The organism is Bacillus sp. RC240, assembly GCF_044907945.1.
GTDB classification, from domain to species: domain Bacteria; phylum Bacillota; class Bacilli; order Bacillales; family Bacillaceae_G; genus Bacillus_A; species Bacillus_A mycoides.
Window position 1 is genome coordinate 575,624 of sequence record NZ_JBIYCT010000003.1, and the last position, 57,671, is coordinate 633,294.

The following is a 57,671-nucleotide window of genomic DNA, read 5'->3' on the forward strand; positions in this document are numbered from 1 at the left end:
TTCTTTTGCTTGTTGAAACAGCATTGCATAATCTTGCCCAAGTTTTTCTCCACTATAATATGCAGTAAATCGTTGCGAGGTTGCTCCCTTTTCCTTTACCGCATTGTGTATCGGAATCGGTTTCTCTGAGTTTTTATTCCAGTCTAATACAAATTGGTGTTCTAAATCTTGAACTCCTTCTCCTCGTATTTGAAGATGATAATCTCTCCAATAACCAAGTTTTTCTTTTTCCCCCAAATACTTCTTTCCGATGTTGAATCCGCCAATGTAACCAACCTTTCCATCAATAACTGAAATACGACGATGATTCCGATGATCCAAAGAAGAAAAAAGATAAGGGAAAACAGGTTTATTGTAATATGTAAAATGAACTCCTTTTTTAACTAATAATTCTCTTTCCTTTTTCTTTAGTAAAATTCCACCTAACCTGTCCACTGCATAGTATACTTCTACACCTTCCTGACTTTTTTTCCGCAATAGCTCTAGAAACTGATGACTTACTTTATCATCAGCAATAGAAAAAAAGTTAATATGCACGTAATGCTTTGCTTTCTCTATATCTGAGAATAATTGATCGTTTAACTGTTTCCCATCTGTATACATAGTAATATCACTTTGACGCATAGGGTAGACTAGAATTCTGGCTAAATACCCCATTTTTTTCGGCTATTGTTCTGTCAATTTCCCCCCAAACAAACAGAACTAAACATCCACCGATAAATAAAAAGAGGAATGCTCGGAAAATTCTTCCTATCTTTTTCAGCATATTTAATCTCCTTTATATATTATCGTTTTATTTCTGTTAGTTTTTGTTATTGGGACAAAACTATTCCATGCATCTATTAGCTAAAAAATTCTCCTTTGAATGATTAACTATAAAATTTCTCATTCGTATATCCCTAAAATTGGAAATCGTACTTTGATAACAAAATAGGCATTCTATATTTTGAAGTACATTTACAAGGAGGAATACTACATGACAGTAAGTACTAAACTTAAACAAACTATCGCTGGATTAAAGAGTGCTCAAGCATGCCTAGAAGGATTTGTTCTTGATACTGATAACAAGCAAGCAAAACAATTATATAAAGGTGCAGCACAACAAACTCAAGAAATTATTGAATCTTTAAATCCTCGTCTTCAACAAATTGAACATGAAGAGCCTCAGTACAAGTAATAACATAATACCTTTCACATAGAATATCGTCCCCATGGAAGAGTGCCCAGCTTAAATAACGATTATCATAATGCTGATTACGATTAAAGGGTATCGCCATATGCCCATCAACTTAAGAAGCGGAATACACAATCTGCGTATGCTTTTATGAAACGACTCGTTCAAACTTTTGGAGAACCAACGGTTCTGACAACAGATAAGGCCCTTTCTTTACTTTGTTCACTCAAAAAATTAAAGGTGAATGACTTTTATAAAAGTACTACTCATTCTACAATCAAACATTTCAATAATTACATAGAACAAGATCATCGCTATGTAAAGCGCCGGTTTGCTAAATCCTCAGGATTCTAACACTTCGCATAAATCTGTCCTTATAGGTCAAAATATGTAAGGTATTGTGCTGGAATGCACTTGCCTATTCTAAATAAGGAGTGAGATGAGTGGCTGATAAAAACGAACGTAACCGTGTTGATAATGATACTGGCAAAGCGGTAGGAACTGGTGTCGGTGCTGTCGCTGGAGCTGCTTTGGGTTCTGTTCTTGGTCCACTTGGTACCGTTGCAGGAGCTGTTGCAGGAGGAGCGATGGGTAACAAAGTCGGCGAAGGTGCCGATGAGGCTAATGACAGTGTTGCGAACCGAGAAGATTAGACTTTAACCAAAGTGACACTGAATGAATTGGATTCCCAAAAAGGGAGTCCTTTTTTTTATTAAGTTAATTCAGCTTTTTTAGGTAAATTCCCAGTAAGATTGTGAACCAATTCACTTAAAGTAACGTGTGCGTTAGTTCAACAAGCTATAAGCAGCAATCATAATCATTTTCTTGGTCTTCCGCAATCGGGCGCTATTGCTGAATAAACCTTAGATTATCAATCGACTTTATTGTTATATTTTTGAGTACAGTGAAGTATCTTATATCGGAAATTAAACAACTATATTTTAACCCCGTCCTAAATTTAGAACGGGGTTATGCTTGTTTTAGCTTTTTAAATTTAATAGCACCACCTAAATGGAAGTTTTACCTCGAAACGAAGAGGTAACTCCAATTCTAAAAGAAGGGACTGAAGTGTTTTGGAGTTTGTAGAGTTGATAGATGCTTCAAAATATGTTTCACCAAGTCGTGATAAACCTTTTAAAGCTTATAAGCATATTACTGAAAATTGGGATGATAACTGGGATAATGTAAATTCACAGTGGAAAAATATAATTGGAGGATTATCAATTTCTAGTGTCCAAGGTGAAGCCTTCAAGGAAGTTACTAGTACCATAGAAGGTTTCTTTAAGGAACAGGAATGACTTAATAGTCATTCCTGTTTGTTTTTTTGCGGTATCAAGTTAAGAAGCACATTCTTCCCCAAAAATCATAAAAATGAACTTCGGTGCTATAAAAAAATTCCATTTAGGGGGTACTTTAATATCCTAAAACAAAAAATGAGCTAAATCCTCCTAAATAGCTATATAGAGATAAAGTTGTTATTACAACATATTTTCCACTTTCAACTTAGTTATCATTAGAATGTTTTTCTATAAAATCAAGGATTCTGGCATTAACTTCGTTAGAGAACTCACCATTGATTGCGTGAGATGCATTTTTCCAGTTAACTATATCTATATCTTTAACGTATTTTTTCCCAGTTTCAACTGCTTTTACAGAATTGTGCATTGTACTTTTTTCAGCCATTAATGCAAGCACTGGAACATTGATATTTTTCAAGTCTTCTTTACTAAATAGATCAGGTGCTGGTGTTTTAAGTTTATAGTTACGCATACCCGACTCGATTAACTTAGCGATAGGCTCATCGTCATTTGTTTCTGCTCCTCCAGATACATAGCTTAACATCTTTTGTCTTATAAACTTAGGTACAATAGGGACGGCAGCTGGAATAGATGCAAGAATCATCTTTATGGGCATTTGCGCAAATACAAAGACTGGGTCCAATAAACTAGCCGTAGCAATATGCTCTGAATTATATCTGGCCAAATTCATTGTTGTCCAACCTCCAATGGAGACACCCACGATATGCACTTTTTCTAAACTTAATTCTTCAATTACTTCATTTAACCATTCTGCTTGTTGTTTTTGGTTTTCAATCACCTTCGTTTGCACACTCATTCCAGGTTCACCGAGTAAATCTATCGTGTAAACAGGCCTTTTCTCCCTTAGCCCTTCTAAATTGGGTACCCACATTGGAGTAGATGCACCACGTCCAGGGAGTAAGAGTATTGGCTCCTTATGTTTGTTTTCCTCTTTAGTAAAGTAATAAGCACGAATTGTGCCATATTTAGTTTTTATATCTTTCGTATCGTTAGGTTTTGGAAGAAGTGCCATTGATTCATCGTAGGCACTTTGAAAGTCTTCCTTTCCTTTTTCAGATGTAAAGTGACCAATCCTATTTTCATCTCTCTTCACTTGAATTCCTCCTTTCTACAAATATATTGATGAACTTTATCAATATATTCATGACAATAATCCGTTGAAAATTTATCTTCTTTAAGCCAAAATTCTCATTTAGAAAAAAGAAAAGACACCCTAAGGTGCCTTTCTCCGACTTGAACCATCTTAATTTTAATAATATATATTGGACTCCCATCCAAATATTATTTTACCATGTTAAGTTGTTTTGTTCATTGAGAAATATGGTTCAAATCTATATTTTGTTTTAACTACCTTTTTAAAGAATCTTCTAGGAATCCTTCTAATTCCTTTTTGATTTCTTCAGGTTTCATCTGGTCAACTGGTTTATAATTACCATTAGCATCATAGTTAGCCGAATCCTTTTTAGGATCATATGTAGATGGTGCCTCTTGTCCTGCAGATGAAGAAGGAACTGAGTTGGAATTCGTAGTAGTATTAACAGGTTCTTCTTTTTTCTTTATTTGATTCATATCAGAATTATAATCTGATTTAGTGTATTTTTTATTATCATTAATTACTAATTCTTTATAAAAAACATCCATTGTGTATTTGTCATTGCCATCAGAAATATGGAGATTGTCATAAATGCAACGGTTGTCATTCCCACATTTAATTAGGCTTGAAGATCCATCTAGCTTATTAACAGCATCTTGCATCACTTCATATTTTTCCATTGTTTCTAAATCGGAGAATCGTTCATCTACATTTATATTAATGTTTACTGAAGTTCTATCTTCCTTTTTACCACCTTCTTTGTAACTAGCCTCTTCAATATACGGAAACAACTTGCTATCTTGTAATTTTTCCGTAGCATCTTCTTCTACAACTTTCATGTCTGCTGAACAACCAGTGAATATAAGACACGTAATAGCTATCAATAAACTCATAAATACTTTCTTCATATACATCACCCCTGATTTTATTTATGTCTGAGGACAAAATAAAATCACTCTTTCGAGTGCCTAATTACGACTAACTCCCAATTTCGATTCAACTTCAGTTAAACTAGCTACAGCATTGATTAGTTTTTGATCAGAAAGTTGGATTGATTTTTGAGCTTCATCCATTCTTTCTTTCATTGGAGCTACCCCTTTTATTCCTTGAGTTACAGCTCTTCCAGCATTACTTCTATAGTTCGTTGCTAGTCCAAAATCAACTCTGAATTTCTCAATCTTCTCTTTTAATACAGGATCGTTTAGCTTCGCACCGCTTTTAAACGCAGTATTTTTATTGGATAGTTCATCGTATCGATTTGTAACTGACTCCATTTTCTCTTTTAAAGTGTTCTTGTCAATAGATGCAGGATCTTTGCTTGCTTCGCCCCAAATAGGTCTCCAGTCCTGATTCCAAATTTCATCATATTCTTTTATCATGGCATCAATAGTAGGCTTGATTTCGTTTTCGTATGTAGCCTTATCAGCGTTTACAGCTGGCTTAGGTTCTTCCTTTTTCTTAGCTTCATCTTGTTGCTTCTTCTGTTCTTCTTTTATTGGAGCATCCTTTTTGCTTTCTTGTTTTGGATTAGTAGATGCTTTTTCTTTCGAATCATTACTACCATCAATAACTGCAGCAACAAAAATGATGACTACAATTGCTATTACCCCTAAACACCCAAACTTAAAAATTTTACCCATTATGTAGTTCCTCCAGTGGTTAAATGTAAGATTTACTGCACAAGCATAACAGAAACAGTTACAACTATTTCGTCATATTCTGTCGAAGAGCAATAAAAAAGACACCCTAAGGTGCCTTCCTCCGACTTGAACCATCTTAATTTTAATAATATGTATTGAGGTAGCGTCAGAAAAATGCTGATTTACAACGTTAAGGAAATTTCAATATTAAAAAGCCTAATTTCTCAATTAAATATGAAGAAATTAGGCTTTTTTCATTTAGTGATGAAACCCATTATCACATTTCGTATCATGTGGCATAGGCCCGTCCAGGGAATCCAGAAAGGCAACGGTCTGTTTGAGGTTCCTCAAAAATAAATGCGCGAGATCCATGGAAAATCCATTTCGAACCACAACGCGCATAATCGTCACCGCTTCCATATCTGGAGGCAATGGATAGGCGGGTACTTGCCAGCCGAACACACGCAATTGTCGAGATAAATCATAAAGATTCCAGTTTAATGTGTAACCATCTTTCAGTCGCCAAGCGAAAACCGGAATATCCGAACCATCGGACAAAAGTTCGAACGGTTCCATCTTCTGAATCGCCTTGCTAAGAAAAAGAGCGACTTTCTGAGAAGCCCTTTGGACATCATAGTACCCACTTTTCCCCAAACGCAGGTAATTGTAATATTGCAGGAGCACTTGTGCGCCAGGACGAGAGAAATTCAGGGCAAAAGTCGGCATGTTCCCGCCCAAATAGGAGACGCGGAAGATTAGATCCTCAGGGAGATCTTCAGCTTCCCGCCAAATTATCCAACCCAACCCAGGGTAGACTAATCCATATTTATGTCCGGATACATTGATGGACTTCACCCTCGGTAATTGAAAATCCCAGACTAAATCTGGTTGAAGAAACGGTGCTATAAATCCCCCCGAAGCCGCATCCACATGCATGGGAATGTCGAGGCCCGTCCTCTCCTGTAAATCGTCCAACGCTTTCGCAATGGCGGCAACCGGTTCGTAAACCCCAGTATAAGTCTCACCTAGAATCGGTACCACACCAATCGTATTTTCATCCACGGCAGCGAGGACCCCCTGAGGATCCAATCGGGGATGCTCTGGGCTAACCTTCACATAGCGTGGTTCAACCTCCCAATAGTTCGCGAATTTTTCCCACACGACTTGAACAGCAGAACTAAACACAATATTGGGCCGATCCACCGGCTTCCCTTCGCTTTTGCGTGCATTTTGCCAGCGTCTCTTTAACGCAAGCCCCCCGAGCATACATGCTTCCGACGATCCAGTTGTTGAAACGCCCATAGTCGTAAGGGGAGTGGGCGAATGCCAGAGGTTTGCTAAAATGCGGACACATCTCTCCTCAATTTCGGCTGTCTGTGGATATTCATCCTTGTCAATCATGTTCTTGTCGAATGATTTGGCATATAAGTGCTCTGCGGCAGGCTCCATCCATGTGCTAACGAATGTTGCAAGATTCAAGCGAGCATTGCCATCAAGAGCAATTTCATCATGGACGATTTGATACGCTGTTTCTGGTAACATGCCTTCATCAGGCATGTGAAAGCGCGGAACGACTGATTCTCCTTCGCGGGCAAACAGAGGATTTACAGAAAATTCGTGAGGCAGCTCCATTTGCACGTGACGCGGTAGATATTGTGGATTATCTGGCATGATCTCTTTTCCTTCGTATGCATCGTTTTGAACTTCTGCTTTTCGATCCTGTGGCATACAAGTCCCCCTTAATTAATTGTTTAACAAACATATTATTTACAAAAAAGCAGTTGTTACACCAAGGGGACAATTCTAATAAAAGGTGCTGCCACCATTCGAATTAAAGGAGAAGCCATGAATAGACTTGCAAGAGCTATTTTCTTCGGAAAACTAGGTGAGCTTAGGGAACAAACCATACAGCATCAATTGCAAAGGGCCAGTGCCTTAAACATAATTATCAATGCCATCAGTATCTGGAATACTTTACTTCTAACAAAAGCAGTTAAATATCAAAGACGGATAGGTAGTTTTAATGAGGACTTATTGCATTATATGTCATCTTTAGGTTGGGAACATATCAATTTACTAGGAGAATACCATTTTAATTCAGAAAAAGTGGTCTCATTAGATTCTCTAAGACCATTGAAACTTTCTTAGTGTTGTAAATCCACATTTTCCTGACTCTACCCCATGCCCATCAAGCTAACCAAGTACACCATTTACAAATTCAAAAGAATCCCCCTCAAAGCATCGGCTTTAAGGGGGTCCTCTTAGTATTTTCTCTCTTCATACAATCGATTTGCTTTATATGAAAAAAAGAAAAACATACCAATCGCAGCTGGGATAAACAACCATGAAATGCCCCTCATTAATGCAAATGGTGTTTCAAATAAGAATGATCCTAAAAATGCTGCACCGTGCATATCCCATAATCCTGGTGTATAGTATAAGTCTTTCGGATTTAAAATCGCTCCTAAATCAATTGTATTATTAAACATAAATAGGATTAGCAGCGGCAAATAACATATCGCCACTTCTAAAAATGTCTTAGATAGACGCTTGTACTTCCCTGCTCGTGACATTTGATCTGAAAAAATGTCATCTTCACTTTCTTCATCTACCTTTTTAAAATATTGCGTACCAGACCACCATTTACCGGCTATATGCTTCCAGCCACTATCTTCAAATAATGTACAGTAATTAATAAAATCTTTTCTTCTATTAAATATTCTATGATCTATTTTAATTGTCGTATCTTCCGGTTCTGCGATTCTAAATTTATAACCGAATGTATTACTTTTTAGTTGATAGCCTTTCCAAGCCATCTCTTCTAACCATTTTTCCTCTTTCTCAAAGTCTAAAAAGAATTTCAATCTCCACATCTTCGCTTCCCCCTAACTATACATTTAATAAGCTTTTTGTAACCCCAATAATGTGCTGCATTCTCATAAAGTCTAAATGTAATACTTCTTTCCCCCGCTCAGTAATGACATACACTTTTCTTCGTTTATCTTCACTTTTTACGGATTCTATTAATTGTTGCTTTAATAAATTTTCAACCGCACCATACAATGTACCCGCCGCAATTTTCACTTGATGATTACTAAGTTCCTCCACCTTTTGCATAATTAAATACCCATGAGCCGGCTCCAGTAAAGCTAAAAGAACGTAATACGTCGTTTCCGTTAATGGTAAATTTTTATCTCTATTCATAAAGACCTCCAATGTAACGATAGATATATAGCCAAACTATATAGTTCGACTGTATATGTCAAATTAAGGTATAAAAAAACAACCTAGATCCTTCATGGATCTAGGTTGTTTTTAATAAGTAAACGTAATCGTCACCAAAGAATATCCTTCTTTTGCATTATACGGCTCAGCTTTATAAGAAACACGGTTCGCTCCTTGCGGATAACCGATTTCTCCAATTACTTTTTTCACATCTTGCAATGCGCCATCCATTGATTGTTTATAAAGAATTTCAATCTTTGCTGACTTTGTGCTATAACGTTGCTGCATTTTATTTTTGAATTCATTATAGTTATTTGCGATATATTCATTTCCTAAATAATTTAACTTTGTATCTTTCAATATTTGCTGATATGCAGGTGTTTTCGTACCACCTGTCGCAATTTTATTTGTTAATGTACTATAATAGTTTGTTGTAGCTTGCGGATAGTCCCCTCGGTTCCACTCATGATTTCTTGCAATTTTCTCATCTGATAAGTTGAAATAAGAATATGTTACGCGGCCTTGTTCATCTGGCACCGGATCATCGAATGTTGTATCAAGGTGATACCATTTGTTTTCGATTTTCACCAAGTTCCAAGCATGAGGCTGACCGTCTCCAGTTCCTACTACAAAATGATTCTCAATTCCAGCTTCTTTTAATAATTGATAGGTTAATAGTGTGTAACCTTGGCAAACGGCAGAACGATTCGCGAGTGCCTCATATGCTGTATACGCTTTATAAGACGTATCGTAAGAAACATGTTTTACAACATAATCATGAATTGCCTTCACTTTTTCATGATCATCCATTCCCGTTTGAATAATAGAAGAAACGATTGCTTTCGCTTGTTTCATCACATATTCTGTTTGTTCTTTCGTTTCGCGATATGTAATCTTTAACGTAAATGTATAATTTCCAGGGGATCCAGAAAGTCCATATGAAACATTCGACCTATTATAATTTGTATACTCATTTTTACTTGCGACTTCTTTATACGCGTTAAAAAGTGTATTCATTACTTCTTCCTGATTACTATTTTTCGTTTTATATGGAAGTGTAATATTCGTTTCGTACGTATTAATACGTGTTTGCACTTCATTTTTGAATGCTGCTAATAATGCCGCATCTCCTGTATCTTGCACCGCAACCTCAGGCTTTTTATATTTCAATGCATTATATAAAAACTGTGCATACTGTTCACGCGTTACCGTTTTAGCTGGTTCAAATTTCCCGTCTCCTGTACCAGATGCAATCCCGTTTGACTGCACGGCACTAATCGCATTTTCTGCCCAAAATCCATTTGGAACATCATTAAATGTATGTTTTTGTTTAGCTGAAACTTGGAACGCATTTTTAATAATTTGCGCCATTTCTGCGCGGCTAACAGAATCTTTCGGTCTAAAACCGCCATTTCCATCACCTTTAAAAATCCCCAATTTCGTTAACGTTAAAACCTCTTCCGGAAACATTGTAGAACCTGAGCGAATATCTCCATACGGATTATTTAAAGTAGACCCATCTTGTAATACATAACGAGCACCATCATTACTAAACGTACCGCCTTGCTTATTCGGTACTAACACACGATAAATTAAAGCTGCAACTTGCTCCCTCGTCGCAACATCACCAAAACCAAACATCCCATTTCCATAACCTGAAATAATATTTTTGCTCGCTAAGTCTTTAATCGCAGGATAGGACCAGTGCGATGTAGGTACATCGGAGAAAGTACCCGCTTCAGAAGCTTTCATCTCACCAATATTTGTATATAATAAAGCGCTACCAATAAGCGTTAATGACGTAATTGATTTTAATAGTTTTGTGTACATAATGCATTCTCCCAATACGTTCTCTATTTGTGTTATTTTTTGTCGAAAAATCTAAAAGACTATGACAAGAAACATTATACAATTAAAACTTTTCGGAGGATATATTAAATTTCAAAATATGCAAAAACTCATATTACTATAGTGATTCGTACTGATATTATGCTATTTTACTTGCGAATATATAAAGTGAAACTTTAATCAGTGGGGGTTTTGTTCATCCCCCACTGATTATTAGCCCGCACCAATCGGGCGTTTACGGGCAGCAGGGCTCCCACCTAACTTCTTTGCTCCAGCCGCATTTTAAGGTGTGAGTTTTACTGCCCACAAATAGCGGGATAAATAAAAAGAAAAACACTAATGTAACATTGTAAATATACATATCGCTTTTTGAGCTTTTATTTCGCTAAAATGTAGCCTAAAAAACAATGCTATCTCCATTAAAATCACAATATAATCCTGAGAACATACCTTTTAACATGATTCATTGTAATTAACTTAACTTTTTATTTGCTAAGAAACTTTGCAACAGAACCTAGTAAAGTCTCAAAAAATAACTTATTATCAATCAATATTTAGTAAAAATATATTAATTCTTTAGAATTTATTTAATTTTCATTATTATTTATTTAAGGTTATCCTTTATATTTATAATGTATTTATTTGAATTTATCATATTGAGGCAGAGTTTCACATGACTATAAGCAATTCGAAAAATGGAAAAAACAAGGTCCCCATTAGATTAATTATACTGTTTTTTTGCGTCTTTTATCTATTTATATTAATTACTATGCAGCTAAGAAAAGTACAATTCATTGATGGATATACATATAAGAATGTAGTTAAAAAACGAGAGAATACGACAATTAATATTACAGTTCTGTGCGGGAAAACTTGGGTAAATTCAAAGGCATTAATACGGCAATTGATTGGGATCGTAATTACGGAAATGGTAACATATGAAAACGATGGAGAGAGGAAATAAAATGAATTTAGTGAACTTACGTCCTAAACAGCGGTCTAAGTATCGCATTCTACTAGGGACATGGTATTACTCTACAAAGAGGTACATTCAGTGGTTAGCAGATGGAAAAACATATGCAAAAACATTTCAACAAGAAAAGTTACCCTATACTGCGATTCAGCACCGAACGATACTACTTCGTAAGCTCAAAGATGTAGATATGTGGTATCAACAGAATAAAGTTGTTAATTTGAAGATTGCTATTAAACAACTAAATGGTATCGTCATTAGACCGGGAGAAACATTCTCTTACTGGCGTTTAATAGGTAAGCCTACGAGGAGAAAAGGGTATGTAGAGGGCATGATACTACACTATGGATCTTTTCAAGCAGGCATTGGAGGAGGGCTTTGTCAGCTTTCAAATTTAATATATTGGATGACCTTACATACACCATTGACAGTAACAGAGCGATATCGTCATAGTTTTGATGTCTTTCCTGATTCCAAGCGGACCCAACCATTTGGAAGTGGAGCGACTTGTTCTTATAATTATTTGGATTTACAAATCAAAAATGAAACGGACCAATCGTATCAACTTCACCTTTATATTACAGATAAGCATTTAGTCGGTGAGTGGAGAATTGCCCATCCGCAGCTTTATCAATATGAAGTATATGAAAAAGAACACTCAATCCAATCTGCATACTGGGGTGGTTATATACGACATAATGTTATTCAACGTAAAGTATATAATCAACAGAAACAGTTTATAGAAGACCAATATGTAACGGAGAATCACGCTATAATGATGTACGAACCATTATTAGCTTATAATAATGAGGAGGGTAAGTGAAGGTAACCTTGGTGTATCAAGTATTTTTGTCTAGTAACACACTACATGCCTCTCTTCATATAATTAATAGGCACAACCCTTTTTGCAACATAACTTTTTCTTGTTAAAAAACTTTGTAACAGAACCTCTTTTTAGGTTCTAGTGTGAAAATAAAAGGATGTGATAATTAATTTTTTCTGTACATCATAAAAAATCAATTATCAAATTCTTCTTTAAATGGTCTTAAGGATAATAACAATACAATTATACTTATCATTTCTTACAATCAAGTCTGATAAGTATTTTGTAATTTAATAAAAATCTCGTATGAGAATGTATTTTTGCTCATGCATTTCAATTAATTTGAATCATGCTACATAAATCTATTTTGATTTCTCGACATATAAATCGCTGCTATGCAGAATATAACAGGACCACTACTGACTTTCTCCCTTTGTTTTACATCTCTCATGTGGAAGGAAAAGGAAATTATCTGACGATATTATTTCTCGTTTTTATTGAAAATGAATTTTATATCTTCCTTTCCAATGAACTGGTTCCTAAACTAAACTGCCACGTTTCTAGAATAAGAAAAGAGCTGTCCATAAGTCAGTTTCACCAACTTATGGACAGCTCCTCTTAGTTTCACCTTATTCTATCGATGAATCCAAACTGCACCTGCAGATTTGTCTTCAGCTTGACCTACTACTTCAAACTTCAATCCTAGTTTCGGCAACTTACGTCCTGCATCTGGAATTGCACTGTTGATGTACTGCTTAGAGTCATCAAATTTTGCAACGCCTGGTAATCCTTTATAGTCAAAGATACCGCGAGTTGGCGAATCTACTCTCCATGCTGGCGTTTGATCAAATGAGAATGCCGCATCGGCAATTTGATAACGCGTACTGCTCTTCACAGTCGGTTGTCCGTTTAATGTACCTACGATTGCCTCTGGATGAGAATCTACTACTCCTAAGAATCCTTCACCTGGATGAACACCTACCCAGTTATCTGTAAAGCTTTGATCCGCATACCATACAACCATTCCTGTATTAAAGACTGGACCACGCGCATGTTGTAACGCCGTGTCAGAACCAGCGTAATTTCTCCACTCTACATAGTAGTTATTTTTTTTCTGTTCCAATCCGTTAGATACAGTAAATCCTTTTAATGTCATTGCTGGTTGACCTTCTGCATCATCTGAGAAAACAACTTTTCCATCTACAGTTAATGCAGCATTATCTAACGCAAATCCTTTATAAGCTACTGCAATATCTGTTAAATACTCAAATTGCAGTTTTACTTTTTTCCCTTTAAATTGGCTTAAATCGTATGATTTATCAACCCACTTACCATTAGTTGTATCCACGCCGTCTTTTACATCTTTTTCGCCCATTCTATCAATACGTACCTTCGTTCCATCTTCTGCAATCGCATATACGTCAAGGAAATCATACTTCGCTTCAAGTTCGTAGAATGCCTTATAATCGAACTTAGCATCCTTTGCATTTGTTAAGTCAAATACTGGTGTCTCAAGTGTTGTATGAATGTCATTTCCTTTTGTGCTGTAATAAAACTTCTTACCAAATGCCGCTTCGATATTTTTAATATCTTTGTCTGGCAAGTTAACACGAACGATTCCTGGTCGTTTTGATTTTGTAACACTTTGATCTAAATATGTTGCAACACCGACTCCCGTGCGAAGTTTATCATAATCTACCTCAACGATATTCGCCCAGTTGCCATTCATATTCTTTTGGAAAAACTCTTTATTTTGTGGTGAAAAACTTGTTGGCTCTGTTCCTGCAATTTTTCCAGCCCAGCTACCACCACTCATAATAGACCATGACTCAATAGGTTCACCTTGTCCTGAGTACTTCGTATCGTACTCATCTGGTAAGCCTAAATCATGACCATACTCATGCGCAAACACACCAACCGCTCCATCTTCAGGCTCGATTGTATAATCGTATGCAGCCATCTTTCCGCCCCAATTCGAAACAGAAGATTTTGTGCCATCAATCGCATATGGTTTTGATCCAAGTTTTGAACGATGAGACCAAATTGCATCATCTTTCAATTTACCGCCGCCAGCTTCTTGACCCACGCCAGCATGTACAACCATTAAATGATCAATAATGCCATCTGGCTCGTTTTTATTTCCATCACCATTTTGATCGTATTGATCATATTGGTCATAATCAGCTAAGTTAATTCCTTTTGCTACCGCTGCTTTTAATGCTTCTTTCACAAGATCGCGCGGCCCTAAAGGACCTTTGTTATCATGACCAGTGCCCGCATCCGCACCATAATCTGAAGCTTTCCCTGGAACAGTAAGCCATTCCGTTACAGTTCCATCAACTGTGTAGCTGCCGCCAGATTGTTCTTCATAATATTGTTTAAATGTATTAATCTTCGATCCATCAAATAACGTAAATGGTTCATCACCAAATAACATTTTTTGATAATGTTCACGATTAAAGTCCTTAGAATACATGTATCCTGGCTCTTGATCAATATTGTTATGCTTAAAATCGCTAAATTCTACAAGTAAAACAAGTACTTTATCTTTTCGAACAGCACCGTTGTACTCTTCTTGCTTCGCTGGTGCAGTAGGGACTTTTCCATTTAATTTACTAGAATTCAATCCCGCACCTGGTCCAGCTACTGGCCCTACTGTTGGCTGCTGCGCCTGTTCATTTTCCTTCATTTTTGCATCTTTTACTTTTTTCATAAAATCAGAAGCTTCTTGCGTAAGACTATCTCCTGTCAAGATTTCTTTACCAGGGTTTTCCCCTTTCTTTTTCTCAACATATTTTTCGACAGCCTTTGACGTCTCAGCTTGTGATGCAGATTGATCAATTACGCCCCGTTGTTTTAGCGCTTCTGCCAAACGCTCCTCCGGTATTAAATGCTCATCTATTGGTAGAGATGATGGCGAATCAGCATACGCCGCATGACTTCCAAAAGCAAAACTACTACTTAGTACTGCCGCTGTTGCTAAAACTGATAATGGTTTTAACTTCTTATTCTTTTTCAATGCATTTCCTCCCCAGTGTCTGCAAATTATCGTTTTTTTTGCCGATAGCAACATAATATTCTCTTTATAGAGAATATTCAATGTTTTTCAACAATTAAATATTGAGAAATATTTTTTGTGCAGGGTGGAATGCGTAGGATAAGAAAATACAAAACTTCTACTAGTTTATGTTTTGCACATAACCATAAAGTGGGGTCACTCGTTCTTTTGTTTTGATGGCGATAGAATAGTGCTAGGAAAGGCAAAGAAATAACAAACAGCCCAAGTTCCTCATTGGAACTCGGGCTGTTTGTTATTTGAATGAATACTTTCCATATGGATTCTTATAAAATTTTGAATCAGTTTATGTAGATTCACTTTACAAAAAGGCTGTTATTTATTTTAAGTGCAATAGTCATATTCGCTCGATTCACTTACTTTTTTGCAATAAGTAAATGATCACCACCTAAGGAATCCGATTGAATTCTTTTTCTATTTATATTCTAATTACCTTTTAAATTATCAGAAAATTATTGAAAAAGTTTTTTTCTTTCAATATATCACTCTATCACACTTAATTTCTTGCTAGTATATACATACCAATATACAAATAAACATAGTAGAAAGTGGGGAGAATGATGGTAAGTCACCTAAAAACAAAAGATATGATCACACAACTTTTAAATAATTGGTATCAAGAGATACGTGCCCAGCACCTAAAAGAAGCAACACACTTAAAAGACGAAATTGATAAATACATAAATAGCATTAATGAAGATTCAAATTTACTATTCCATTACTCACTTCTTACTTTTCGCTTTAAAGTTCTGCTTGATCATTTAAGCATTACACCAACAAGCTTCCAGACAATTGATTCACTGGATATACCCAAAAATGAATCGTTGTCTTATTATTATCACTTTTTCAAAGGGATTCACGCCACACTAATTTCAAACAACAATGAAGCCTGGGAATACTACGAAAAAGCCGAAACGCTATTACAACATATTCATGACGATCTTGAAATAGGCGAGTTTAGCTATCGTTTTGCTAACTTCTATCTTCATACCTATCAACCTCTATTAGCAATTCAAAATGTGACTAAAGCTAAAGAGATTTTCTCTAAACATAATGGTTATGAAAATAATGTTGCCGCTTGTGAGAACTTATACGGTTTAGCATGTATTGATATAAAACAATTCCCTGTAGCAGAAGAAAAATTTAATTCTGCAATAGATATTTTACGTAAAAATAATGAGGATTCCCTAATATTAAGAGTCCGCAGTAATTTAGGTTTTTTATATAGTAACCAAAACTTATCCACTTTAGCAATTCGACACTTATCAGAAGTAACAACTAAAACTCCGGAGCATTTTAAAGCCCTTTTCCTTGAAGCTAGAGAACATTTCAAACTCGGTGAAGTTAATCAATCGGCCGAGTTGATCGAACGAGGGTTGGCGATTTGTGAGCAATTAGACAATAAAGAATACCTATATCATTTCAAAATTTTAGATTGTATGAATAAAGGTGTTCCAGCTACTATTCTCGAAGAATTATCTTGGGAAGCTATCTCATTTTTTGATAAGCAAAAACTATTTAATTACACACAAGAATACACTGAAAAATTAGCAATCAAGTTTTACGAAGAAAACGACACTGTAAAAGCTAGTAAATACTTTTATATTAGTCATCAAGCTAAAGAAAAAACTTTCGAAAAAGGAGCGTTAAAATAATGAAAAAACTTTTTGGAACGATTTTAGGCTTAGCACTTTCAGCTGCTTTATCTATAGGGTTAGCATTCCCTTCACAATCAGATTCTAAAGAACAGGTTAATTCGACTAAATCTAGTACAATTATGTACATGCAATCCAGCCACGGTGACTCCTGGTAATATAAAGAGATTCTATATCATGAATTACGAAAAGGGCACTCCCTCAATGGAGTGCCCTTTTTTAAACATCATATAGCAGACTACTTATTAACTTCAGCCCATTTAACCTTGAACTCCGCACCGAAATCATTTGCTTCTAAGCCACATTAATATACCATTTCACTAAATTTAAAATCCCCTCCACCTTAAGGTAGAGGGGTTCTTCTAATTTCTATTTCAAACTACCCGAAGCCTCCGTAAAGATAACCCCAACCTGCATCAGGGTATCCTAAACTTTTCCCAGCAACTACAGCTCCTCTAACGAACGATCTTTCACCGATAAAATGTGCTATCTCTTCTTTTTCCTATATTTGCACCAAAACCTTATTTTTTAATCAACATTATTTAACTGACTCTACTTGTTTCTCTAATTCTCTTCCAAGGAATTTAGCAAGCTCAAGCATACCAAATTGATTCGCTACAGACTCTGCGTCAGAATTATAGTTTGTGTTTGTATTAATATCATACGTATAAATTGTTCCATCCGAACTGCGAATAAATTCAATACCAGCAACGGTAATTTTATTTTCTTTCAAAAACTCTTTGTACTTTTCAATAATTGGCTCTTGGAAGTCCGATATAATTTCAAATTTTGTTGACGACTCTTTCTTACTCTCTTCTCCTACTGGGCAAAAAGCATCTTGAATAGAGCATACATCTGCCGGGCAAAGCTCAAATCCTTCTGATGTATCTACTTTAACTGCATATACAAACTGACCGCCTACAAACTCACAACGTGTAATATATGGTTCTGGCGCTTCAATATATTGCTGGATTAAAGTAATTCCATCAATAGGTTCTTCAAATGTCGGACCATCCAAATATTGTTCTAAAGCATCAATGGAATGAAACAGTTGAACACCAAGGCCTTTACCTGCACGGTTATGCTTTGTAATGAACGGTACTTCCCCTAACTCCTTTGCTGCTTTTACTATATGATCACGGCCAACAGCACCAATTGTTTTCGGCACTTGTATCCCAAATTTTCTTAATGCTGCATATTGATTCAATTTACTTACTTCAAGACGCAATGCTCGAGATCCATTAAATACTGTTCGCCCGTATCCCTCTAACCAAGCAAGAACTCCTTCAGTCAACTCAGGTGCATATCGATGCCCTCTCGTATGTGAAGAAGCACTCATGCGGCTATAAAAAACACCTTGGGGAGGTTCTTGTTCTAACGAAACAGTTCCTTCATCTAAAAACCACTCCTCATAAGGTAACTCCAGTTCTTCCAATCTTTTCACCAAATGATCCGTCCATTCCTTATTTTCATGTAATATGTAAATTTTACTCATTTGTAATCAATTCCTTTCTTTTTGCTTCAACTAATGGCATCACTTTTTCAGAAAATCGTTTCATTTCTTCAAGCTGCGGTGAAAATTGTAAAAGTAATAACGTAACACCCACTTTTTCAAAAGCAAGTATCCTTCCTGCAATTTGTTCTGGTGTTCCGATTAAATTAGGACGTAACCCGCGATTAGATACGGAATAATCATTTAGCTTCACTTGCTGTTCCAAATGCGATTTACTAATAAAATCTTGGTAACCCGCGTAACCTAAAGCATCGTCTTTCACATCCGTTATGCGTCTCCATTCCTCTAACGCCTCTTCTTCTGTATCACGACAAATGACGTAAGCCGCGAGCCCGAATGACTGCAATGGCTCCTCTGTGACTTTCTTTCTACGATTCTTCATATCTTCTATTTTCACAAATACTTCTTCCACTGTTCCGCCATGCATTACATATGCATCCGCGTGATTTACAATTACTTCTTTTCCTCGCTCACTCTCACCACCTGCATAGATCTTAATGCCTTGTTTCTGCACAGGTTTTGGACTTAAATGTGTATGATGAAGCTCATAAAAGTTCCCTTTATAAGAAAACTCTTCTTTTTTCCAAAGCTCTTTCAAAACTGTTACAAATTCCTCTGTGCGATCATACCGTTCATCATGTGCGGTAAATACCCCGCCGTACTGCCTCGTTTCTTCTTCCCACCATGCTGAAACTACATTCAATGTAAAACGACCATTACTTAATTGATCTATATTCGCTGCCATTTTCGCTGTAACTGCTGGATTGTGGAAGCCAGGTCTTACAGCTGTCATAATCTCTAATCGATCCGTTACTGCAGCAAGTGCTGCCGCAGTTGTCCATGCTTCTAAACTTGGTGCTGAAACACCTTTTATATCATTTAAATTTAATTCTGCTATAAGTGTTGTTGAAAAACCTAATTGTTCTGCCGCTTGCGCTGTTTGTTTTGCATACTCAAATGTAGGCGGCATAGATTCATCATCTACATTTCGAAGCCATCCCCCAAAAATCGGTAACCAAAAACCGTACTCCACTACCTATTCCCCCTTTAACTTTTAGCCATAAAAAAAAGCTACTCTTATCGAAATAAGAGTAGCCTTCTTGACTAAGTGAACCGCTCTTATCTTTCAGGTGTTTCTTCACCTGCAGGATTTGGCACCTTTCGTCTAAAACGAGGTTGCCGAAGTTTCATAGGGCCCGTCCCTCCACTTCTCAACATAAGAATTGTTTGATTTCCATTTATTATAATCATCAGAATAATAAAACTCAATACTTTAATACTTATTTTTCCGATAAACATTAAATGATATATGAAAAACCATATTGTTATAGAGATTTATAAGGGTATTATGTTGTTTTACCTACGAATATATAAAGGGCTATGTTGTATCATGTCGAAAACATCATTTATAACCAAGTTTCTTTACTTCTATCTTAAAAACACAGAAAAATAAATATCAATCAAATGAGGTGTTAGTAACATGAAAAATAAACGATGCGAGAATTGTGGTTCTACTACATTTAAAGAAGGAAGGGTTGGATCTGCTTATCATGCATATGTTTGTGAGGATGAATCTAGTAGATTCTTTTCAGGAGGGAAACGTTCCAAACTATTAACCACATTTTGTTTAGAGTGCGGTGAGGTGCAATCATTTAGAGTTGAAAAACCGGAGATATTTAAAGAATAAAATAATACTAATTACATATTATGCAGATGTTTATTAATGATACAGTAGGAATGATAACAACGGACGATTTCGCTACAACTAGAGTAAATACACCAATCATATTAATAAAAAACAAGAATAAGGTGTCTAAAAGACCCCCTATTTTGAGCCAATAATGAGACATTATGTTAATCTTAATAGAATCTCTTTATAATATGTATAGTTGCACAAAATTGAGAAACTTAAGGAGACAGATAAATTTTATGAGGAAATTATTCATATTACTTACTTTAATTCTAGTATTAGCCAGTGTTACGGCTGCTTGTACACAAGATAAAAAAGATAGTGCCGTTGAAAATGGTCCAATAGAAGAACCAACCGCAAAAAATGAAAATGAAGAATTAATAAATTTTGAAGAAAAAGAAGATATGAGCCGCTTAGAACAAGGTATTTTATTAGTTGGTGAGAGTGTTAAAGGAGGCTATTACTCGGCCACCGTTCAAAGTGCATATTTAAATGCTAACAACGATTCCGTCGTTGTTAATGTCTCTGTAAAAAATGTACGAGGTCAAATGATTGGACTATCAGAATTAAAATATAACTTAAAAGATGAAAAAGACGGAAAGGCCTATGAAGGCAAGGTGCTTGACCAAAACCCTTCTGATATACAAGTTAAACCAAATGAAACGGTAGAATTAAAAATAGCTTTTGAAGTAACAAGTACCGCAGATGAATATATGTTTTATATTGAAAGCTCTTTAGAATCTCTAGGAGCACACTGGAAAATCGATAAGCTGCAATCACAAAAAAACTAAGTCTCAAATACAATTTGATTGAAGAAATCTCTCAAATAAGCAAAAAGCACCGAAAGAAGTCTTCTACATATCAACTATATAAAAGTCCCTCCGCCTTAAGGCAGAGGGACTTTCTAATTCCTATTTCAAACTACCCGCAATCTCCGTAAAGATAACTCCAAGTGCATGTGCACCTGCATCTGGATAGCCTAAGCTTCTTTCACCAACTGTACCAGCGCGGCCCATGCGAGCTACGATTTCTTTCGTATACTCTGCGCCTTTAACCGCTGCTTCTGCTCCTTTTTCAAAGGCAGTTTTCATGTCTTCTTCGTTTGAAGCGCTAGCTAACCAAGAGTCTACACATGGAGCAAGTGCATCAACAAGTGTTTTATCACCAACTACCGCTCCTCTACCGAATGATCTTTCACCGATAGATTGTATGCCTTGAAGTGCTGCTTGTAACATTTCAGCAAACTCTTTTACTGTTAGCTCACGTTTTTCGCCTGCTTCTTTACTAGCTGCACGGAATGCACCGCCCCAAATTGGACCAGAAGCACCGCCGCAATGTTCCATAATAATCATTGAACAACCGTTAAGGAATGATCCGATCGTTACGTTCTCTTGATCTACAATAGAATGCCACTCACGTTTTAATTGCTTAAATCCTTTTGCCACACTCATTCCGAAGTCGCCGTCACCTGCATGTGTATCCAACTCGCAGAACGGTACTTCATTTTTAATAATAATGTCGCTCATTTTATCAACTAGATAGATCATGTTATTTAATGTAATGACATTATCTTTCATAACAGCGTGTTCTTCCGCTGTTTCTAGTTCAAATGAAACTTCCGTCTCTTCTACATCTTCAAGCACATTCACGTACTCTACACTCTCAACTGGTCCATCTACTTTAAATGCAGGTGTATTGCACTCTTTCGATAATAACGTTTTTAGCTCGTCATCTAACTTCATCACTGTTAAAGACATACCAGCCATATCGATACTCGTCATATAGTTACCGACGAATACTCTATTAATCTTAATATTTCTAGCAGCTAATTCTCTCGTAACTGCATTATTAAATAGATAAAGTTCTTGCAGTGGTGTGCCGCCAAAACCATTTACAAGAAGCGCAATTTCCTCGCCATCTTTTACTCCTAAATCTTTTATTAAATCATTTGTCATACGGTTAGCTAATTCATCTGCTGACATCGTTTTTTCACGTTTAATACCTGGTTCACCGTGAATACCTACGCCGTATTCCATTTCATCTTCCGCAAGTGTAAAAGTAGGTGATCCACTTGCTGGAACTGTACAAGAAGTTAATGCTAAACCGATTGTACGCACGTTAGCCGCTGCTTTTTCCGCTACAGCTTTCACCGCTCCTAAATCCATTCCTGCTTCCGCTGCTGCGCCGGCAATTTTATGCACTAAAATAACTCCCGCAACACCGCGGCGTCCTACTGTATACAGGCTATCTTCTACCGCAATATCATCGTCTACTTTTACGTAGTCGACTTCAATTCCATCTTCAGTCGCTAAATGTGCACCGTTTTTGAAATTCATAATATCGCCGCTATAATTTTTAATAATTAATAACGTACCTTTTTTACTAGCTGTTTCTTTAATTGCTTGATAGACCTGAATTTGCGAAGGAGAAGCAAACACATCTCCGCACACTGCCGCATCCAGCATACCTTTTCCGACTAGACCTGCATGCGCTGGCTCATGACCACTACCGCCGCCACTAATTAACGTTACTTTATTTTCATTCATTTCTTTCTTTTTAATCACTTTATATTTTTTCAAAAACTCAAGCTCTGGATGAGCCATCACCATTCCATTGCACATTTCCATTACTAATGTTTCTGGTTTGTTTATAATCTTTTTCATTGTGATTCTCCCTCAATTCCTTTAATATATTGTGATATATTTGAAATCTTCTTCTTACTACTCATGTTAAAATGAAAGCGTTTTATAGTAAACGGACAAAATGGACAATCTGTCTAAAGACACCGCTCTCATTTATCCCGCATTAACGGGCAGTAAGACCCCCACCTCAAAATGCAGTGAAAGCAAAGAAGTTAGGTGGGAGATCAACTGCCCGTAAATGCCCGATTGGTTCAACTAATAATCAGTGGGGGGATGAACCTCCCCACTGATTAAAGTTTCACTGTATAGATAGGATTTTCATATTACTACATTCTAGGGATGATTCAGATGACCTCTTCTATAATTTCTAAAAAGATAATCGCGAATTCATTGAAGTATTTAATGGAAACAGAGTCGTTTCATAAAATATCAGTGAGCGATATTATGTTACACTGTCAAATGCGTAGGCAAACTTTTTATTATCATTTTAAAGATAAATTCGAACTATTAAGCTGGATTTATAGAGAAGAAACGAAAGAAAACATTATCGACTTTCTCGACTATGAAACGTGGGAAAACATTTTCGATTTATTATTTGATTACTTTTATGAAAATCAAAAATTTTACCGAAACGCTTTTAAAGTCATTGAACAAAACTCGTTTAATCACTATTTATTTGAGCATACGAAAAACTTATATATGAAGATTATTGATGAACTATCGATGAGCTGTGGATTCAGCCTTTCTGATGAGACAAAAAATACGATTGCCTCTTTTTATAGTCACGGCTTCGTTGGAACGATAAAAGATTGGATTGAAAGCAAATGTGAAGTAGATCCGTCCATTATGTCTTCTCTCATGAAAAATATGATAAACAATCAATTACTACTATTACTGGAGCAATCAGCAAAGTAATTAAAGGGTGGCAAAAGCAATGAAAAAGATTATGAATGATGTAGAAAATATTGTTCAAGATATGCTGCATGGCTTTTATTTTGAACATAACGAAAAAGTAAATTACGATGAAACAAATAACATCATTTATGTAAAAGATATAGAAAAACTGAAACAAGACGTTGTTATCATAAGCGGCGGTGGTAGCGGACATGAACCAGCTGATATTGGTTATGTAGGAAAAGGCATGCTTACAGCGGCAGTAAACAGCAGTATCTTCACTCCCCCTACAGTCGAACAAATTGTGGCGGCAACTCGCTTAATGCCAAAAGATAAAAGTATTTTATTCATCATAAAAAACTTTAAAGATGACGTAGAAAACTTTTTAGCGGCAGAACAAATCGCAAAAGAAGAAGGAAGACAAATTGACCACATCATCGTAAATGACGACGTTTCAATTGAAGATGATGCTTCGTTTAATAAAAGAAGACGCGGCGTCGCTGGTACTGTTTTCATTCAAAAAATAGTAGGCGCGGCCGCTGAGAGCGGTCATTCTTTAGAAGAACTAACAGCACTTGGCCGTTCTGTCATCCAAAACTTACACACATTAGGAGTCGCCCTTTCACCTGCAAACGATCCAGTACAAGGAAAAGCTTCATTCACATTAAACGACGATGAAGTCTTTTACGGCGTTGGTATTCATGGCGAAAAAGGTTACCGCAAAGAAGCACTATCCTCTTCTGAAATATTAGCGATTGAACTTATGAACAAACTAAAAAGCATTTATCGCTGGAGAAAAGGTGACAACTTCGCCATCCTCATTAACGGACTCGGTGCGACACCATTAATGGAACAATACATTTTCGCAAACGATATTCGCCGTTTATGTGAGCTGGAAGGCTTACATGTGAAGTTCGTAAAGGTTGGTACCCTTCTCACTTCTTTAGATATGAAAGGTGTTTCGCTCAGTTTGCTTAAAATAGAAGATTCGGATTGGGTGAAGTGGTTGAAGGCGGATGTTGGTGTGGGTAGTTGGTAAGATTAAATAAAATTAATCAGCGAATATAGGGGTTTATACTATCCAATATAAATATCCATCGCCCTTCTTCTCTTTCATTGGCTTATTCTATAGTAATTATAAATCAGTTAGTAAAATGAAGCCTGAAATTTTCAAATAGAAATTAGGCGATGCATTAAGTAAATAATTTATATAAGTAATATCTTTTTTAAAAGATATTACTTTTCCGATAGTTTTTTAGCAGAAGCAAGAGGCTCCAACTATGATTAATAAAATAAATAGTACAACTAATAACGCAAATCCTCCAGCAAAACCGCAGCCTTCGCCGCAACTACCACCAATCTCTCCTTTGAGTAGGAGGGGAAATGCAAGGTCACACATGTATTTTAACGGATTGAGTTTACTTTATATTTTTAAGCATTAATTGAGCAGGTCCTTTAAGAAAAAAAGAACAGAAACCCTAAGGTGCCTTCCTCCGACTTGATAACCACATTTTATGTATTAAACTGCTATCCAATATTATTGTAGTTCGAATTATTTTTTCTGAAAATTCACAACCATACACTTCATTAAGTTTACATTTATTTACAAGGTAATTATATAAAAAAAATACATAAACAACTAGACTAGTAATGAAATCCTATTAAGTTTAATATTTGGTTGTATAGCAAAAAATTACAAGGGGATGAATTAATTGAAAAGATTTATTAAACCACTTCTAATCGCTTCAGCATTTGCTTTAGGGATTACAACAATTGCACCTGAGAAGGGATTTGCAGAAGTATCTAATTATGAAAATAAAATTGAAAGCACTTACGAATTAGAGTACAATAACGATGTTTCATTTGAAAATAATTTTGAAGTGAATGATTACAGTGAGTTAGAGCAATCTAATCTACAAGGTACTGAAGGTCTTCCTGAACATGGCGTACAGTATGCACTACCTTTAATTCCAGTTGCTATTGCTGCGATTATGCGCCTTGTTCCAGTGGCATTAAAAGCTGGATCTAGACATATTAATATGTCTAAGTTTACTCAAAGGGTATCAGGTCAACTATTTAAAGATCCTAAATCAGGATGGTCTATTTCTAAAGAAAGGTCTGGTAACCCTCATGGAGGAAGTGCATGGAAGTTGATAAGTCCAAAAGGAAAAAAGGAAGCTACTTTAGATAGTAAAGGAAAGGTTCTTAGATAAAAAATGTGTGAAATCAAAGATTTGTTTCAAAAGTTAATTGAAGAATATTATGAGAAAGAAGATACCGATTTTTACGTTGTAGATACTTTTCCAAAAATAGTAAAGAGTGAAAAGTATTTTGATTTTGAAGAGAATATATTGCTACAGAATAAATATAACATTTTAAACAAAAGTGTTTTAGCTTTAAGTAAGTTATATTTATATGATGAGAATATTTACATTTTGGATAATGTAGAATCCCTAAATTATAGCAAATACACAAAATCTATAACTGAATTTAATGATGATGTGTTGAAATTTTTACCGTGTACAGAAGTAGATAAGCTCATATTAGTATTTTCTGATTTAAAAATAGGCATAATAATTGGTGATGGTTGTTTTGCCTATGTAAGTTTTGAATCGAAAGATTTAAAACTAGTTGAGCAACTTTGTATATCTGAAGGCTTATTTGTAGCACACACTAAAGATCCTGACAGAAATTAAAAAAGGAATGCTGGTATTAATATCAGCATTCTTTTTTAATTTGAATATTTTATGTATATTCGAAAATATTAGATGAATTTAAATTCCTGCGAATGGCAGCCAATTTAATATTATTGTCCTGCTACTTCTTGCCGTTGACAAACATACTATATAACAGCAAACGAAGAAAAAACAAGCCCTATTACTAGAGCATCTCATTCAGATTTAAAAGAATCTACATATACCTTCTCCCCTTAAAATCACCAAAACCCATTTACAAATCTATAAAAGTAGATATAATATCCTTATGGAACCTTTATTAATTTATAAAGCATTGTCAAATGAAACAAGATGTCAAATTTTATCATGGTTGAAAAATCCAGAAAACCATTTCGATGAAAAACCTTATCTAGAGCAAGGCCTTAACTTTCAAGTTGGAGTGTGCGTAGGAGATATCCAGCTTAAAACTGGCTTAGCCCAATCGGTTATTTCTAGTTATTTATTAACTATGAAAAAAGCAGGACTACTAGACTCTGACCGAATTGGAAAATGGACCTACTATCGCCGAAATGAAAAAACAATACGAGAGTTTTCTGAATACGTTCAAAACGAATTATAAAATGAAAGCTAATAATCAATCTGCATATCAATTGATTATTAGCTTTCACACATTCTGCTTTTTACGGGTATCCAATTACTTTTTATAAGATTGCACTACCTATAAAAGCAAGAAACATAGAAAGGAGAAAATTTTTTAACATATCATATCTAGTTATTTAGATATCTGTTATTGTATTTAAAATTACATAGTCCTGATAATATTGGCATCCAATCATACTTGTAATAATGCTTCTTTGTTAATGAATTTACTTTCAAAATACTGATACGAATGGAGAGTTTTATAAATGAAAAAAGTAAATCCTTTACTTATTCTGACACTCGCAATAGGTGTGTTCGGAATTATTACTACCGAGATGGGTATTGTCGGCGTATTACCACAAATCACTCAAAAATTTGGAATTTCAACTACACAAGCTGGATTTTTAGTAAGTATATTTGCACTAGTTGTTGCTATTTCTGGTCCGTTTTTAATTCTGCTCGTCTCTAGTATTAATCGCAAAATAATTTTATTATCAGCAATTTTCATATTTGTTATTTCAAATATAATCTACGCTTATACAACACAATTTGAAATCATGCTTATTTTTCGTATTTTACCGGCAGCACTTCATCCACTCTTCTTTTCAATCGCTCTTGTAACAGCTGCTAAACTTGTCCCTCCAGAAAAGAGCGGTCAAGCGGTTACAAAAGTTTTCATGGGAATTACTGTTGGCTTTGCTTTAGGTGTACCACTAACCTCTTACCTTGCGGACCAATTTTCACTCGAAATTGCTTTCTTATTCGGAGCGCTTGTTAACACTCTTGCATTCATTGGAATACTAATCCTACTTCCTTCTATGCCTGTTAAAGAAAAAATGTCTTTCGGCAAACAAATTCGTATACTCGGCAAACCAGGATTATGGTTAAATATTTTAACCGTCACATTCCTTTTTGCAGCGATGTTTTCCGTATACAGCTACTTCGCTGAGTACCTTGCCAAAGTAACTTCCATGAATGGATCTCTCATCAGTATCATGCTATTCATATTTGGTATAGTTATGATTTTAGGTAATCATTTATTTGGTAGTCTCCTGCAAAAAAGTATAGTAAATACAGTAATATTATTCCCTATCCTATATTCTATTGTTTACATATTGGTTTATTATTTAGGTTCCTACCTTGTTCCAATGATTTTTATCGTATTCATTTGGGGAATCGTACATGCTGGTGGATTAATTGTTGGTCAAACATGGTTAATAAGCGAAGCAAAAGAAGCACCTGAATTTGGTAATAGTCTATTCGTTTCGTTCTCCAATCTCGGAATTACTCTAGGAACAACTATTGGAGGCTGGTTCATTTCAAACTTAGGTATTCACCAACTTATTTGGAGCGGATTCATTTTCACACTACTCTCATTTCTATTAATTATAATAAAACTAAAATTTTTCAATTCTAATAGCCAAGCTTCATTATCAAGCTAGTACATTTTCAGTTTCAAATTTGATAAAAAAACATTATAAATTCTTCTCATAAGATTTTATAATGTGAAAAGTATAATGATCAAAGCCTTTAGCCATAATTACGACTAAAGGCTTTTTTGTATGAAAGAATAAACAACTATAAATCTAAAAGGAGCTAGTTTTATGGAACATAATCAAAATGGAGTACTTGCTTTAATTGTTTTGTTTTTAGGATTAGTGTTTTTCGTTAGTGGAATGGTTTATCATTTATGGGGTTCTTATTAATTTCAACTTTTAGAAAGATAAATAATTCAAAAACTAAAACGTGTATTGTAATTATCGATATGGAATATTTCCAAAAACAAATTAACATGGTAAAATAATATTTGGACGGGAGTCCAATATTATTAAAATTAAGATGGTTCAAGTCGGAGAAAGGCACCTTAGGGTGTCTTTTCTTTATTTTTCAAAAGGACCTGCTCAATTATTGCGTAAAAAACATAAAGTAAATTGAATCCGTTAAAATACATGAGTGACCCCTTGTTTTCCCCTCTTATTAAAGGAGGAACTATTATGGGATTTGGTGGTAGTTGTAGTAGTTGTGGCGGCGGCTTTGCTTTACTAGTTGTATTGTTTATTTTATTGATCATTGTTGGAGCTTCTTGCTTCTGCTAAAAAACTATCGGAAAAGACACTCTTATATGGGTGTCTTTTCTTTGTAATAAAAAGCTCTTCATCACTTTCGGTCTTTAGTGTGACATACAAATAATCCAGTTCCCCAAGCGCCCATATTCCACAGCCCCTTCTTTGTGCTTTTCTTTTCATTTATATTTCAATTTCAAATATAGTAGAAACTCATTACAAGGCTAGTTATATATACAATTATTATAGATAATATATACCTTTCACCACGTGTATCATTCTGAATAATTAAAAATAAATATTAAAAATTCCATATAGACCCATTACTGGTTAAAATGTTATAATTAAACTACCCTACATAGTTACTCATGTTCAGGATGAGTAACTAACGTCTTATTAAGTAATGCGCATAACTTAAATAAACAAGACACTGCAAAGTGTCTTGTTTATTTGCATCAAGTTTCCTTTTTATCCCAAAATAAATATAATAAAATGTAACATCTAATACATATAAAGAAAAATATAGATTTATTAAATCATTATGGCACCCATGAAAGTACTTTTATTTTGGAGGAACAAACTATGAACAAAAAGTTATTAACATCATTATTATGTAGCACATTCTTATTTGGACTATCAGCTTGCAGTTCACATGATACATCTAGCAGTAACACGAAAAACGAACAGGAGACTTCTAAAGAAACAAAAAATGATGAACTTAGCAACAAGGATTCTCAAAAAGAACTTCCCACCCATGGAGATTCTTCTGATGTATACATATCAATACGCTCTGCCGATTCATTAGATGTACCGAAAAATACGCAAGGATTAACTTTGAAAATTAATGGAGATATGCTGGATGAAGGGATCGAGTTAAAGGTGGAATAGTCAAAGAAAATACAAACCGCCTATCACAACTTATACTAACATAACAAAAAGTACAGCCTCTGTATTAACTACAGTAGACTGTACTTTTTCATTTGTGATTTTGTATAACTCACTATAATAGGATTCCTTAGTTCTTTTGAGAAGATGCTCTCCAATCACGAAAAGATGTTGGAAACCCAGAATGTCCACGTTGCTTTGTAACAACTGGTTTCTCTTGAAGAGTAGCTGATTTCTCTTCAAGAATAGTTGGTTTTTCTTCAAGAATACTCAAAGCTGTTTGCATTTTCTCCAGCTGTTCTTTTAAAGCTTGCTGCTCAATCTTTAAATCCGTAAGTAAACGTAATATCATCTCAGAATTAGCCATAACGATCTCCTTTCCCCCAATGCACAGAATAAAATACCATATGTAATAAGCGGAATACTCGTGACAAAAATAAGTTCGTCAACTCTTTTAAAATACCGAGTACTTTTATTTTTTCAAAAGGACCTGCTCAAGTTTATCCGTAAAAACATAAAGTGATATAAATCCATTAATATATGGACTTTATGGAAGGAGGAGTTAATATGGGCTATGGTGGTAGTTGTGGAGGCTATGGTGGTAGTTGTGGTGGAGGCTGTGGTTTTGGCGGTGGATTCGCCTTACTTGTTGTGCTCTTTATCTTATTAATCATCGTTGGAGCTAGCTGTTGGGGCGGCGGATTCGGCTGCTAATAAGAGGCACTCTTGAGAGTGTCTTTTTTTTATTTCTCAATATAGGGCTAACATATATGTGTTACTATCAAAAGGCGAGATTCCCTAAGCGTAATATAGTAGTTTACCAACTATGAAAGCCACTGTCACAAGAAAACAGTAGGCTTTTATTTTGTTATTTAACAAGATTAAAACATGAATTGCCATTTCTCCTCAGTAACATTTTTAAATTGACATAGCACTTCATGCACCATATACTGTTAACAACAGTATACTGTCATTAACAGTATATATTCTAGGAGGTATACTTATGAAGCATACAGGAAGACATACAGGTGCATTTCTTTTGTTATTTTTAGCAGAAGGCGATAACTATGGCGGGCAGCTACTTCAGAAATGCGTGGAAGAACTTCCGGTCAATCCAATCGATAGTGCCATCCTTTACCGCACGCTGAAGAAATTAGAAAACGAAGGTGCGATTGAATCTTATGTAAGTACATCCGTTCCAGATAAGCCGAGAAAGATGTACAAAATTACTATAGCCGGAAAAGAACAATTAGCGGATTTTCAAATGGATATTGAGGAAAAAATGAAAAACTTATCATTTTTCTTAGACAAATATAAAGACTTAAAGGAATCTAATCATGATTAATGGTGCTATCCTTTACACTTTGGCCATTATTCTTACTGGGATTTCTTTTATGAAGGATCGGAATAAAACGAAAGCTGCCCTATTAAAATCATGGAAAATATTTCAAAACCTCCTCCCTGCCATGCTCTCCATTATGCTTTTCGTTGGACTATCACTTTCTATCTTAACGCCGTCCTTCATCTCTTCCATCATTGGAGAACAGTCTGGATTTTTAGGTATTATTTATTCAGCACTACTCGGATCTGTGGCACTTATCCCAAGCTTTATCGTGTTCCCACTTGGTAATACGTTAGTACAGCACGGCGCAGGTCTTCCTCAAGTTGCGGCACTCATGTCTACACTAATGTCAGTAGGAATTACAACCTTGCCGATGGAACAAAAGATATTCGGACGAAGCTTTGCTTACGCTCGTAATGCATCTGCATTACTCATGTCACTCCTATTCTCCTATATCATTTGGGTGGTGATGGTATGAAAGAACTAAAAAGATATCGCTTCTTTTTCATTTTGCTGATTGGACTTATCATTCTAACTTTTATAAACCAATCTTTAGGATGGAGCGCATTACAATTAACGGGGAATAGCATTTTAGATATGTTGTTTCTACTCCCCCCTGTCCTAATATTTGTAGGGTTACTTGATCAGTGGGTGAAGAAAGAAACGCTAATGAAATATATGGGAGAAAAGTCCGGCATATATGGAATATTATTCTCTCTATTATTAGGCGGAATTGCAGCTGGTCCCCTCTATGTTGCCTTTCCGATTGCAGCACTACTATTAAAAAAAGGCGCAAGTATTAGGTACATCGTATTTTTCTTAGGTGTTTGGACAACTGCGAAATTACCGATTATGGTGTATGAATTTTCTTCATTCGGAGCTACCTTTACGCTCGTTCACATTTGCTTCGGTCTGTTGTTCTTCTACGTAATGGGCATCGTTTTTGAGAAGTTTTATGATCAACGGCAGTTGTTGCAGTATGATATTACGAAAGAAATGTAAAAAGACATCTTTATCTTGTAAAGATGTCTTTTTAATATGAACCTTAATTTTCGTTCTGTAAAACCCTCGCTGCCTTTACTTCCTTTTTCTCTTCTTTTAAGAACAACGATACGATAAAAGCAATAACGATAAAGATTAACCCTAGTGTAAATGCGCCTTGGAATCCAGATGTTAAACCGTTTAACTTCTCTACTGGATCCATTGGATTTGCTGAGCTTTCCATATACTTAGTTGTTCCTGAAGACATTTTCGAAATAAAGATAGCCGTACCAATTGCGCCAGCTACTTGCTGTAACGTATTAAACAGTGCTGTTCCGTGCGGATATAAATCTGGTGTTAATTGATTTAATCCATATGTTTGTGCTGTCATTACAAACATGAGTCCGACCATTAATACGCTATGCATGACAATAATTTGTACCATTGATGTATCAGGAGTAATGCCTTTAAATAAGAACATTGCAATACCTACTAACACAATACCGGGAACGATAACAACTTTCGGGCTAAATTTATCAAATAGTTTACCTGCGATTGGTCCCATTATGGCGCTAATAATACTTCCTGGAAGCATTATTAGTCCTGATTTAAATGCTGTAACGAGTAAAACTGTTTGTAGGAACATCGGTAATAAAGTCATCGTTGAAAATAACGACATCATCACAATGACGATTAATCCAACTGATATTGTAAACATCGGAACTTTAAATGTACGTAATTCTAAAATTGGATTCTCGATTTTTAATTGTCGAACGACAAAAATACATAATGATATAAGCCCAACAATTAAAGTGCCATACACTTTCGCATCAGACCATCCTACATCACCCGATGCACTAAAGCTATACACAAGCCCGCCAAATCCTAATGTCGATAAAAGAATAGATGGATAATCTACTTTTGGCCTTGTTAACTCCGTAACATTTTGAATGTACTTCATCCCAATCATAATTGAAATAATCACGATAGGAATAACAATGTAGAATAACCAGCGCCAATTTAATGAATCAACGATTACTCCTGATAATGTAGGACCAATTGCCGGAGCTGACATCATCACAAGTGCGATTAATCCCATTGTGGCACCACGTTTTTCAGGTAGACAAATAATTAAAATCGTATTCATTAATAACGGTGAAATTAACCCCGTCGCTACTGCTTGGACGATACGGCCGACTAATAAAACGGAAAATGTCGGTGCAAATCCCGCAATTAATGTACCGACTAAAAACGTTACCATAGCGATCAAAAACATTTGTCTCGTTGTGAGCCATTGCTGAAGTAACGCTGTAATCGGGACTAAAACCCCAACCACCAACATGTAAGCTGTAGAAAGCCATTGAATCGTTGAAGCTGTTACGTCGAATTCTTTCATTAATACAGTTAACGCATTACCAAGTAATGTTTCGTTTAATAATGCAACCATTGCCCCTAAAAGTAATGCAATTAAAATCGGGGTATGTTTCATATTAGAAGTATCAACTTTGCCACTTGCAGGGCTCTTAGTTGTTATATTCATGTATTGATTCTCCTCCTGTTTTTTACTTGAAAATCTTTAAATACACCGGAACACATGTAATATAATATACATATGTAGATTAAAAAAGGAGAATCAATTTAAAGCCATTGTATATTTAATCTACAAAAAAGGAGAATTGTAGATGAACGATAATGAAAAACAGCTTGATTTACGTATTAGACGTACACATAAATTATTGTGGGATTCCTTATTTGAATTAATGACGCAATCAAAGCAGAAATATAGTACTATCACGATTAACCAAATTTGTGATCGCGCAATGGTACACCGAACAACCTTTTATAAACATTTTGAAGATAAAGATGCTTTATTAGCATTTGGATTTAAACGATATGGCAAGATGATTGCTGAAATACCGGTTTCAGATCGATTAAGTAAACCATTTCAAGTAATGGAACAATTTCTACACCATGAAGAAATCGGTAAAATATTAGAGACACAAATATCTGATGAACAATTTATTAGCCGGACACAGTATTTAAGTCATGAAACGAGAAAACAAGAAATAGAAGCGTTAAATCAACTGTGTAAAAATCATACGATGCCAAATGATTTAACCATTGAATTTTATTCAGGGGCGATCACCTCATTAAGTGCGTGGTGGTTCCAAAACGGAAGAACAGTTTCTGCGGCAGAAATGGATAGGCACTTCCATCAACTCATTAATCGGGATATTTTTCAGTTTGAAAAGGAATAGTATTACAACTTTTAGATCATGTAATCAAATTGACCACAAAATAGGAATATGTTATATTTTCCGTAGAATACTATATAAGTGTGACATCGAATGAAATTGCGTATAATAAAAGAAGGGATGCGCTAACATCTCTTCCTTAACTGCTACCGTATAGGGTGGTAGTTATTATAGGTTATTTCTTTTGCGGAACCCACCCTTTTGCTTCCTACGACGCGGAGTGGTTTTTTTGTTGTCCTTATCCAGAAGTTGCTTCCGCAAAAAATACGCTGAAACTTCACGTATAGTCGCTTTCACAAACTCTTTTACAAGATCAAACAAAAACTCCATATTATCACCTCCTTTCCTTCCAAATAGAAAGAAGGGATAACCACCCACCCTCACAATATGCAGTTAAATATATTTTACCAAACGATTGTAAAGATATTATGTAAACAAAACAAATGAAATTTTACATAGAAAAAAGCCCATATGAAAATGGGCTTTTTGCATACTATTTATTCTCTTTTAACTTCTCTAACTCCCGCTGTACTTCTTCTTGCAAATTTTGATCTAACACTTCTTGCTGATTAGGAGACTTTAAATTATAAAAATAGTTACTAGCAGCCGTTTCTGCTTCTAGCTTTTGCACATACGATTCAATGCGCGCGAAGCCTTTCGCTGTACTTTCTGTATGGAACGAATCAATTGCTCTGTTGCTTTCTTTTATCGCTTGCGCCGCATTTAATCGCGAAACAAGAACTAGTTCTTTATATTGCAACTCTCCATATTTCTTTTGCAATTTGTCAATTTGTTCATAAAGCGTCGCTGTTTGCTCTTTTGTTATTTCGTACTGCTGGCGATATAGTTCCGCTTTTTTCTCATTTACAATCTTTTCTTGCAAGGCTAACTGCGCCATTTGATCTTCTTCGCGTGATACTGCAAGCTCAGCTTGGCGAGTTCTCTTTGCAATAAGAGTATCCGTTTCTGAAATTAATGCTTCATATTTTTTTTCTAAATAATATTGGTGAGAAAGTGCTTTTTCAGCCTTCGCAATTTGCTGTTCTGTCTCGCGAAGATATTGCTTCAACATGCTAACCGGATTTTCTATCTTATCTAACGTTTGATGCACATCCGCTACTACAATCTTTTTAATACGTTTTAAAATACCCATTATTACTTCTCCTCCTTACGAATATTGCGTTCCCATTGATCTAAAATATCTACTTGTTTTTGTACTTGAAAATCGCTGTATACATCTATATCAGTTGCCATTCTTTTCTCTTTTAATTTTTTATATGCCCAAACAATCGTTGCAACAAATGCAAGCATCGGAAGGACTGGTAATAAACCAATAACTAGGAGCAATATGCCTGTCCATTTTTTAACCGTATTCCCTTCAGACTTACGAAGCATAAACCAGCCGAAAAGAACAAATCCAAACGCTAACAGGAATGGTATAAAGAATAAACCTTCAAACTCTTTTTCATGGTGTTTTTCATGATGCTGCTTTCGCTCAAAGTTATTAAACTTTTCTTTTTGTGTAACGAAAGCTTCCCTTTCTTTATCGTGAGAAACAGTATATGCCGCTTGCTTATGCTTCTCATGATCCCACCTTTCAAACTTCATACTATGTAATCCAAACAATAGTAATCCCAGAAGTAACGGAAGGATCAAAACCCATTTTAACCAACGCAATTTTTTACACTTATTCTTTTTCATCTGTTCACCACCATCTATCCTTCGTTTTGAAATAAGTAAAAAATGTATTACCTCCCTTTACCTTTGATACATATGAGTGTAAAACTTGGACGTGAGAAGAGCATGAAAGAAACATGATGAATATATGAGAAATATCTAAAAAATTTCTCATAATTATTCCAAAACGAAAAAACCCAACTTCTCCATATCAAATAGAGAAATTGGGTTCTTTTTCATTATTTCTATTCACTTTCGAAACTCACACACCAATCTTCTTCAAATCCGAACTTTCAATAATTGAATCGAGAAAAAAGCGTCGATAAATTTTCGTTCCAAATATTCAGAATTAATATTAAAATAAACAATGGGGATAGGGGTATGGAATCATAAATTATACATAACGAGGGAATAGAAATGAAAATTCAATTAAAAGCTGATTTAATGCTACTACTAGTTACATTTTTTTGGGGTGCATCCATCCTACTTACAAAGCTTGGACTTGATGGCATAGAAGAATACAATTTAATCGCATTACGATTTATTATTGCCTTTCTTTTATCAGGTTTAATATTTTACAAACATTTATTCAAAGTCGATTTTAAAACTGTAAAATATGCTTTTATACTAGCTTCCGTTTTATTTATCGTTTACATTTTCGCGACATTCGGTACAAAGTATACTAGTGTCTCTAATGCTGGTTTCTTACTATGTCTCACAGTCATTTTCATTCCGATATTATCAGCTATATTTTTAAAACACATTCCTGAAAAGAAAGTTATATTAGGAATTGTGTTAACGATAATAGGAATTGGCTTATTAACATTAACTAACGAATTCAAGATCGGTAACGGCGATATATTTTGCATATTATCTGCTTTATTTTATGCCATTCACGTCATCATTACTGGAAACGTAACAAAACATGTGAATTCAATTGCACTTGGGGTAGTACAACTCGGTTTTGTCGGCCTATTTAGTCTTATTTTTTCATTAGTGATGGAAACTCCAAAACTGCCTAGCACGATCAACTCATGGCTAATCATATTAGCCTTAAGCATATTTTGTACCGCAGTCGCATTCATCGTGCAAGTGATCGCCCAGCAATACACGACGCCAACACATACGGGACTTATCTTTTCACTAGAACCTGTTTTTTCGGCAGGGTTTGCCTTTGTTTTCACAGGTGAAACGCTCACAGGAAAAGGGTATTTAGGGGCGACGCTTATATTATTGAGTGTGTTGATTGCTGAGATAGATTTTAAGGGGTTGTTGCGGGTTAATTATAAGAAGAATATAGAGTAAACATTTCACTATGATCAATAAACATACCCCAGAAAAATATGAGTTTATATCATTCTCTTCACTTAGATTTTCTTTTAAATGAGACTTTTTTAGATGCTATCTTCGAATAAGGTAGCATCTAAAAAATGTTAAAAGAAATTTGCCCCTAGTATCTTCTTATATTTTATGTAGCCTTCATATTTGACCTTTTCTACGTTCTTTGAAGTGAAGATGTTCAAAATTACTTACTGAATATAGTCATACAGATTTTTCGCTAACAATAAACAAGTTACTGTAATGAAAAGAGCACGAACATACCCGCTTCCTTTTTTTATAGCAAATTTGGAGCCAACAATCCCTCCAGCAATTTGAGCAATCCCCATTATAAAACCATACACATAGTTTACTTGCCCTACATACATAAATATCAACAATGCACCAACATTACTTCCTAAATTAAGAAGCTTCGCATTACCTGCTGCTTTTAAAAAATCATACCCAATAAATAAAAGAGAAAACATTAAAAATGAACCTGTGCCAGGACCTAAAAATCCATCATAAAAACCAATAGCAAAAATAAAAAAAGTAAAGATAATGACATGTCGACCAGACAATTTTTTATGAGTGGAAATACTACCCCAATCCTTTTTAAATATCGTATAAATAGCAACCGCACCAAGCATGATCAGCATCAATGGCTTCAGTACTTCTGGGTTCATTAAATGAACGGTCCATGCCCCTATTATGGAGCCTATGAAAGTGAGTGGAAATAATTTAAACGCCGATTTCAAATCAAGATTACCAGAACGATAAAACACAATATTACTAGTTGCACACCCCATTGTCGACGCTAGTTTATTCGTAGCTACTGCACTTGCTGGATTCAGTCCTGTAAATAATAAAGCGGGTAAGGCAATGAGTCCTCCACCACCTACAACTGAATCAATAAATGCAGCTAAAAATCCAAAAGCAATCAAAATAATTAATACTGATGGGTCTAAATAAAAATCCATACTATTAACCTCCCCTTTAGTCACTATCCGAATAGTAACTAATAATTTGCTAAATGTAAACAGTTATTGTAACGTTGAAATATAAAAGCAAACATCGGAGGACGAAAAAAGTGGACTACATAGTGCAACAGCTTAAAAAAATTGGTTTTAATGAATATGAAGCTAAATCTTATGTATCTCTTGTTAAACAGGGGCCTGTCACAGCCTACCAAGTGAGTAAGGATTCGGGTATCCCAAGAGCGCGAATTTACGAGATTTTGGGTAACCTTGTAGAAAAAGGAATTGTCATGAAGGAAGAAATAAATGACACCACTCGCTATTCACCTCTACCTGTTGAAATCTTTTTACAAAAGGCGCAATCAGAATGGCAGTCTACTTATGAAGTAATCAGTGATTCATTAAAAAAACTAGAAACTTTCGAGGAAAAAACGGATAATCGAGTGATTACTTTAAAAGACAATAAAACAATAATTAGCTACTGTCAGGCATTAATAAAAAAAGCCCAAAAACGTATTGTCATTTCAATGTGGGATGAGATGTATGAAGCGTTAAAAGAGGAACTATCTGAGGTAGCTGCTAAAGTTACAGTACAAGGTATTACCCTGCATGTTGAAAATCCCATTAAAAATCTAGAAGCCCATCGTATAACACCTTATACAGAAACCCTGTCTACAGAACATTGGTTTATTTTATCGATAGATTCTAAAGAGATGATTTATGGACCATCACTTGAGGAGCGTAATATTGCTTTTTATACAGATGATCCCGTTCATATATACCTATTAGAGGATTATGTATGGCATGATGTTTTAGTGAATCGACTTGTACAACGTAGCCAAGATGATTTGGAGCAATGGATTACTACAGAGAGAAAATCCTTCTTTATGGAAAAATAAGAAACATATTCAAGAGCAAATCAAAAAATTTGCGTATTAAACCTAACAACTTCTCCGTACAAAAATAGCTGACTATTATATAGTAAATAGTCGGCTATTTTTATATAAATTTATACAGACGCTGCCATTTTCCCTTTGCGGAATATTCCCATTAACCCAGCGATTAATGAGATAAACGCTTCTCCCACTCTTTCACCGTCTCAATTGTTACATCTAATTTCTTAGCCACTTCCTCTATACTCATTCCCTTAAAGAGCATTCCAGCTGCCGAAAGTGCTTTATCTATTTCTTCTTGCTTCTCTTGCTCATATAAAGTGAAACTTTAATCAGTGGGGGTTTTGTTCATCCCCCACTGATTATTAGTTGAACCAATCGGGCGTTTACGGGCAGTTGATCTCCCACCTAACTCCTTTGCTCCAGCCGAATTTTGAGGTGGGAGTTTTACTGCCCGTTAATGCGGGATAAACGACCTACTTTTGTCAACCGTAACCACTCCTTTACCTTTTTATATGCCTTCTTCTATTTTATCATCCACTCTCCACAAACCTTCCAAACTCCTTCAAAAATCTCAGCTTAAAACTACCCACAGGCCCATTCCGATGCTTCGCCACATGAATCTCCGTCATCTCTTTCTGCATCGTTTCCTTATCGTAATAATCTTCGCGATACATAAGCATAATGACATCCGCGTCTTGCTCAATTTGTCCCGTCTCTCTTAAATCAGATAAAAGAGGACGCTTATCTTGCCGTGACTCTACGGAACGAGACAATTGCGACAACGCTACTATACAAACATTTAAATCACGCGCTAATAACTTAAGCTTACGAGAAATTTCACTAATCTCTTGAAATCGATTGCCCTTATGCTTTGGATCGCCCGTAATAAGCTGCAAATAATCCACAATGACTAAAAGCTTTTTATCCCCATGCTTCCTCTTTAACTTACGAGTCTGCATCCAAATATCCTGCATTGTAACACCGGCCTTATCATAAATCTCAAGTGGCAACTCACCAATCTCCGCAAACGCCTTACTCACCTTTTCCCAGTCTTCTATCGTAAAACGATGCTTCGGATTTTTCAGCCTACCTCCTGACACTTCGCCCGCGCAAGACGCCAGCCTTTTTAGCAGTTGCTTACTACTCATCTCTAATGAAAACAACCCAACTGCCGCTCCAGACTTCGCCGCATGCAGCGCGATATTTAACGCAAACGCCGTCTTCCCCATAGAAGGACGCGCTCCAAGGACGACAAAATCCCCTTCCTGCAATCCGCACGTCATCTTATTTAGCGATGTATAACCAGTCTCAATACCAGTATTCTCTTTCGTATCTTGATGAAGCTCTTCATACAAACCAATTAAAGCATCCTTCAAATCAAACTCACATACATAGTCCTTTTCCTCTAACTCACAAAGCGCCGTAATCGTCTCACCAATAATTTTCTCATTCTTCTCCGCAATAAGACGCTCTCCCATCTTGCGCCCAAGAACGCCAGCCTGATACATTTTCCATGCACCTCGAACAAGCCCCTCATAATAAGAGAAGTTGGCAGTTGTAGGCACACCCTCTATTAACGCTATAAAATACTCCATCCCCCCGATATTCTCCAAAAAATTTGGATTCATCCTAGAAACGAGCGTCACAAGATCAATTGGTTGCCCTTCATCTTCAATTTTTCGCATTAACCGAAATATAGACTTATGCACCGGCATAGAAAAATAATGCTCCGTCAAACGGCACTCCTTAATAAGCTCTCCATCAATTAAAAGAGAACCTAACACCGTCTTTTCCGCCTCCACATTTTGAATACTCATGGACGCCACCCGCGTTCAGTTAAGAACCGCTGCAACTCTTCCTCTGACAGCGCATTCTTCTCCCACTCCTCGCACCTCGTCAAAAACTCCTCCGTCTCCCCGCTACTAACAGACGACTCCTTCTTCCTAAACTGAGCCGTATCTGCCTCAACCTCAGATACTTTCGTAAACCCTTTCCCGTGCCACCCCCTCAAAATCCCCTTCACATAAGCAACCGTCCGCTTATTATTCTCATACGCAATTTGAAGAGCCTTCAGCACAAGCTCCTCTGACAAATCTTCCATCCACGCACTCAGTTCCTCCACAGTATGAGGAGACAAACTACCGAAATGTTGCTCATAAAAAGAAAACACGCGACTTCCCGTCTCTTCCTCTATAACCTCTTCTTCCGCCTCTTCACAAACCGGATCAACATCATGAACGGCCAAATCACCTGGCATACCGAAATGTGCTAAAAGCATCGGAACATTCAGCTCCTCCTCTACGCACTTCTGAAGAAACATATGTACAAACTCCTTATTCTTCACACCCTTCAGCTCACGAAGCACACACTTCTCCACATTCGTATTCGTCACAGGATTATAACGAAGCCAATTTAAAATAAATAACTCCCTCGTCTCCGCATCATACAGAATCTTTCCATAATCAATAAAGCGCTGCACTAACTTATCAACAGTCCCCCTGTTATAACCCGTCTCCATCTCAGCTAACCGCTTCGGAAACGGAAAAATCCCACACTGCGTCGTCTTCGAACAAGTTAACAAATAAACATAAAAATACCGCTCCTCCGGCGTCAAATCCAAAACAAAATCATCCTGCCAAAAATTCACCTGCACATTACGATACACCGCCATCCTAATTCCTCCCGTCCTCATTCAAAAGTAAAAATTTCTTCTTTGTACTATATATAGGAAGGAGGGCCAGGTTTTTGGCGTGTTATTTCAAATTTTTTTTGACTACTACTACGGTGTTTGTTGTTGTTTTTGTTTTGTTGTGTTTTTTCTTAGTGATTTATTACTTGGTAGGGGCTTGGAAGGGGTATGGGAGGGGTATGGGAGGGGCTAGTTGTCGGTTACTTCGATTAGGAAGACTCGATCTGAGAAGCCGCCTCGTTCTTTTGCTTTCTTTTTTCGGATGTTGTTGATTTCTTCTAGTGTTGTGCCTTCGTGTTCGGCTAGGGCGTTTATTAGTTCTAGTAGGTCGGATAGTTCTTCGAGTTTATGGGATTTTGTTGTTGCTTCTAAGTATTCGGTTAGTTCTTCTTCTGTTTTTTTGCATAGTTCTTTTCTGTATTCGTCTTCGTTTAGGATTCTTGTTGTGAGTGTTTTTCCGTTAGCTTTTATTATTTGTGGGATTTTGTTTCGGATTAGTTTGTTGTGGGTTGGCATGGGATTTTCCTCCGTTATGTTTTTCTTCTATATATAATGGAAAAGCAGTTTAACTAGGTGTTAAACTGCTTCATTGCTTCTTTTATATAGTTTTCTTCTTCGGTTGTGAAGAGGGTTGGGAATTCGGATAGTGGGAGGTTTGATTTTTGGATTATATCCTCTATATCACTTTGAGGTGTATCAAGATAGTTCGTTACTTCTTCTATTACACTGAAAAATTCCTTCAAGGTAACTTGAACGTCATGATGACACGGGTCCCTCTCTTCTTCCTTATACTTTTTCAACTTCCCTATCACATCCATAAAATGCTGATCAAACTTTTCTTTTAATTCCTTATTATTATAAAAATCTTGAACACTATCCTTCGAAAAATGTTCCTCTAACCATTCTTTATTTTCTTTCTCCCAAATAAAAGTTTGCAAAAACGAAGAAAACAAAGCGACATCCACTCGCTCTTTCTTTTGAAACTTCTTCGTCATCTCATCCATATGCGAAAGTACCTTCGCAATTCTTTCTTGCTCTACCAAAAGCAATTCCCTTTGAAAATGCATTTGTCTTAAAAATTCTTCTGTCTCTATATCACGCTGCAATATAATATTTTGAATTTCCCCAAGCGAAAAACCGAGATGCTTAAACGATTGAATTTGTTGTAGCACATACAAATCATCTTTCGTATATAACCGATGCCCACCCTCAGTATAATCGCTCGGCTTTAATAGATTAATCTTATCATAATAACGAAGCGTCCGCACCGTAACATCCCCAACACCTGCAAACTCACTAATCATCCACGCCATATCATCACCTGCTCCACTAACTTCTCTTCTACATACTGAAGCATATAAGAAAAACTCATCTCATTCTGCCTACAATATTGACACAAACCTATAACAAGCAATCCAAAAGGAACATTCCCTCTATAACGATGTTCATACTCACTAATACCGTCATAAAAGTACTCATACTTTCTTTTTCGTAAAATAATATAAATCGTAATAAACAAAACGGCAATCATAATAAAAATTTGCTTTCCTCTTATCTCCACTTCTTGTTTCATCGCCTATTCTCCTTCCACGACATGCTTATCTTCTTTAAATAAAGGAATTCGAATGAAATAACGATATGGTTCATCGTGTATTACTTTCCACGCAACAATGATCACTTGAACGAACTCAAAGGCAAACACAATCCAAAACAAAACATCACTAATACGTGAACTAATATTAAATAGAAGAGAGATTAAAAAATGAAAGTTGAACGCCTTTCGGCAATGGTATTTGTACACCCCGTTTTTACGTGCCAGTGTGATGTACATGAGTAGTGGTGAAAAGATTCCTATTGCGGCTGAAAGTAGTAGCATGATTATGGTGTTTCTTTTTTCTTTTGTGGTGGTTTTCATGAGTAGTTTTGTCCCCCTTTTTGATTTGTCTTCTTTAGGTTAGAGGGTGACGTTAGGAGAGGTGCAAGGGGAATTGTATAGAAAAGTTTTAGTAACATCAATATAAATGAAAGAAGACCTTTACCTTGACAGAGTGGAGGTCATCATTTAAAATCTCACATCCACGTTATTTACAAATAGAAAGAAGAGCATATATCTCATATGCTCTTCTTCCCATAGCTAATAATACAATTTATCCGACTAATATTTATCTAATCTATTTCACAATTACATCTATCATTTTTAAAAATTTCTCCACTTCACCTAAAACTCCCATCGTTCCAGGAATATCAATTCTCCCTTTTCCATCTCCCACTCTATAATCCCTCACCACAGCAACCGTCATATATCGTCCATTACCAAATCTAGGTTTCTCCACCTTGAAAGAATAATTATGACTTCGTTCAATCAGCGCCTTACTCCACTTATCCCTAAGTTCCTTTCTTCTATCCTTATCAGCAACATGTATCTTAAAACATAATCGGCCTTCTTCTAACTGCAAATACTGCCTGCAATCATTATCCTCTTGTTCATTCCACCATAAGGCATAGAATCCACCATTCGGATTAGCTACATACCCATATTGGCCTTTGATCCCACCTTGCTTTAACTCCTCATAAAACCCTTCCCATGCTTCACCTTTCCACTCACTTAACGGTATTGTCTTATATGAATCATAGTTTTGATCTATTTCCCTTAAATAAAAATAGTAATCTAACAATACTTGATCTTGAACGCCTCTATCTATATTTTCTTGTAAAAATTCAAGCATTTGTTTTCTTGTAAACAACTTATACTTTGCATCGATCACCGCTGAGTAATCACTTTGATTACCTATCTTATAATAGATAGGTAATAGATCACATTCATTGTATCTTTCTAGTTTAGCCACTTCTTCATAATAACGCTTTAATTGATTAGAATGTTCTTTTGTATACGTTTTATCTTCAATTAAAATAACCTGATTACCGTTAATTTCAATAAGTATATCTAAACCTTTAAATTGTTTCGTAATCTTAATTTCTTTAATAGCAGCTGGAAAGTTCTTTTTATGCAAGTCATATATTCTTCTAATAAAATCTATACCAGCTTCATGTAAGTATTCATCAATTTCTTTATAGATTGGGTTCGCCCACTCTGCTAGCCAACAAATAAAAGCATCTTGCGAAAACTCACTTGTTCCATATGAAAATAAATTCGGTCTCTTATCCATTATTTAATCCCCTTTTTATCTAAATGCTACTCCCCAACATTTAATACTTCTAAAACCTCCCTAAACAACACCGAACTCCTACCAACAACCAACTCCAAAGGAACCTCTTTAACTCGCCCATCTCTCCCCACCACAACAACCTCATTTTCATAATCAACCCAAATCTGAACATCCTGCACATAATAACTCTTAATAGCAGAAGCCTCATCTAAATTGCGATGATCCAACTCAACTTTAACCTGCTTCGTAAAACGGCGTAGTGTTTTCCAAAGAATTCGTTCTTCCTTTGATTTCATGAAGAGTTCCGGGAGTTCTTGTACTTCTTTTAATAACGACATAGTTGTTATTGTGTATGTTTGAATGCCGTATCCTACTGGGCGGATGAGATGGTCTAGTTTTTTCCATGGCTCTAGTTCAAAATGTACATACTCATCGTTTTGTTGCATTTGAATGTGTTTAATTTTGGCTACGTACTGGATTCCACCTTTTTCGCCGTGCCATTTTTCCGGTGCATATAATGCTATGTACTTCGCTTCTTGCCATCCTGGTTTTAGCTGTGTGACCGGTAACTGATATAAGCCATTCTTTCTATATGTTTCATAGTCAGCTTCAGTTTTCACGCTGCCCACTAATACTTTTTCTTCTAGTGAAGAGTGCCATTCTTCTTTTGTTCCTCTTGGGAGGATACCTTCTCTTATAATTTCTTCTGGGCTTTTTTCAATGAGATGATCTAGAAACTGTTCAACTAGCCTTGTTGCGTTCGGTAGGAACGGAAAGCCACCGATATTTACTTTTTCGATACTTTTATAAAATGGATGATTCTCATACGCTTCCTCTTGGTTCCACGGGAATAATACGTATGCTCCGTAAGCTGTTCGTTCAAATGGTCCTTCTTGTTCTACTACTAGTGCATCTCTGTAGCGGTGCATTGTATTAATGTCTTCTTCCATTGGACCAGGGGCGCCATACTTCCTTTTATAATGAGAACTTTCAGCAAAATCAATTCGATACTTTGCATCAAAAATATATTGGTATTGATAACTCTTTCCCTTTTTCTCAATAGCGAGCATCGTATCTGGTTTTTGTGTAACTGTTGGCAGTCTACCGTTTCTTTTCTGGAAATACAGTTCTATTACTTCATCAGTGACTGGATGCTTGAACGTTCTTTTGGCGGTTTTACTTTCATCTAACGTTACGTACAAACCGTCTTGTTTAACTTGAATAACATCTTGATGGAGCGGTATATATTTTTTAGATAGAATTTGTCCAAGTTTTAAATACGTCCAGTATTCGTATAACCTTGCGACATCTTTTACCGACATTTTGAAAATTTGTCCTCGTAATGTTAAACCACGCGATAGCATTAAGTAGATTTGATACGCATCTCTATATCCTGCTGCCATTTGAATAACAAGTGAAAAAACTGATCGATCTAATTTTCCGATTCCTCTCCAAAATGGATCGTTCAATTCATTTTTCATTCGATACTTCATATTTTTTACACGTTCCAGCAAATCTTCATCAGTTTCACCACGTGTATATCTAGACTTTTTCTCTAGCGCCTTAAGTAAATCATCGATTTTATGTATAACTCTTTGAATCATCCATTTAACAAATCGATTTTCTAACGTATCATAAGACACTTCCTTATAAGCTGTAATACCTTTAGTCGGTATACTGTTTTCTCCTTGCAACAAGTGTGGTCGCTTTCGTAAATAGTTCATTCCGACAGAATCCAATTTACGAATTTTTTCTCCTCGTACAAGTTGATGCCTAGTCATGAGCGTATGATGCGGTTGTCTTTTAATATGAGAGATCGACTTCATAAATCGCTCAAAGGAATCATTTAAAATACGGTAGAATTCACTCTTCGATGGATTTGTAGCGTAAATTGCAGACGCTCCTAAGTAAGTTCTCTTTAGTAAATGAAACGCTAAATTATAAATTTCATCATTTACTTCATCTAATAAGGCTCTGTAATCATCCTTATAATCAAGTTTTGCCGGGAAAACTTCAAAGCTAACAGTTAATAAAGGATTTTGCTCGTCTTTAATTTCAAATGTTGTATTTCCTACTTCATTTGGAAACGAAAGATTCCCCATTAACACATGAAGTGACCCCATTTGAATAGAACTAACTTGCTTTCGAAAACCCGGATGTTCATGATAAAAAGAGAGCTGTTGATTCTTTTTCGGAACAACAACAAGCTGATAACTTCTATTCTCAAAAAAGATTGGCGGATGTTCGTTCCATTCATCTAGCCTCTGCAATCTCGCATCAAATACAGAAACGGATTCCGTCTTCCCATCTACATGAAAATACATCATTTCATCTGCGTTCATAGTGTGATACTCTTTCAAGCTCTCGTATTTTTCATGATAAGGATTTCCTTTAATCGTCAATGATAGCTCCTCTGTTTCAATCTTAACTAGCTCTATCTCATTATTAGATCCAGAAAGAGGTGAAACCATCATACTCGAACCTCCTTAACATATGGGACAACTTGTTAGCTGAACGCGGATACTTAGCATACGAAGCGTCATTATTACCACTATCATATTCTTCATTTGCACATAATACATACAACTGCTTTAATACCTCTTCTGTTCGTCCATCGCTCCCTGCAAGACGCGGTAAAATCTTTTGATATATTTGATAATCAAGCGCTTCATCAAACGATAATAACTTTCCTTTTTCGTTGTATGCCATATAGAAACAAATTTCATCCCGTATACGATATCCAACTTGAGCTCCAACTGATTCAAGTGTTTTATTAATTTCTATTAAAATAGTTGAGATATTTCTCACAAGATCTTCGTTTTCTTTAAAGCATTCTTTTAAATGAAGATACTTGGTTGCTAAAGAGCTATTAGAAACAATTTCAGCTTCCTTCTCTTCCATATCCATTAAGAAATTAAAATAATCTAAGTTAACGGTATTAAATTCAATTGTATTCGCACGATCTAATACTTTCTTACTTAACGGATGTGTCGTTTCATCCATGTTTACCGTTCCGATAATATATACATTTGATGGGATCGTAATGTGCTTATTTATAATTGATTCTGGAAGCACTGGTGACGTAACAATTTTTCCCTCTTTCCATTTACGACTCTCAATTACACTTAAGAAATCACTAAAGTAGTATTCCACTCGAGCTAAATTCATTTCATCCAACACTACAAAATAAGGTCTGTTTGGATTTGAATCTGCAGCTTCAAGCACCTTAATTAACGGTCTTTCTTGAAACTCCCCTTGAAGGTTCACATACCCAAGCAAATCAGAACTATCACTCCAATCAGGTCGAACCGGAATAAGCGTAAATTGTCCATTTTCTTCCGTTGCTCCTAAACTTTCCGCAAACCACTGAACAATTTTCGTTTTCCCTGTACCCGAAATGCCTGATAAAATTACAAACGGCTTCGTCTTTAATGAAAGGAAGAAATTAATAAGATCCTTTTTCTCATAAAAGAAACCTTTACTTTGAATATAAGAAGACACATGATCGATAATTGATTGCTGATCTAAATACACTTCTTTCCTCTCATAAATCATTTCATATTTCGTTCCTTCCTCTTTATAAGCGATAAATCCCTCATAATAGCGAAGCATTTCTTCCAAGTCTTCAACTAATTCTGTTTCGCTAGGCATTTCATTAACATCGTATGCAATATAAGCCGCGGTTGAATTCGAATATCCCTTTGCTTTTGGACTTGTACCTAGGAAAATCTCATCATCTTTTTTTACCTTTTGGGACATATGTATTTGCTCACGAATCTCTTCTTTAACTTTTTGCATCTCTTCTTTAGACGTTTCCGTCACACCTTGCGCCAACGTTAAATATAATCGCTCCATATCTTCACTAAATAAATACACGATATAATATCCTCGCTGCGTAGATGTCGTAATGTCTTTATTCATGATCGCAAGCCATGGAACAGCAGCCCAGTTTCCTTGTCCAATTGATCCTGTGACAACATACTGATTATGATCAATAAATGGTAACCTCGTTATTTCCGTTGTCATTTCATGCCTAACAACCGATCCCATTTTATGGCCCGCAAATCTTTCTGTTCTTGCCTTTAAATACTCATTCATAACCATTAAAAACTTTTCACGTAAATTACTGTTCATACTACCGCCCTTTTCTCCATCATCTTTTGCATATCGTTCATCAGGAATCCATTCATCATTAACTAGTCCTACTTGTTCAAGCCAATCTAGTAAATTATTCGTACGCCGCTTCGCTACTGATTCAACCATCAAATTATCCCCTAATGAATTCCGGACAATCGCCATTCCTAAATCTACTAAAGCTTCTTTCTTTTCATCCTTTGAATAGTTCTCTAACACTCCAAGAACAAATAAAGCATGACGGAAATATTCCTGTTTTAAAACTAACTGGGCAATGAAAGCATTCTTATCTTCCGATTGAACATATTCGTTTAATAGCAGCTGATTCATTTCATGAGATCCATTCAAAAAGCCCAATAATCTTAAATCTTGGCGTGCGTTAGATTTCAATCTATATAAATTTTCATCCGTTTGTTCACGTAACTTAATCGGATTATATGTATCATTCATTACCTCTTCTAAAAAGAGCATAACTTTATCATATTTTTCACTTGGTAGATTATCGGTTTGGAATTCTTTAAATGTAATAGCTCTCGATTCCATTACATTCACAAATGGAATCTGCGAGAAGAAAGCTACCAAGAAAGTATTACTTTCACTTGCTTGTCCGAAATCCTCACTCTTTACCGTACGCATATTGATAAATTTTCCCCAAGCATTCTTAAGAAGTTCAAAGCTCACTTTAAAATAAGATGGCGCTCCCTCTTCCTTTTCACATTGCTCACGTGAAAATTTATTTTCAACGTCTAATCCTTTATCATCCTTGTTTATAACTAAATAAGTTTTATCACCTTTTATATCTTCAACCTGCTTCATTGTTTTAGCCAATTCAATTATGAGTTGATCTAACATTTTCATCCCCACCGTTACAATTAATTACAATTACTACTATTTTACCAAACTATGTATAAAAGAAAAATCATACGCCATACCGTATGATTTAATAATTTCTATTATTCCCCACTAGCTCCCCATACTCCTGACTACTCTCCTCAAGAAATATCATACTCTCCCCACTCCCCTTATAAAAACTCTCCCAACCCCGCTCCCTCAAAATCCCCTTCCAACTATCACTCTCCACCATCTTCTTAATGACACCATCCCAATAAGCAGCCTCTTCCTCAGTCATATCTTTAGGTCCCATAATCCCTTTCCAGTGCTGGAAGACAACATCGATTCCTTGTTCTTTCCACGTCGGAATTTCTGGTAGTCGGTCTAGCCGTTTTGGTGCGGATACGGCTAATATTTTTATTTTGCCGGCTTTGTATTGTTTTTCGGCTTCGGATAGGGTCATTGTTGCGGCGCCTATTTGTTTGTTCGTTAGGGCGTTTATGATTTTTTCTTTGTTTTCGTAGACGAAAAATTGTAGTTCAGCTGGGTTTATGCCGAATGCTTTGCTTACTTGTACGAAGGATAAGTGATCGTCGTTTCCTAGGCCTGGGGCAACGCCGATTTTGAAGTTTTTCTTGTCTTGTTTTAGTTGTTCCATTAGTTCGTTTGCGTTTTCTATGTTTGAGTCTTTTGATACGACAACGACTTCCCAGTCTGATGCGAGTGTTGCGAGCGGTGTGAAGTCTTTATATGTTAGTTTACTGTGGCCTAGTAGGTTGTTCGTTATGAGTAAGCTTGAGTTGATCGCCAGTACGTGACCGCCTTTTTGTTTCGTATATTTCCATCCGACGTCACCGCTGCCACCTACTTTGTTTGTGACAGTGATTGGTTTTGTGAAGATTTTTTCTTCTGCCAGCGTTTTTTGCATTGCTCGTGCCGTTAAGTCCCATCCCGCTCCTTGAACGTTTGGCGCAACGATTTCTACTTCTTCTATGTTCACTTTATTTGTGTGCGTTTTTTCTACGGAACAACCAGCTAGTACTCCTGTCATGATCCATATACATAGTAATAATCGTTTTTTCATAGTCCTCGTCCTATTCGATATTTTCGTTCTGGTCGTCCGATAATGCCGTATGTGTACTCTACTGTGCATTCGTTTGTCGCTACTAAGTATTCTAAATATCTTCTTGCAGTTGTTCTGGAAGCCCCCATTTGTTCTCCCATTTCTTCTATTGTAATTCCCTCTTCAAATCCTTTTATAATCCCTTTCACTTTTTGCAGTGTTAACGGATCCACACCTGTCGGTAAGTTTTTTATGTCTTGTGTTTGCGAAGTACCGAAGAAGTTATCGATTAGTGCTTGATTTACTTCATTGTTACTATGTAATAATTGCTTCTTTCTTTTATAGTCTTCAATGGTGCAAACAAATTTATCTAACGTGACCGGTTTTATAAGGTAGTTGCTTACACCATTTCGAATTGCTTTTTCTAGCATATGGTTTTCATTCGCCGCTGTAACCATAATGACGTCAACGTTTGGAAAGTCAGCATGGATTTTCGGCAATAAGTCTGTACCAATTCCATCTGGTAAATAATTATCTAATAGAAGTAAATCGATTTCTTCCTTTTGTAGTAGTTCCATCGTTTCTTTTGCGTTCAATGCTTTTCCGATCACTTCTACGTCCTTTATTTTTGATAAAAACTCCTCTTGAATTTGCGCTACGCGGAAATCATCTTCTGCAATTGCAACCTTCAACATATGCCCATCCCCCTGTTTGTCATGTACTTTCTCTCAATGTTTTTGGAAGGTAAATTGTAAAAATAGCTCCCCCATTTTTCTCGTTTTGAATTTCAATTGTTCCTTCTAGTAGATCTACCATTTCTTTCACGTTTGCTAGCCCGTAACCACGATCATTTCCTTTCGTTGAAAATCCTTTTTGAAAAATAGTTGCGATTTTTTCTGTCGGTACTCCCGCTCCACTATCTATCACTTCAAACACAATATCATATCCAATATCCGTAACAAAGAAGGAAACACTCTTTCCCTCTCGTTCACTCACCGCATCAAATGCATTGTCGATTATGTTTCCAAGGATCGTAATAAGGTGCGAAACTTTTATATGGTCTGGTAATGGATGAAGCGTACTATCTCCTTCAATATGAAAATCGATTTTCTTCTCAGACGCCGTTCCGATTTTCCCTAATAAAATAGCTTGTACTTTCGCATCGTGAATTTGATGAAATAAAATATGGTTTTGGCTTTGATGAATATTAGATTCTTGCTGGATAAATTCAATCGCTTCTTTGTAATGTCCTAACTGAAGTAATCCTGATAAGACGAAAAGCTTATTTGTAAATTCATGTGTTTGGGCGCGTAAGTCCTCTGAATACTTTCTTACTTCAGATATTGTATTCACTAGATTTTGCAATTCTGTTTTATCTCTAAAACTACATACAACGCCTACTGTACTGTTATTTTCGAGTATTGGTGTCATGTTTAAAATGAATACTTTATCTTGAAACGCTATTTCTTGATCGTTTTCTAGCACTCTCTCCATATTAAATTCCGGTAAAACTTTTGAAATGTGCTGCTGCATATAGTCATCACTTACATACAGCATTTCTTCTGCCGACGTATTCATCATCGTAATAAAACCGTTTTGATCAATAGCGATAATCCCTTCTTTTATGGATAGTAGTATCGCACTTCGTTCCCGGTATAATGCTGCAATTTCATTCGGTTCTAAACCGAGTGTATCTTTACGAATACTACGCGCTAACAGAATACCGCCAACAATTCCAACTAGTAACACCGCTAAGGAAAAGAGGATAATTTCTTTCGTTCTACTCAATATGTTAGATTCAATACCTTTTATTAAAAACTCTACTGTCACAACGCCTACTACTTGATCGTAGTCTCCGTTATGAACAATAATAGGTGCTTTCGCCATTAAGGCCGGGCCACTTGCACCATTTCCTTCGAGTGTATAATAGCCACCAAAAGTAAGTGCTTCATAGTTATATAAATTGTTACTCTTTGTTCCAATCAACTCAGAATTAGAATGTGAATACATAACCCCATAACGATCTTCCACAATTACATAATCTGCACCAGCTTGCTCGCGAACTTGTTCCGCAATGGATTGAATAGTACTTTTATGCTCGTTGTATTGAAAAGCATCTTTTATAGCTGGCATAAAAGACAAAGATTTAGCCGTTTGCAGTGCTAGCTGCTCTACTTGGCGCTTCGTATCAACGGACTGAATGTAAACAAATATTCCCGCTAATAGAAGAACGACAAATAAAATTAACGTAATTATTAAGCTTACTATTTTCGTTTGTAATGACACTTTACGTGATTTCTTCATACTCCATATCCTTTGATAAAATATTCAAAACTATCAATCTCCTTTTTCTATTATTATGACAAAACTAATAATGAAGCAACTATTAAAACTCTCCATGTACATAAAGTACAAAAAGAATAAAATTGTCATAATATTGAGATTTTAATTAAAGAACAGTACAATTCAACTACATTGAACACGCTTTCATATATACCTTTTATTTATAAGCAAGAGGAGGAATTATTATGGCTCAAGTAAAATCAAGCCGAGTCGCCGGCAATATCTTCAAAGGTTCCGTCGGCAATTTAATTGAATGGTACGACTGGTACGTTTACTCTGCTTTCGCTGTTTACTTCTCAGCAGAGTTCTTTCCTAAAGGAGATCCAACGAGTCAGTTACTGAACACAGCAGCTATTTTCGCAGTCGGATTTTTAATGCGCCCTATCGGAAGTTTATTAATGGGACGCTATGCAGATCGGCACGGTCGCCGGGCAGCATTAACGCTTTCCATTACAGTTATGGCCGGTGGTTCTTTAATTATCGCCTGTACACCTAGTTACGAAAGCATCGGTATTATGGCACCAATTATTTTAGTTCTTGCTCGTTTACTTCAAGGGTTGTCACTTGGCGGAGAGTATGGAACTTCCGCAACATATTTATCTGAGATGGCTAGTAGTGGACGCCGTGGTTTTTATTCAAGTTTTCAATATGTAACGCTCGTTGCTGGACAGATGGTTGCGTTAGGTGTTCAAATTGTTCTTCAGCAATTACTAAGCGAACCAGATATGAAAGCTTGGGGATGGCGTATTCCATTCATTATTGGTGCGATGGGAGCAGTAGCTGTATTATGGCTTCGCCGCACAATGGATGAATCGGAGCAGTTCTCAAAAATGGAATCTAAAAACCGCGAAAACGCAGGTACCGTTCGCGCTCTTATGAAACACCCGAAAGCAGTATTAACAGTAGTCGGCCTAACACTAGGAGGCACTGTTGCATTCTATACGTACACAACATATTTACAAAAGTTCATGGTAAACACAGTTGGTCTCCCGAAAGAAGTTGTAAGCTGGATTAACTTTGCCGCACTACTTATATTCGTTGTACTTCAACCAATTGCAGGGCTATTATCCGATAAAATTGGACGCCGCCCACTATTAATGGCTTTCGGTATTCTCGGAACGTTACTAACAGCACCAATCTTCTTCTTTATGGAAAAAACGACAGAACCAATGGTAGCATTTTTACTCATGATGGTCGGCCTCATTATCGTTACTGGTTACACTTCCATTAATGCGATTGTAAAAGCCGAACTCTTCCCAACTGAAATTCGCGCACTTGGCGTAGGTTTACCGTATGCACTAACTGTTGCGATATTCGGCGGAACAGCGGAATTTATCGCATTATGGCTAAAGAGTATCGGAATGGAATCACTATTCTATTTCTACGTAGCTGGATGTATCGCAATAAGCTTTATTACGTATTGGCGTATGGATGAGTCATCGAAGACTTCGCAGATTGAGGCAGAGCTTGGTGGCGAGGATAAACTAGCTAATAATAAATCTAGTTAAAATTATGTATTCTATGTTCTTCGTTTACCTGAACTCGATTTGCTTTATCTAAAAAAGCATAATTCATTAATATACAATTTAAAAACCTCTACTTATATGTAGAGGTTTTTGTATGACGAAAAAACACGTAGTTCCATCGTTATTTTACAAACCCCAAATTCTTCCTCATCTTAAAGTGGAACAAATTTATTACTTAGAGTGTCTAATAAGTGTATTTCTAACATTAGTTGTCCAGATTGGATACAACATATCCCGTTTGACATCTATTTTTATGTATTACAAAAAAAAGAAAGGACTTATTATCCCAAAAAGTGAAAAATATGCATCGTAATACTACTGTTAAGTATTACAAGTTTAATACTTTCACAGGTGAACCATTACAAGTGAAAACAAAAAAGAAATAACCCAAACCGTGACTTATCAATCATATAAAGTGAAACTTTAATCAGCCCTCACCAATCGGGCTTTTACGGGATAAACGTTTTGGATGTCCTTTAACCTGTGAAATTTTAGCTACAGTAGTATTGTTACCCTATGCCATCTTTAATTGCATTGGTATTTAGAATACCTAGACAAAATCCATATATTCTTGAAAGAGGTTGAAAATTTATGTTCGTTTTAAACAAGTTCTTTAACATTTTACATTACAAAAAGATTGTGCCTGTAGTATTACTTTCATGTGTATCACTTATAGGCTGTTCCAATAGTAACACTCAATCTGAACCACCTAAACAAACTAATCAAGCTAATCAAATTAAACAAGAAAATACAGGTAATCAATCTTTCGCTAAACTTGAAAAAGAATATGATGCTAAGCTTGGTATTTATGCACTGGACACAGGTACGAATCAAACTGTTGCTTATCATTCAGATGATCGTTTTGCATTTGCATCTACATCCAAATCATTAGCTGTGGGCGCTCTTTTACGCAAGAACTCATTAGAAGCTCTTGATCAAAGGATTACGTATACTCATGAAGATCTTTCTAATTATAATCCAATTACTGAAAAGCATGTTGATACAGGAATGACTTTAAAAGAACTTGCAGATGCTTCTGTTCGATATAGTGACAGCACAGCACATAATTTGATTCTTAAACAGTTAGGAGGTCCCTCTGAATTTGAAAAAATCTTGAGAGAAATGGGAGATACTGTTACTACTTCAGAACGATTTGAACCTGAATTAAATGAAGTGCATCCAGGAGAAACACATGATACCAGTACACCAGAAGCAATAGCTAAGACGCTTCAATCATTTACATTAGGGACTGCACTTCCAATAGAAAAACGTGAACTATTAGTAGATTGGATGAAGAGAAATACAACTGGAGATAAATTGATTCGTGCGGGCGTACCAAAAGGCTGGGAAGTAGCTGATAAAACAGGCGCGGGATCTTACGGAACAAGAAATGATATCGCAATTATTTGGCCACCAAATAAAAAGCCGATTGTTCTTGCTATACTTTCTAATCATGATAAAGAAGATGCTAAATACGATGATAAACTTATTGCAGACGCAACCAAAGTCGTGTTAAATACCTTAAAAGCTACGGAATAAATGATAATAGGTTAAAAGTTTTCTATTTTAGGCGGGTGTTTTCATCAAATAAAAATTTGATAGTGTCCCTAAAACATCTGGACTTTAATAGCCAACTAAAAAATGCAAACAAAAAGACCTTTAATCAGTCGTTTTGTTTGCATTCCCTTTTTCTAAAACCACAGAAAAGATAAGTACTATAGTTAACACCATAATAAACCTTACTTCACTTCCATCACTTACAAAAAATGAATACAAAGTATAAATTAAAATTAATATCCCATAAATAACTTTGTGCAATGAACTCCCCCCTTTTTGCCGTATATATTTTAGTGTAAAAATTTAATTCAAGCCCTATATCAAAATGAAAATAAAAAGCACCTGTGATATACACAAAGTGCTTTTCTCTTGTCAATTTATCTATTTTCACTATATTTATCTATTTTCTTTTTATAACTCAAAGTTCTTCGAATCGTACTTTTCTAGAATATGCTTGTCTGTCTGTACATCTTCAACATTTGCTCCACCTGCTAATAATCTTCTGTACTTAAAAGAGTGCCCTGTTAATACTGTTGTAATCATTTTGTATTGCCCTCCTTTTGTTTGATTACTTGTATCATAAAACAAGTATCTGAAGTTGATATGTAGTCTATCTAGAGTGTATGTAAATTTAAAAAATCTCTAATAAAATGCTTATGTTGTAACGTTACCACCAAAACTAGTGCTTCAAACACCATGATTTGAAGAGATAGTCCCTCATGTTCTAGCCTCAATTCCTCCTACAGTTCTATATTCAGTAAAACTAGTTAATCCCTATAATATAAAAAGAGCACCACTTTTTGGATGCTCTTCGTCATAACTATATATTATTTAATTTCCTTCTTTTGTTGGTACCATTTTTCCTTCTTGAGAGTCTGTGCCCTCTGTTCTTTCAACAGTTTTTGCATGTTCTGGTTTTTCAGGGGCTCCCATTTCAAATCCAGATTGAGAATCTGTACCTTCTTTTGTTGGTACCATTTTTCCTTCTTGAGAGTCTGTACCCTCTGTTCTTTCAACAGTTTTTGCATGCTCTGGTTTTTCAGGGGCTCCCATTTCAAATCCAGATTGAGAATCTGCACCTTCTTTTGC

59 protein-coding genes, 3 pseudogenes and 1 riboswitch (2 of these 63 running past the window's edge) are annotated in these 57,671 nt (G+C 35.9%); of the genes and pseudogenes, 27 read left to right on the plus strand and 35 right to left on the minus strand.

What is annotated here, in order from left to right; all coding sequences use genetic code 11:
* Positions 1-766: pseudogene (locus ABH955_RS14685) on the minus strand (phospholipase D-like domain-containing protein); it reaches 459 nt to the left of the window's first position.
* 210 nt (positions 767-976) lie between these two features.
* Here ABH955_RS14685 and ABH955_RS14690 point away from each other — a divergent pair.
* The 4 genes and pseudogenes from ABH955_RS14690 to ABH955_RS14705 all read left to right on the plus strand — a co-directional run bounded on the left by ABH955_RS14690 (position 977) and on the right by ABH955_RS14705 (position 2,472).
* A complete protein-coding gene (locus ABH955_RS14690) occupies positions 977-1,177 on the plus strand; it encodes a DUF1657 domain-containing protein (protein ID WP_000218933.1) in 201 nt (66 codons plus the stop codon).
* A 114-nt stretch (positions 1,178-1,291) separates the two neighbouring features.
* A pseudogene (locus ABH955_RS14695) lies at positions 1,292-1,525 on the plus strand (DDE-type integrase/transposase/recombinase); the annotation flags it as partial.
* Between the two features lie 92 nt (positions 1,526-1,617).
* On the plus strand, positions 1,618-1,827 hold the full coding sequence (locus ABH955_RS14700; protein WP_404446421.1) for a glycine zipper domain-containing protein: 210 nt from the start codon (positions 1,618-1,620) through the stop codon (positions 1,825-1,827).
* 420 nt (positions 1,828-2,247) lie between these two features.
* Positions 2,248-2,472, plus strand: coding sequence for a hypothetical protein (locus ABH955_RS14705; protein ID WP_404491261.1), 225 nt, complete (start codon positions 2,248-2,250; stop codon positions 2,470-2,472).
* A 205-nt stretch (positions 2,473-2,677) separates the two neighbouring features.
* On the opposite strand, the gene ABH955_RS14710 is transcribed toward ABH955_RS14705, so the two are convergent.
* The 4 genes from ABH955_RS14710 to gad all read right to left on the minus strand — a co-directional run bounded on the left by ABH955_RS14710 (position 2,678) and on the right by gad (position 6,954).
* Positions 2,678-3,586, minus strand: coding sequence for an alpha/beta fold hydrolase (locus ABH955_RS14710; RefSeq protein ID WP_404446415.1), 909 nt, complete (start codon positions 3,584-3,586; stop codon positions 2,678-2,680).
* A 254-nt stretch (positions 3,587-3,840) separates the two neighbouring features.
* Positions 3,841-4,500, minus strand: a complete 660-nt coding sequence (locus ABH955_RS14715) for a hypothetical protein (RefSeq protein ID WP_003187716.1) — start codon at positions 4,498-4,500, stop codon at positions 3,841-3,843.
* 54 nt (positions 4,501-4,554) lie between these two features.
* Positions 4,555-5,226 carry a hypothetical protein gene (locus ABH955_RS14720; protein WP_003187718.1) on the minus strand — a complete coding sequence of 224 codons (672 nt, stop codon included), beginning with the start codon at positions 5,224-5,226 and terminating at the stop codon, positions 4,555-4,557.
* Positions 5,227-5,484: 258 nt separating this feature from the next.
* Complete coding sequence (gad, locus tag ABH955_RS14725) at positions 5,485-6,954, minus strand: glutamate decarboxylase (protein WP_404491262.1); 1,470 nt, start codon at positions 6,952-6,954, stop codon at positions 5,485-5,487.
* Between the two features lie 105 nt (positions 6,955-7,059).
* Between gad and ABH955_RS14730 the strand changes: the two are divergent.
* Positions 7,060-7,374 (plus strand): annotated as a pseudogene (locus ABH955_RS14730) (Tn3 family transposase); the annotation flags it as partial.
* A 113-nt stretch (positions 7,375-7,487) separates the two neighbouring features.
* Here ABH955_RS14730 and ABH955_RS14735 read toward each other — a convergent pair.
* From ABH955_RS14735 to ABH955_RS14745, 3 genes are all read right to left on the minus strand, one after another.
* Entirely contained in the window at positions 7,488-8,099 is a 612-nt protein-coding gene (locus tag ABH955_RS14735; protein WP_404455659.1) for a DUF2812 domain-containing protein, read from the minus strand.
* 16 nt (positions 8,100-8,115) lie between these two features.
* Positions 8,116-8,430 (minus strand): PadR family transcriptional regulator, encoded by a 315-nt coding sequence (locus ABH955_RS14740; protein ID WP_001078071.1) that lies wholly within the window; start codon positions 8,428-8,430, stop codon positions 8,116-8,118.
* A gap of 111 nt (positions 8,431-8,541) precedes the next feature.
* The gene (locus ABH955_RS14745) at positions 8,542-10,281 is read right to left on the minus strand and encodes an S-layer homology domain-containing protein (RefSeq protein ID WP_404455656.1); all 1,740 of its coding nucleotides are present in this window, start codon (positions 10,279-10,281) and stop codon (positions 8,542-8,544) included.
* Between the two features lie 983 nt (positions 10,282-11,264).
* Here ABH955_RS14745 and ABH955_RS14750 point away from each other — a divergent pair.
* Positions 11,265-12,095 (plus strand): VanW family protein, encoded by an 831-nt coding sequence (locus ABH955_RS14750; RefSeq protein WP_044741177.1) that lies wholly within the window; start codon positions 11,265-11,267, stop codon positions 12,093-12,095.
* A gap of 634 nt (positions 12,096-12,729) precedes the next feature.
* On the opposite strand, the gene ABH955_RS14755 is transcribed toward ABH955_RS14750, so the two are convergent.
* Positions 12,730-15,114 (minus strand): immune inhibitor A domain-containing protein, encoded by a 2,385-nt coding sequence (locus tag ABH955_RS14755; protein WP_242311204.1) that lies wholly within the window; start codon positions 15,112-15,114, stop codon positions 12,730-12,732.
* A gap of 617 nt (positions 15,115-15,731) precedes the next feature.
* On the opposite strand from ABH955_RS14755, the gene ABH955_RS14760 reads away from it, so the two are divergent.
* Both ABH955_RS14760 and ABH955_RS14765 read left to right on the plus strand, forming a co-directional pair.
* Positions 15,732-16,826, plus strand: a complete 1,095-nt coding sequence (locus ABH955_RS14760; protein ID WP_404455952.1) for a response regulator aspartate phosphatase — start codon at positions 15,732-15,734, stop codon at positions 16,824-16,826.
* Complete coding sequence (locus tag ABH955_RS14765) at positions 16,826-16,984, plus strand: hypothetical protein (protein WP_002087237.1); 159 nt, start codon at positions 16,826-16,828, stop codon at positions 16,982-16,984. Before ABH955_RS14760 ends, ABH955_RS14765 begins: the two co-directional genes overlap by 1 nt.
* A gap of 380 nt (positions 16,985-17,364) precedes the next feature.
* Here ABH955_RS14765 and ABH955_RS14770 read toward each other — a convergent pair whose 3' ends face one another.
* The gene (locus ABH955_RS14770) at positions 17,365-18,321 is read right to left on the minus strand and encodes an ATP-grasp domain-containing protein (RefSeq protein WP_404455652.1); all 957 of its coding nucleotides are present in this window, start codon (positions 18,319-18,321) and stop codon (positions 17,365-17,367) included.
* Positions 18,314-19,372 (minus strand): LLM class flavin-dependent oxidoreductase, encoded by a 1,059-nt coding sequence (locus ABH955_RS14775; protein ID WP_404455649.1) that lies wholly within the window; start codon positions 19,370-19,372, stop codon positions 18,314-18,316. The genes ABH955_RS14770 and ABH955_RS14775 overlap by 8 nt, the downstream gene beginning before the upstream one ends.
* 83 nt (positions 19,373-19,455) lie before the next feature.
* Positions 19,456-19,562, minus strand: a riboswitch (SAM riboswitch).
* Between the two features lie 257 nt (positions 19,563-19,819).
* On the opposite strand from ABH955_RS14775, the gene ABH955_RS14780 reads away from it, so the two are divergent.
* Both ABH955_RS14780 and ABH955_RS14785 read left to right on the plus strand, forming a co-directional pair.
* The gene (locus tag ABH955_RS14780) at positions 19,820-20,026 is read left to right on the plus strand and encodes a hypothetical protein (protein ID WP_002035364.1); all 207 of its coding nucleotides are present in this window, start codon (positions 19,820-19,822) and stop codon (positions 20,024-20,026) included.
* A 242-nt stretch (positions 20,027-20,268) separates the two neighbouring features.
* The gene (locus ABH955_RS14785) at positions 20,269-20,820 is read left to right on the plus strand and encodes a DUF4352 domain-containing protein (protein ID WP_085309522.1); all 552 of its coding nucleotides are present in this window, start codon (positions 20,269-20,271) and stop codon (positions 20,818-20,820) included.
* Positions 20,821-20,940: 120 nt separating this feature from the next.
* Here the strand turns inward: ABH955_RS14785 and dhaK are convergent, their stop codons facing one another.
* Positions 20,941-22,692 (minus strand): dihydroxyacetone kinase subunit DhaK, encoded by a 1,752-nt coding sequence (gene dhaK, locus ABH955_RS14790; protein WP_404455645.1) that lies wholly within the window; start codon positions 22,690-22,692, stop codon positions 20,941-20,943.
* A 327-nt stretch (positions 22,693-23,019) separates the two neighbouring features.
* On the opposite strand from dhaK, the gene dhaS reads away from it, so the two are divergent.
* Positions 23,020-23,586 (plus strand): dihydroxyacetone kinase transcriptional activator DhaS, encoded by a 567-nt coding sequence (gene dhaS, locus ABH955_RS14795; protein WP_000204216.1) that lies wholly within the window; start codon positions 23,020-23,022, stop codon positions 23,584-23,586.
* Between the two features lie 19 nt (positions 23,587-23,605).
* Positions 23,606-24,604: a DhaKLM operon coactivator DhaQ gene (dhaQ, locus tag ABH955_RS14800; RefSeq protein WP_404455642.1), complete on the plus strand. Its 999-nt coding sequence runs from the start codon at positions 23,606-23,608 to the stop codon at positions 24,602-24,604.
* A gap of 216 nt (positions 24,605-24,820) precedes the next feature.
* On the opposite strand, the gene ABH955_RS14805 is transcribed toward dhaQ, so the two are convergent.
* On the minus strand, positions 24,821-24,964 hold the full coding sequence (locus ABH955_RS14805) for a YjcZ family sporulation protein (protein WP_080001803.1): 144 nt from the start codon (positions 24,962-24,964) through the stop codon (positions 24,821-24,823).
* A 313-nt stretch (positions 24,965-25,277) separates the two neighbouring features.
* Between ABH955_RS14805 and ABH955_RS14810 the strand changes: the two genes are divergently transcribed.
* From ABH955_RS14810 to ABH955_RS14835, 6 genes are all read left to right on the plus strand, one after another.
* On the plus strand, positions 25,278-25,778 hold the full coding sequence (locus ABH955_RS14810) for a hypothetical protein (RefSeq protein WP_002064077.1): 501 nt from the start codon (positions 25,278-25,280) through the stop codon (positions 25,776-25,778).
* A 3-nt stretch (positions 25,779-25,781) separates the two neighbouring features.
* The gene (locus ABH955_RS14815; protein ID WP_404455639.1) at positions 25,782-26,261 is read left to right on the plus strand and encodes a hypothetical protein; all 480 of its coding nucleotides are present in this window, start codon (positions 25,782-25,784) and stop codon (positions 26,259-26,261) included.
* Between the two features lie 286 nt (positions 26,262-26,547).
* Entirely contained in the window at positions 26,548-26,859 is a 312-nt protein-coding gene (locus ABH955_RS14820; RefSeq protein ID WP_002011018.1) for an ArsR/SmtB family transcription factor, read from the plus strand.
* A 286-nt stretch (positions 26,860-27,145) separates the two neighbouring features.
* Positions 27,146-28,321: an MFS transporter gene (locus ABH955_RS14825; RefSeq protein WP_002125689.1), complete on the plus strand. Its 1,176-nt coding sequence runs from the start codon at positions 27,146-27,148 to the stop codon at positions 28,319-28,321.
* A 552-nt stretch (positions 28,322-28,873) separates the two neighbouring features.
* A complete protein-coding gene (locus tag ABH955_RS14830; RefSeq protein ID WP_000505688.1) occupies positions 28,874-28,975 on the plus strand; it encodes a YjcZ family sporulation protein in 102 nt (33 codons plus the stop codon).
* Between the two features lie 549 nt (positions 28,976-29,524).
* Positions 29,525-29,830: a hypothetical protein gene (locus ABH955_RS14835; protein WP_404446352.1), complete on the plus strand. Its 306-nt coding sequence runs from the start codon at positions 29,525-29,527 to the stop codon at positions 29,828-29,830.
* Between the two features lie 127 nt (positions 29,831-29,957).
* On the opposite strand, the gene ABH955_RS14840 is transcribed toward ABH955_RS14835, so the two are convergent.
* Positions 29,958-30,194 (minus strand): hypothetical protein, encoded by a 237-nt coding sequence (locus ABH955_RS14840; protein WP_002134711.1) that lies wholly within the window; start codon positions 30,192-30,194, stop codon positions 29,958-29,960.
* A 200-nt stretch (positions 30,195-30,394) separates the two neighbouring features.
* Here ABH955_RS14840 and ABH955_RS14845 point away from each other — a divergent pair, with 200 nt between their 5' ends.
* The 4 genes from ABH955_RS14845 (at position 30,395) to ABH955_RS14860 (ending at position 32,171) form a co-directional block, all read left to right on the plus strand.
* The gene (locus ABH955_RS14845) at positions 30,395-30,541 is read left to right on the plus strand and encodes a YjcZ family sporulation protein (protein WP_000540380.1); all 147 of its coding nucleotides are present in this window, start codon (positions 30,395-30,397) and stop codon (positions 30,539-30,541) included.
* A 289-nt stretch (positions 30,542-30,830) separates the two neighbouring features.
* Positions 30,831-31,172 (plus strand): PadR family transcriptional regulator, encoded by a 342-nt coding sequence (locus ABH955_RS14850; protein WP_113936656.1) that lies wholly within the window; start codon positions 30,831-30,833, stop codon positions 31,170-31,172.
* Positions 31,165-31,647 (plus strand): hypothetical protein, encoded by a 483-nt coding sequence (locus ABH955_RS14855; protein ID WP_002140612.1) that lies wholly within the window; start codon positions 31,165-31,167, stop codon positions 31,645-31,647. Before ABH955_RS14850 ends, ABH955_RS14855 begins: the two co-directional genes overlap by 8 nt.
* Positions 31,644-32,171, plus strand: a complete 528-nt coding sequence (locus tag ABH955_RS14860) for a permease (protein WP_016126645.1) — start codon at positions 31,644-31,646, stop codon at positions 32,169-32,171. Before ABH955_RS14855 ends, ABH955_RS14860 begins: the two co-directional genes overlap by 4 nt.
* A gap of 43 nt (positions 32,172-32,214) precedes the next feature.
* On the opposite strand, the gene ABH955_RS14865 is transcribed toward ABH955_RS14860, so the two are convergent.
* Positions 32,215-33,690: an MDR family MFS transporter gene (locus ABH955_RS14865; protein WP_404491264.1), complete on the minus strand. Its 1,476-nt coding sequence runs from the start codon at positions 33,688-33,690 to the stop codon at positions 32,215-32,217.
* Positions 33,691-33,832: 142 nt separating this feature from the next.
* On the opposite strand from ABH955_RS14865, the gene ABH955_RS14870 reads away from it, so the two are divergent.
* Entirely contained in the window at positions 33,833-34,408 is a 576-nt protein-coding gene (locus tag ABH955_RS14870) for a TetR/AcrR family transcriptional regulator (protein ID WP_404455634.1), read from the plus strand.
* 165 nt (positions 34,409-34,573) lie between these two features.
* Here the strand turns inward: ABH955_RS14870 and ABH955_RS14875 are convergent, their stop codons facing one another.
* The 3 genes from ABH955_RS14875 to ABH955_RS14885 all read right to left on the minus strand — a co-directional run bounded on the left by ABH955_RS14875 (position 34,574) and on the right by ABH955_RS14885 (position 36,106).
* A complete protein-coding gene (locus ABH955_RS14875) occupies positions 34,574-34,735 on the minus strand; it encodes a hypothetical protein (RefSeq protein ID WP_404446343.1) in 162 nt (53 codons plus the stop codon).
* A gap of 163 nt (positions 34,736-34,898) precedes the next feature.
* Entirely contained in the window at positions 34,899-35,558 is a 660-nt protein-coding gene (locus tag ABH955_RS14880; protein ID WP_199715369.1) for a PspA/IM30 family protein, read from the minus strand.
* 2 nt (positions 35,559-35,560) lie between these two features.
* A complete protein-coding gene (locus tag ABH955_RS14885) occupies positions 35,561-36,106 on the minus strand; it encodes a hypothetical protein (RefSeq protein WP_016103904.1) in 546 nt (181 codons plus the stop codon).
* A gap of 393 nt (positions 36,107-36,499) precedes the next feature.
* Here ABH955_RS14885 and ABH955_RS14890 point away from each other — a divergent pair, with 393 nt between their 5' ends.
* Positions 36,500-37,387: a DMT family transporter gene (locus ABH955_RS14890; protein WP_404446339.1), complete on the plus strand. Its 888-nt coding sequence runs from the start codon at positions 36,500-36,502 to the stop codon at positions 37,385-37,387.
* A gap of 224 nt (positions 37,388-37,611) precedes the next feature.
* On the opposite strand, the gene ABH955_RS14895 is transcribed toward ABH955_RS14890, so the two are convergent.
* Entirely contained in the window at positions 37,612-38,379 is a 768-nt protein-coding gene (locus tag ABH955_RS14895; protein ID WP_404446336.1) for a TSUP family transporter, read from the minus strand.
* Positions 38,380-38,489: 110 nt separating this feature from the next.
* Between ABH955_RS14895 and ABH955_RS14900 the strand changes: the two genes are divergently transcribed.
* A complete protein-coding gene (locus ABH955_RS14900; protein ID WP_404446333.1) occupies positions 38,490-39,275 on the plus strand; it encodes a TrmB family transcriptional regulator in 786 nt (261 codons plus the stop codon).
* Between the two features lie 163 nt (positions 39,276-39,438).
* Here the strand turns inward: ABH955_RS14900 and ABH955_RS14905 are convergent, their stop codons facing one another.
* The 13 genes from ABH955_RS14905 to ABH955_RS14965 all read right to left on the minus strand — a co-directional run bounded on the left by ABH955_RS14905 (position 39,439) and on the right by ABH955_RS14965 (position 53,460).
* Positions 39,439-39,561 (minus strand): MerR family transcriptional regulator, encoded by a 123-nt coding sequence (locus tag ABH955_RS14905; RefSeq protein WP_242248217.1) that lies wholly within the window; start codon positions 39,559-39,561, stop codon positions 39,439-39,441.
* A gap of 241 nt (positions 39,562-39,802) precedes the next feature.
* Positions 39,803-41,089 carry a replicative DNA helicase gene (gene dnaB, locus ABH955_RS14910; protein ID WP_404455629.1) on the minus strand — a complete coding sequence of 429 codons (1,287 nt, stop codon included), beginning with the start codon at positions 41,087-41,089 and terminating at the stop codon, positions 39,803-39,805.
* Positions 41,086-41,943: a DnaD domain-containing protein gene (locus ABH955_RS14915; protein WP_404455626.1), complete on the minus strand. Its 858-nt coding sequence runs from the start codon at positions 41,941-41,943 to the stop codon at positions 41,086-41,088. Before ABH955_RS14915 ends, dnaB begins: the two co-directional genes overlap by 4 nt.
* Positions 41,944-42,150: 207 nt before the next feature.
* Positions 42,151-42,477 carry a phosphoribosyl-ATP pyrophosphohydrolase gene (locus tag ABH955_RS14920; protein WP_404491265.1) on the minus strand — a complete coding sequence of 109 codons (327 nt, stop codon included), beginning with the start codon at positions 42,475-42,477 and terminating at the stop codon, positions 42,151-42,153.
* Between the two features lie 53 nt (positions 42,478-42,530).
* Positions 42,531-43,274, minus strand: a complete 744-nt coding sequence (locus tag ABH955_RS14925) for a MerR family transcriptional regulator (RefSeq protein ID WP_404491267.1) — start codon at positions 43,272-43,274, stop codon at positions 42,531-42,533.
* Entirely contained in the window at positions 43,262-43,534 is a 273-nt protein-coding gene (locus tag ABH955_RS14930; RefSeq protein ID WP_404491268.1) for a hypothetical protein, read from the minus strand. The genes ABH955_RS14925 and ABH955_RS14930 overlap by 13 nt, the downstream gene beginning before the upstream one ends.
* Before the next feature lie 3 nt (positions 43,535-43,537).
* Positions 43,538-43,876, minus strand: a complete 339-nt coding sequence (locus ABH955_RS14935; protein ID WP_404491269.1) for a magnetosome magnetite crystal formation protein family — start codon at positions 43,874-43,876, stop codon at positions 43,538-43,540.
* 256 nt (positions 43,877-44,132) lie between these two features.
* Positions 44,133-45,128: a PD-(D/E)XK nuclease family protein gene (locus ABH955_RS14940; RefSeq protein WP_404491271.1), complete on the minus strand. Its 996-nt coding sequence runs from the start codon at positions 45,126-45,128 to the stop codon at positions 44,133-44,135.
* A 26-nt stretch (positions 45,129-45,154) separates the two neighbouring features.
* Complete coding sequence (locus ABH955_RS14945; protein WP_404491287.1) at positions 45,155-47,599, minus strand: DUF2357 domain-containing protein; 2,445 nt, start codon at positions 47,597-47,599, stop codon at positions 45,155-45,157.
* Entirely contained in the window at positions 47,574-50,114 is a 2,541-nt protein-coding gene (locus ABH955_RS14950; RefSeq protein WP_404491273.1) for an MrcB family domain-containing protein, read from the minus strand. Before ABH955_RS14950 ends, ABH955_RS14945 begins: the two co-directional genes overlap by 26 nt.
* An 88-nt stretch (positions 50,115-50,202) precedes the next feature.
* The gene (locus ABH955_RS14955; protein ID WP_404491274.1) at positions 50,203-51,177 is read right to left on the minus strand and encodes a tripartite tricarboxylate transporter substrate binding protein; all 975 of its coding nucleotides are present in this window, start codon (positions 51,175-51,177) and stop codon (positions 50,203-50,205) included.
* The gene (locus ABH955_RS14960) at positions 51,174-51,851 is read right to left on the minus strand and encodes a response regulator (protein WP_404491275.1); all 678 of its coding nucleotides are present in this window, start codon (positions 51,849-51,851) and stop codon (positions 51,174-51,176) included. Before ABH955_RS14960 ends, ABH955_RS14955 begins: the two co-directional genes overlap by 4 nt.
* 19 nt (positions 51,852-51,870) lie before the next feature.
* On the minus strand, positions 51,871-53,460 hold the full coding sequence (locus ABH955_RS14965) for an ATP-binding protein (protein ID WP_404491277.1): 1,590 nt from the start codon (positions 53,458-53,460) through the stop codon (positions 51,871-51,873).
* A gap of 224 nt (positions 53,461-53,684) precedes the next feature.
* Here ABH955_RS14965 and ABH955_RS14970 point away from each other — a divergent pair, with 224 nt between their 5' ends.
* Together ABH955_RS14970 and blaIII are read left to right on the plus strand one after the other, a co-directional pair.
* On the plus strand, positions 53,685-55,007 hold the full coding sequence (locus ABH955_RS14970) for an MFS transporter (RefSeq protein WP_404491279.1): 1,323 nt from the start codon (positions 53,685-53,687) through the stop codon (positions 55,005-55,007).
* A 609-nt stretch (positions 55,008-55,616) separates the two neighbouring features.
* Positions 55,617-56,564, plus strand: a complete 948-nt coding sequence (gene blaIII / locus ABH955_RS14975) for a class A beta-lactamase BlaIII (protein WP_002016516.1) — start codon at positions 55,617-55,619, stop codon at positions 56,562-56,564.
* A gap of 120 nt (positions 56,565-56,684) precedes the next feature.
* Here the strand turns inward: blaIII and ABH955_RS14980 are convergent, their stop codons facing one another.
* The 3 genes from ABH955_RS14980 to ABH955_RS14990 all read right to left on the minus strand — a co-directional run.
* Positions 56,685-56,843: a hypothetical protein gene (locus tag ABH955_RS14980; protein ID WP_002087303.1), complete on the minus strand. Its 159-nt coding sequence runs from the start codon at positions 56,841-56,843 to the stop codon at positions 56,685-56,687.
* A gap of 150 nt (positions 56,844-56,993) precedes the next feature.
* Entirely contained in the window at positions 56,994-57,125 is a 132-nt protein-coding gene (locus ABH955_RS14985) for a hypothetical protein (protein WP_404446289.1), read from the minus strand.
* Between the two features lie 288 nt (positions 57,126-57,413).
* Positions 57,414-57,671, minus strand: partial view of a hypothetical protein gene (locus ABH955_RS14990; RefSeq protein ID WP_078184558.1) — the final stretch only. The gene runs 267 nt beyond the window's last position; only the last 258 of its 525 coding nucleotides appear in the window; the start codon falls outside the window, past its right edge; it ends in the stop codon at positions 57,414-57,416.

Excerpts from the sequence above, each read along its gene's own strand:
- ABH955_RS14690 (WP_000218933.1), top strand. The coding sequence starts at position 977 with ATGACAGTAAGTACTAAACTTAAACAAACTATCGCTGGATTAAAGAGT.
- ABH955_RS14715 (WP_003187716.1), bottom strand. The coding sequence starts at position 4,500 with ATGTATATGAAGAAAGTATTTATGAGTTTATTGATAGCTATTACGTGT.
- ABH955_RS14720 (WP_003187718.1), bottom strand. The coding sequence starts at position 5,226 with ATGGGTAAAATTTTTAAGTTTGGGTGTTTAGGGGTAATAGCAATTGTA.
- gad (WP_404491262.1), bottom strand. The coding sequence starts at position 6,954 with ATGCCACAGGATCGAAAAGCAGAAGTTCAAAACGATGCATACGAAGGA.
- ABH955_RS14735 (WP_404455659.1), bottom strand. The coding sequence starts at position 8,099 with ATGTGGAGATTGAAATTCTTTTTAGACTTTGAGAAAGAGGAAAAATGG.
- ABH955_RS14740 (WP_001078071.1), bottom strand. The coding sequence starts at position 8,430 with ATGAATAGAGATAAAAATTTACCATTAACGGAAACGACGTATTACGTT.
- ABH955_RS14745 (WP_404455656.1), bottom strand. The coding sequence starts at position 10,281 with ATGTACACAAAACTATTAAAATCAATTACGTCATTAACGCTTATTGGT.
- ABH955_RS14750 (WP_044741177.1), top strand. The coding sequence starts at position 11,265 with ATGAATTTAGTGAACTTACGTCCTAAACAGCGGTCTAAGTATCGCATT.
- ABH955_RS14760 (WP_404455952.1), top strand. The coding sequence starts at position 15,732 with ATGGTAAGTCACCTAAAAACAAAAGATATGATCACACAACTTTTAAAT.
- ABH955_RS14765 (WP_002087237.1), top strand. The coding sequence starts at position 16,826 with ATGAAAAAACTTTTTGGAACGATTTTAGGCTTAGCACTTTCAGCTGCT.
- ABH955_RS14770 (WP_404455652.1), bottom strand. The coding sequence starts at position 18,321 with ATGAGTAAAATTTACATATTACATGAAAATAAGGAATGGACGGATCAT.
- ABH955_RS14780 (WP_002035364.1), top strand. The coding sequence starts at position 19,820 with ATGAAAAATAAACGATGCGAGAATTGTGGTTCTACTACATTTAAAGAA.
- ABH955_RS14785 (WP_085309522.1), top strand. The coding sequence starts at position 20,269 with ATGAGGAAATTATTCATATTACTTACTTTAATTCTAGTATTAGCCAGT.
- dhaK (WP_404455645.1), bottom strand. The coding sequence starts at position 22,692 with ATGAAAAAGATTATAAACAAACCAGAAACATTAGTAATGGAAATGTGC.
- dhaS (WP_000204216.1), top strand. The coding sequence starts at position 23,020 with ATGACCTCTTCTATAATTTCTAAAAAGATAATCGCGAATTCATTGAAG.
- dhaQ (WP_404455642.1), top strand. The coding sequence starts at position 23,606 with ATGAAAAAGATTATGAATGATGTAGAAAATATTGTTCAAGATATGCTG.
- ABH955_RS14805 (WP_080001803.1), bottom strand. The coding sequence starts at position 24,964 with ATGTGTGACCTTGCATTTCCCCTCCTACTCAAAGGAGAGATTGGTGGT.
- ABH955_RS14815 (WP_404455639.1), top strand. The coding sequence starts at position 25,782 with ATGTGTGAAATCAAAGATTTGTTTCAAAAGTTAATTGAAGAATATTAT.
- ABH955_RS14820 (WP_002011018.1), top strand. The coding sequence starts at position 26,548 with ATGGAACCTTTATTAATTTATAAAGCATTGTCAAATGAAACAAGATGT.
- ABH955_RS14825 (WP_002125689.1), top strand. The coding sequence starts at position 27,146 with ATGAAAAAAGTAAATCCTTTACTTATTCTGACACTCGCAATAGGTGTG.
- ABH955_RS14830 (WP_000505688.1), top strand. The coding sequence starts at position 28,874 with ATGGGATTTGGTGGTAGTTGTAGTAGTTGTGGCGGCGGCTTTGCTTTA.
- ABH955_RS14835 (WP_404446352.1), top strand. The coding sequence starts at position 29,525 with ATGAACAAAAAGTTATTAACATCATTATTATGTAGCACATTCTTATTT.
- ABH955_RS14840 (WP_002134711.1), bottom strand. The coding sequence starts at position 30,194 with ATGGCTAATTCTGAGATGATATTACGTTTACTTACGGATTTAAAGATT.
- ABH955_RS14845 (WP_000540380.1), top strand. The coding sequence starts at position 30,395 with ATGGGCTATGGTGGTAGTTGTGGAGGCTATGGTGGTAGTTGTGGTGGA.
- ABH955_RS14850 (WP_113936656.1), top strand. The coding sequence starts at position 30,831 with ATGAAGCATACAGGAAGACATACAGGTGCATTTCTTTTGTTATTTTTA.
- ABH955_RS14855 (WP_002140612.1), top strand. The coding sequence starts at position 31,165 with ATGATTAATGGTGCTATCCTTTACACTTTGGCCATTATTCTTACTGGG.
- ABH955_RS14860 (WP_016126645.1), top strand. The coding sequence starts at position 31,644 with ATGAAAGAACTAAAAAGATATCGCTTCTTTTTCATTTTGCTGATTGGA.
- ABH955_RS14865 (WP_404491264.1), bottom strand. The coding sequence starts at position 33,690 with ATGAATATAACAACTAAGAGCCCTGCAAGTGGCAAAGTTGATACTTCT.
- ABH955_RS14870 (WP_404455634.1), top strand. The coding sequence starts at position 33,833 with ATGAACGATAATGAAAAACAGCTTGATTTACGTATTAGACGTACACAT.
- ABH955_RS14875 (WP_404446343.1), bottom strand. The coding sequence starts at position 34,735 with ATGGAGTTTTTGTTTGATCTTGTAAAAGAGTTTGTGAAAGCGACTATA.
- ABH955_RS14880 (WP_199715369.1), bottom strand. The coding sequence starts at position 35,558 with ATGGGTATTTTAAAACGTATTAAAAAGATTGTAGTAGCGGATGTGCAT.
- ABH955_RS14885 (WP_016103904.1), bottom strand. The coding sequence starts at position 36,106 with ATGAAAAAGAATAAGTGTAAAAAATTGCGTTGGTTAAAATGGGTTTTG.
- ABH955_RS14890 (WP_404446339.1), top strand. The coding sequence starts at position 36,500 with ATGAAAATTCAATTAAAAGCTGATTTAATGCTACTACTAGTTACATTT.
- ABH955_RS14895 (WP_404446336.1), bottom strand. The coding sequence starts at position 38,379 with ATGGATTTTTATTTAGACCCATCAGTATTAATTATTTTGATTGCTTTT.
- dnaB (WP_404455629.1), bottom strand. The coding sequence starts at position 41,089 with ATGAGTATTCAAAATGTGGAGGCGGAAAAGACGGTGTTAGGTTCTCTT.
- ABH955_RS14915 (WP_404455626.1), bottom strand. The coding sequence starts at position 41,943 with ATGGCGGTGTATCGTAATGTGCAGGTGAATTTTTGGCAGGATGATTTT.
- ABH955_RS14920 (WP_404491265.1), bottom strand. The coding sequence starts at position 42,477 with ATGCCAACCCACAACAAACTAATCCGAAACAAAATCCCACAAATAATA.
- ABH955_RS14925 (WP_404491267.1), bottom strand. The coding sequence starts at position 43,274 with ATGGCGTGGATGATTAGTGAGTTTGCAGGTGTTGGGGATGTTACGGTG.
- ABH955_RS14930 (WP_404491268.1), bottom strand. The coding sequence starts at position 43,534 with ATGAAACAAGAAGTGGAGATAAGAGGAAAGCAAATTTTTATTATGATT.
- ABH955_RS14935 (WP_404491269.1), bottom strand. The coding sequence starts at position 43,876 with ATGAAAACCACCACAAAAGAAAAAAGAAACACCATAATCATGCTACTA.
- ABH955_RS14940 (WP_404491271.1), bottom strand. The coding sequence starts at position 45,128 with ATGGATAAGAGACCGAATTTATTTTCATATGGAACAAGTGAGTTTTCG.
- ABH955_RS14945 (WP_404491287.1), bottom strand. The coding sequence starts at position 47,599 with ATGGTTTCACCTCTTTCTGGATCTAATAATGAGATAGAGCTAGTTAAG.
- ABH955_RS14950 (WP_404491273.1), bottom strand. The coding sequence starts at position 50,114 with ATGTTAGATCAACTCATAATTGAATTGGCTAAAACAATGAAGCAGGTT.
- ABH955_RS14955 (WP_404491274.1), bottom strand. The coding sequence starts at position 51,177 with ATGAAAAAACGATTATTACTATGTATATGGATCATGACAGGAGTACTA.
- ABH955_RS14960 (WP_404491275.1), bottom strand. The coding sequence starts at position 51,851 with ATGTTGAAGGTTGCAATTGCAGAAGATGATTTCCGCGTAGCGCAAATT.
- ABH955_RS14965 (WP_404491277.1), bottom strand. The coding sequence starts at position 53,460 with ATGAAGAAATCACGTAAAGTGTCATTACAAACGAAAATAGTAAGCTTA.
- ABH955_RS14970 (WP_404491279.1), top strand. The coding sequence starts at position 53,685 with ATGGCTCAAGTAAAATCAAGCCGAGTCGCCGGCAATATCTTCAAAGGT.
- blaIII (WP_002016516.1), top strand. The coding sequence starts at position 55,617 with ATGTTCGTTTTAAACAAGTTCTTTAACATTTTACATTACAAAAAGATT.
- ABH955_RS14985 (WP_404446289.1), bottom strand. The coding sequence starts at position 57,125 with ATGATTACAACAGTATTAACAGGGCACTCTTTTAAGTACAGAAGATTA.